Annotated in this window: 44 protein-coding genes and 2 tRNA genes (1 of these 46 only partly in view); 22 read left to right on the top strand and 24 right to left on the bottom strand. The window is 47.5% G+C overall.

Annotated features, from left to right (window positions below):
* The first annotated feature begins 1,055 nt into the window (after positions 1–1,055).
* The 3 genes from T496_RS0108850 to T496_RS0108840 are packed head-to-tail and all read left to right on the top strand — an operon-like array spanning position 1,056 to position 5,063.
* A complete protein-coding gene (locus T496_RS0108850) occupies positions 1,056–2,399 on the top strand; it encodes a TolC family protein (RefSeq protein ID WP_044110932.1) in 1,344 nt (447 codons plus the stop codon).
* A 4-nt stretch (positions 2,400–2,403) separates the two neighbouring features.
* Positions 2,404–3,432 carry an HlyD family secretion protein gene (locus tag T496_RS0108845; RefSeq protein WP_027450436.1) on the top strand — a complete coding sequence of 343 codons (1,029 nt, stop codon included), beginning with the start codon at positions 2,404–2,406 and terminating at the stop codon, positions 3,430–3,432.
* Entirely contained in the window at positions 3,432–5,063 is a 1,632-nt protein-coding gene (locus T496_RS0108840) for a hypothetical protein (protein ID WP_027450435.1), read from the top strand. Before T496_RS0108845 ends, T496_RS0108840 begins: the two co-directional genes overlap by 1 nt.
* Positions 5,064–5,712: 649 nt before the next feature.
* Here the strand turns inward: T496_RS0108840 and T496_RS0108835 are convergent.
* The 7 genes from T496_RS0108835 to nth all read right to left on the bottom strand — a co-directional run bounded on the left by T496_RS0108835 (position 5,713) and on the right by nth (position 13,456).
* On the bottom strand, positions 5,713–6,807 hold the full coding sequence (locus T496_RS0108835) for a transposase (protein WP_155808793.1): 1,095 nt from the start codon (positions 6,805–6,807) through the stop codon (positions 5,713–5,715).
* Between the two features lie 39 nt (positions 6,808–6,846).
* Positions 6,847–7,536: a DUF6563 family protein gene (locus T496_RS0108830; protein WP_027450433.1), complete on the bottom strand. Its 690-nt coding sequence runs from the start codon at positions 7,534–7,536 to the stop codon at positions 6,847–6,849.
* Between the two features lie 36 nt (positions 7,537–7,572).
* A complete protein-coding gene (locus T496_RS13790) occupies positions 7,573–8,532 on the bottom strand; it encodes a glycoside hydrolase family 43 protein (RefSeq protein WP_081778482.1) in 960 nt (319 codons plus the stop codon).
* 111 nt (positions 8,533–8,643) lie between these two features.
* Positions 8,644–9,915 carry a phosphoglycerate kinase gene (locus tag T496_RS0108820; RefSeq protein WP_027450432.1) on the bottom strand — a complete coding sequence of 424 codons (1,272 nt, stop codon included), beginning with the start codon at positions 9,913–9,915 and terminating at the stop codon, positions 8,644–8,646.
* A 187-nt stretch (positions 9,916–10,102) separates the two neighbouring features.
* Positions 10,103–10,684: a YiiX/YebB-like N1pC/P60 family cysteine hydrolase gene (locus T496_RS13785; protein ID WP_052342149.1), complete on the bottom strand. Its 582-nt coding sequence runs from the start codon at positions 10,682–10,684 to the stop codon at positions 10,103–10,105.
* A 10-nt stretch (positions 10,685–10,694) separates the two neighbouring features.
* A complete protein-coding gene (locus T496_RS0108810) occupies positions 10,695–12,764 on the bottom strand; it encodes a TonB-dependent receptor plug domain-containing protein (protein ID WP_027450431.1) in 2,070 nt (689 codons plus the stop codon).
* Positions 12,765–12,802: 38 nt separating this feature from the next.
* Positions 12,803–13,456 carry an endonuclease III gene (nth, locus tag T496_RS0108805; protein WP_027450430.1) on the bottom strand — a complete coding sequence of 218 codons (654 nt, stop codon included), beginning with the start codon at positions 13,454–13,456 and terminating at the stop codon, positions 12,803–12,805.
* Positions 13,457–13,557: 101 nt separating this feature from the next.
* Here nth and T496_RS0108800 point away from each other — a divergent pair, with 101 nt between their 5' ends.
* Positions 13,558–16,683: a glycoside hydrolase family 2 TIM barrel-domain containing protein gene (locus T496_RS0108800; RefSeq protein ID WP_027450429.1), complete on the top strand. Its 3,126-nt coding sequence runs from the start codon at positions 13,558–13,560 to the stop codon at positions 16,681–16,683.
* Positions 16,683–17,579 carry an esterase-like activity of phytase family protein gene (locus tag T496_RS0108795; protein ID WP_052342148.1) on the top strand — a complete coding sequence of 299 codons (897 nt, stop codon included), beginning with the start codon at positions 16,683–16,685 and terminating at the stop codon, positions 17,577–17,579. Before T496_RS0108800 ends, T496_RS0108795 begins: the two co-directional genes overlap by 1 nt.
* A gap of 49 nt (positions 17,580–17,628) precedes the next feature.
* Here the strand turns inward: T496_RS0108795 and T496_RS0108790 are convergent.
* Both T496_RS0108790 and spt read right to left on the bottom strand, forming a co-directional pair.
* Positions 17,629–17,701, bottom strand: a tRNA-Pro gene (locus tag T496_RS0108790).
* A gap of 55 nt (positions 17,702–17,756) precedes the next feature.
* Positions 17,757–18,944 carry a serine palmitoyltransferase gene (spt, locus tag T496_RS0108785; RefSeq protein WP_027450427.1) on the bottom strand — a complete coding sequence of 396 codons (1,188 nt, stop codon included), beginning with the start codon at positions 18,942–18,944 and terminating at the stop codon, positions 17,757–17,759.
* Between the two features lie 150 nt (positions 18,945–19,094).
* Between spt and T496_RS13780 the strand changes: the two genes are divergently transcribed.
* Both T496_RS13780 and T496_RS0108770 read left to right on the top strand, forming a co-directional pair.
* Entirely contained in the window at positions 19,095–20,054 is a 960-nt protein-coding gene (locus tag T496_RS13780; protein ID WP_081783599.1) for a diacylglycerol/lipid kinase family protein, read from the top strand.
* 259 nt (positions 20,055–20,313) lie between these two features.
* Positions 20,314–20,385, top strand: a tRNA-Cys gene (locus T496_RS0108770).
* Between the two features lie 153 nt (positions 20,386–20,538).
* Here the strand turns inward: T496_RS0108770 and T496_RS0108765 are convergent.
* From T496_RS0108765 to T496_RS0108750, 4 genes are all read right to left on the bottom strand, one after another.
* Positions 20,539–21,156 (bottom strand): CatA-like O-acetyltransferase, family 2, encoded by a 618-nt coding sequence (locus T496_RS0108765; RefSeq protein ID WP_027450426.1) that lies wholly within the window; start codon positions 21,154–21,156, stop codon positions 20,539–20,541.
* A gap of 37 nt (positions 21,157–21,193) precedes the next feature.
* Positions 21,194–22,366 (bottom strand): iron-containing alcohol dehydrogenase, encoded by a 1,173-nt coding sequence (locus T496_RS0108760; RefSeq protein ID WP_027450425.1) that lies wholly within the window; start codon positions 22,364–22,366, stop codon positions 21,194–21,196.
* Positions 22,367–22,396: 30 nt separating this feature from the next.
* Positions 22,397–22,960 (bottom strand): flavin reductase family protein, encoded by a 564-nt coding sequence (locus T496_RS0108755; protein WP_027450424.1) that lies wholly within the window; start codon positions 22,958–22,960, stop codon positions 22,397–22,399.
* A 488-nt stretch (positions 22,961–23,448) separates the two neighbouring features.
* Positions 23,449–24,036 (bottom strand): YqiA/YcfP family alpha/beta fold hydrolase, encoded by a 588-nt coding sequence (locus tag T496_RS0108750; RefSeq protein ID WP_027450423.1) that lies wholly within the window; start codon positions 24,034–24,036, stop codon positions 23,449–23,451.
* Between the two features lie 486 nt (positions 24,037–24,522).
* On the opposite strand from T496_RS0108750, the gene T496_RS0108745 reads away from it, so the two are divergent.
* Positions 24,523–25,206, top strand: coding sequence for a response regulator (locus T496_RS0108745; protein WP_027450422.1), 684 nt, complete (start codon positions 24,523–24,525; stop codon positions 25,204–25,206).
* Positions 25,184–26,629, top strand: a complete 1,446-nt coding sequence (locus T496_RS13770) for a sensor histidine kinase (RefSeq protein ID WP_052342147.1) — start codon at positions 25,184–25,186, stop codon at positions 26,627–26,629. The genes T496_RS0108745 and T496_RS13770 overlap by 23 nt, the downstream gene beginning before the upstream one ends.
* A 27-nt stretch (positions 26,630–26,656) precedes the next feature.
* Here T496_RS13770 and T496_RS13765 read toward each other — a convergent pair whose 3' ends face one another.
* Positions 26,657–28,366, bottom strand: coding sequence for a Na/Pi cotransporter family protein (locus T496_RS13765; RefSeq protein WP_044110930.1), 1,710 nt, complete (start codon positions 28,364–28,366; stop codon positions 26,657–26,659).
* 293 nt (positions 28,367–28,659) lie between these two features.
* Between T496_RS13765 and T496_RS0108725 the strand changes: the two genes are divergently transcribed.
* On the top strand, positions 28,660–30,939 hold the full coding sequence (locus T496_RS0108725) for an inorganic phosphate transporter (RefSeq protein WP_027450421.1): 2,280 nt from the start codon (positions 28,660–28,662) through the stop codon (positions 30,937–30,939).
* A gap of 27 nt (positions 30,940–30,966) precedes the next feature.
* On the opposite strand, the gene T496_RS0108720 is transcribed toward T496_RS0108725, so the two are convergent.
* Positions 30,967–31,578 (bottom strand): class I SAM-dependent methyltransferase, encoded by a 612-nt coding sequence (locus T496_RS0108720; RefSeq protein WP_027450420.1) that lies wholly within the window; start codon positions 31,576–31,578, stop codon positions 30,967–30,969.
* 586 nt (positions 31,579–32,164) lie between these two features.
* On the opposite strand from T496_RS0108720, the gene T496_RS15315 reads away from it, so the two are divergent.
* The gene (locus T496_RS15315; protein WP_262499102.1) at positions 32,165–32,287 is read left to right on the top strand and encodes a hypothetical protein; all 123 of its coding nucleotides are present in this window, start codon (positions 32,165–32,167) and stop codon (positions 32,285–32,287) included.
* Positions 32,288–32,380: 93 nt separating this feature from the next.
* Positions 32,381–33,430 (top strand): DUF4932 domain-containing protein, encoded by a 1,050-nt coding sequence (locus T496_RS0108710; RefSeq protein ID WP_027450419.1) that lies wholly within the window; start codon positions 32,381–32,383, stop codon positions 33,428–33,430.
* Between the two features lie 351 nt (positions 33,431–33,781).
* On the opposite strand, the gene T496_RS0108700 is transcribed toward T496_RS0108710, so the two are convergent.
* Together T496_RS0108700 and T496_RS0108695 are read right to left on the bottom strand one after the other, a co-directional pair.
* On the bottom strand, positions 33,782–35,032 hold the full coding sequence (locus T496_RS0108700; protein ID WP_027450417.1) for a type II toxin-antitoxin system HipA family toxin: 1,251 nt from the start codon (positions 35,030–35,032) through the stop codon (positions 33,782–33,784).
* The gene (locus tag T496_RS0108695; protein ID WP_394331346.1) at positions 35,029–35,301 is read right to left on the bottom strand and encodes a helix-turn-helix domain-containing protein; all 273 of its coding nucleotides are present in this window, start codon (positions 35,299–35,301) and stop codon (positions 35,029–35,031) included. Before T496_RS0108695 ends, T496_RS0108700 begins: the two co-directional genes overlap by 4 nt.
* A 357-nt stretch (positions 35,302–35,658) precedes the next feature.
* Between T496_RS0108695 and rhuM the strand changes: the two genes are divergently transcribed.
* From rhuM to bcp, 5 genes are all read left to right on the top strand, one after another.
* Entirely contained in the window at positions 35,659–36,660 is a 1,002-nt protein-coding gene (gene rhuM, locus T496_RS0108690; RefSeq protein WP_027450415.1) for a virulence protein RhuM/Fic/DOC family protein, read from the top strand.
* Between the two features lie 145 nt (positions 36,661–36,805).
* The gene (locus tag T496_RS14950) at positions 36,806–36,967 is read left to right on the top strand and encodes a hypothetical protein (RefSeq protein WP_155808785.1); all 162 of its coding nucleotides are present in this window, start codon (positions 36,806–36,808) and stop codon (positions 36,965–36,967) included.
* Positions 36,968–37,047: 80 nt separating this feature from the next.
* The gene (locus tag T496_RS0108680) at positions 37,048–37,866 is read left to right on the top strand and encodes a metallophosphoesterase (RefSeq protein ID WP_231478030.1); all 819 of its coding nucleotides are present in this window, start codon (positions 37,048–37,050) and stop codon (positions 37,864–37,866) included.
* Positions 37,867–38,104: 238 nt separating this feature from the next.
* Entirely contained in the window at positions 38,105–38,665 is a 561-nt protein-coding gene (locus T496_RS13760; RefSeq protein WP_081783598.1) for a methyltransferase family protein, read from the top strand.
* A gap of 61 nt (positions 38,666–38,726) precedes the next feature.
* Positions 38,727–39,194: a thioredoxin-dependent thiol peroxidase gene (gene bcp / locus T496_RS0108670; RefSeq protein ID WP_027450413.1), complete on the top strand. Its 468-nt coding sequence runs from the start codon at positions 38,727–38,729 to the stop codon at positions 39,192–39,194.
* Between the two features lie 429 nt (positions 39,195–39,623).
* On the opposite strand, the gene T496_RS0108665 is transcribed toward bcp, so the two are convergent.
* Positions 39,624–40,529: an AraC family transcriptional regulator gene (locus T496_RS0108665; RefSeq protein WP_027450412.1), complete on the bottom strand. Its 906-nt coding sequence runs from the start codon at positions 40,527–40,529 to the stop codon at positions 39,624–39,626.
* A gap of 238 nt (positions 40,530–40,767) precedes the next feature.
* On the opposite strand from T496_RS0108665, the gene T496_RS0108660 reads away from it, so the two are divergent.
* From T496_RS0108660 to T496_RS0108640, 5 genes are read left to right on the top strand one after another with little or no spacing between them, the layout of a single operon-like run.
* Positions 40,768–42,063 (top strand): TolC family protein, encoded by a 1,296-nt coding sequence (locus T496_RS0108660; RefSeq protein ID WP_027450411.1) that lies wholly within the window; start codon positions 40,768–40,770, stop codon positions 42,061–42,063.
* Positions 42,064–42,067: 4 nt separating this feature from the next.
* Entirely contained in the window at positions 42,068–42,958 is an 891-nt protein-coding gene (locus T496_RS0108655) for an HlyD family secretion protein (protein WP_027450410.1), read from the top strand.
* Positions 42,955–44,421 (top strand): ATP-binding cassette domain-containing protein, encoded by a 1,467-nt coding sequence (locus tag T496_RS0108650; protein ID WP_027450409.1) that lies wholly within the window; start codon positions 42,955–42,957, stop codon positions 44,419–44,421. The genes T496_RS0108655 and T496_RS0108650 overlap by 4 nt, the downstream gene beginning before the upstream one ends.
* Positions 44,422–44,446: 25 nt before the next feature.
* Positions 44,447–45,547: an ABC transporter permease gene (locus tag T496_RS0108645; RefSeq protein WP_027450408.1), complete on the top strand. Its 1,101-nt coding sequence runs from the start codon at positions 44,447–44,449 to the stop codon at positions 45,545–45,547.
* 5 nt (positions 45,548–45,552) lie between these two features.
* The gene (locus T496_RS0108640) at positions 45,553–46,593 is read left to right on the top strand and encodes an ABC transporter permease (protein ID WP_027450407.1); all 1,041 of its coding nucleotides are present in this window, start codon (positions 45,553–45,555) and stop codon (positions 46,591–46,593) included.
* Between the two features lies 1 nt (position 46,594).
* On the opposite strand, the gene mnmE is transcribed toward T496_RS0108640, so the two are convergent.
* The 6 genes from mnmE to T496_RS0108610 all read right to left on the bottom strand — a co-directional run.
* Positions 46,595–47,929: a tRNA uridine-5-carboxymethylaminomethyl(34) synthesis GTPase MnmE gene (mnmE, locus tag T496_RS0108635; RefSeq protein WP_044109290.1), complete on the bottom strand. Its 1,335-nt coding sequence runs from the start codon at positions 47,927–47,929 to the stop codon at positions 46,595–46,597.
* Between the two features lie 18 nt (positions 47,930–47,947).
* Positions 47,948–48,982 carry a threonine aldolase family protein gene (locus T496_RS0108630; RefSeq protein ID WP_027450405.1) on the bottom strand — a complete coding sequence of 345 codons (1,035 nt, stop codon included), beginning with the start codon at positions 48,980–48,982 and terminating at the stop codon, positions 47,948–47,950.
* Between the two features lie 25 nt (positions 48,983–49,007).
* A complete protein-coding gene (locus T496_RS0108625; protein ID WP_027450404.1) occupies positions 49,008–49,883 on the bottom strand; it encodes a nucleoside phosphorylase in 876 nt (291 codons plus the stop codon).
* A 20-nt stretch (positions 49,884–49,903) separates the two neighbouring features.
* On the bottom strand, positions 49,904–50,962 hold the full coding sequence (locus T496_RS0108620; RefSeq protein ID WP_155808783.1) for a hypothetical protein: 1,059 nt from the start codon (positions 50,960–50,962) through the stop codon (positions 49,904–49,906).
* A gap of 79 nt (positions 50,963–51,041) precedes the next feature.
* A complete protein-coding gene (locus T496_RS0108615) occupies positions 51,042–51,791 on the bottom strand; it encodes a tRNA 2-thiocytidine biosynthesis TtcA family protein (protein WP_027450402.1) in 750 nt (249 codons plus the stop codon).
* A gap of 7 nt (positions 51,792–51,798) precedes the next feature.
* Positions 51,799–52,160 carry the 3' portion of a DMT family protein gene (locus T496_RS0108610; protein WP_027450401.1) on the bottom strand. 7 nt of this gene lie beyond the right edge of the window, so only the last 362 of its 369 coding nucleotides appear in the window; its start codon lies beyond the right edge, outside the window; the stop codon is at positions 51,799–51,801.

Here is a 52,160-nt window from a genome sequence, read left to right as displayed (position 1 = left end):
GCAGACATCGGTGCCATACACCGAGTTGTGTTCCGCCATGTGCTTGCACAGCTCAGGGTAGGTCATGGTCTTCAGCGATACGATGCGGGCATAGACCTTGCCGAACATCTTAGAGTTTCTCATCTGGTTGACATAAGTTTTGTAAAGTACAGGCATAGTGTTAAGGTATTAAATGGTTAAAGTTAATTGTGATTTTGCCGAGGATTTCGTTTGGTGGCCCCATTCGTCCCGTTTGCCGGCATTAAACGCTCCGTTTGGCGCCTCCATCCTCCGTTCCTCAAATGTATCGCAAAGGTACTAAATAAATGCGAGGTGTGCAAATATACCGGCAACAAACCACCATTTTTCGAGGGTATTTTTTAGGGGTAAAATACAGAAAAATATATATCGGGTATTCTGTATGGAAAAGACACGGGAATTTACATCAAAACGTATTTTCGTATTTCGTACGTTCGTACGTTTTGATGTTTTTCAATGAACATAAATTTATATATTATATATAATATTATAATATTATATATAATATATAAATTTATAATGCCTTATAGCTTTCTTTCCCTTCTTATCGTGGAAAGTAAAAATATACCAAAACGTACGAACGTACGAAATACGAACGTACGAAACGATGGTTATATTCAACGTTTGTTTGCTTAGCAACAGCCTTACGTGATGTTGCCCGTTCTTTGTATTTTGTTTTAAAAAAGTTCTCGTTTTTGCTGTTTTTTTCGTACCTTTGACATCTTTGATGTCGAATTTACTTGGCACTCGGAAGAAAAAACAAACGAGTTTGCTTTGTTCTTCGCTCGTTTTTTTGTACCTTTGCACCGGTTTTTGGGATTTCGTAATTAATAGTGCTCGAAATTCTTCTCTAGATTTGTTCCCTAATCAGTGAGGTTTGTAGCGCATTGTGGCAAACGGGAAGTTTGTCCGAACCTTGATGGTTCATTATTCGTATTTCCGAGGGAAGGAATTCTTTAGTACGAGTAATGAAATTTAAGAGTATAAGTTTTTTATTAATGAGTAAACACAAGTATTTTTGTGCTCTGACTTTCTCTATGATAGTTGGAGTAGGTTGCTGTGTACCTACGTATGCGCAGCACAGAATGAGCCTTCAGTCGCTTTTCGACCTGGCTGACCAACAGAATCAGCGAATCAAGGTGAGCGAAGCTGCATTGAAGGCTGCAGAAGAAGGGGTTGTATCGGCTAAATCAGCCATGCTGCCAAGTGTTGAATTCAATCTGCAGGGCTCTTACACGGGCAATGCATTCCTGATGTCACGAGACTTTTCTGCCAGTGGCATTACAGAGTATATCGTTCCAGGATTAGGTCCTCAGCAGGTGCAGAATGGCAAGCAGCCCACACCGCATTGGGGCAACAGTTTCACGGCCCAGGCCTGTCAGGTAATCTATGCAGGTGGTGCCATCCACTCAGGCATTGAAATGGCAAAACTGGGTCGCCAATTGGCGGAACTTGATGTGGAGAAGAATCGTCAGGAGGTGCGTTTCTTGATTGCTGGCTATTTCCTAGATCTCTGCAAACTGCAGAACCAATTGCTGGTTATAGCGAAGAACATAGAACTGACAGAAAAGGTGATAGAACAAATGAAAGCGCGCCGTGAACAGGGAACTGTGTTGAAAAATGACCTGACGCGATACGAACTACAACTGCAGAGTCTTCTGCTGACAAAGACACAACTTAATGATGCAAAAGAGATTATTCGTTATCAGTTGAGTACAGCTATCCACCTGCCTGAGGGAGAGAATCTAGAAGTGGATACACAATCGCTTGAAAAGGAGGAGCTAGAGCTCAAGGCACTCACTTCCGAAGAGTCGTGGCAACAGATAGCTGCAGAAAAAAATATAGATATTCGCCAGGCTTCACTCGCCACAGAAATAACGGAACAGAAGATAAAAAATACGCGTGCCGCATCGCGACCCTCAGTGGCTGTGGTGGCAGAAAACAATCTGTTTGGCCCATACACCTCCGATCTGATTCCAAAAGATGCTAACATCAACGTGTGGTTTGTAGGCATTGGCGTGAAATACAATCTGTCAAGTCTATGGAAGAACAAGCATGCTATCCGGAAGGCGAAGCATGAAAATATCCAGGCGCTTGAGCGTGTAAAGTTAGCACACGAAGGCATTGGGAATGGGGTACAGGCAAGCTATACAAACTTGTTGACCAGCTCTGTGGAGGTTACCACGCAAGAAAAACAGGTGGAACTGGCAGATCAGAACTATGTGGTGGTAAAGAACCGCTATGACAACGACTTGGCTTTGCTTACCGATATGCTTGATGCCTCAAACATGAAGCTTTCTGCCGATATGGCTTTGGTGAATGCACGTATCAACATGCTTTATAACTATTTCAAACTTAAATATATAACAAATACACTTTAGCAAAATGGAAAAGAATAAGATTACAACTTATATTTATAATACAATAGTAATACTCTGCATCGTATGTGGTGCCGTTTATGCTGCCAGCCAGTTTATGCATTTCGGAGGTGGCGAGGTTACAGACAATGCTCGTGTGTGCCAGAATATCGTGCCCCAGAACTGTCGCGTGCAGGGCTTTATACGTGAGGTGCGCTTTACCGAATTTCAGGAGGTGAAGAAAGGCGATACACTTGTTGTCATTGAAGATGCCGAGTTTCGTCTTCGCTTGGCGCAGGCAGAGGCAGACCTTACCCGTGCCGAGCACGGGTCGCAGGGCACAGCAAGCAGCATCCATACCACCAAGACCAGTATCAGCGTGACCGAAGCAGGCATCGAAGCCGCTCGTGTGCAGATGGAGAATGCCAAGAGGGAGGATGCCCGTTTTCAGAAACTGCTGGAGCAGGATGCCGTTACACAACAGCAGTATGACAATGTCCATACGGGTTATCTGAGTGCTAAGGCAGGATATGAGCAGGCGCTCCGCTCGCGCAACACGCAGACGGCCGTTGTGGCAGAGCAGGGATATCATCTCTCAGCCTCAGAGGCAGCCATAGAGCTGGCACGTGCGCAGGTGGAGATTGCCCGGCTGAACCTCTCGTATTGCTATATCATTGCCACTTGCGATGGTGTGGTGGGCAGCAAGGATATTCATGTGGGACAGTTGGTCAACCCCGGTCAGACCATGGTGAGCATCGTCGATAAGCATGAGAAATGGGTGGAGGCCAACTATCAGGAGTCGCAGATGCCGCATATCAAGGTGGGCGATAAAGTGCGCTTTGCTGCCGATGCCGTTCCCGATGTGGAATATACAGGGGTGGTAGAGCGTATCAGCGATGCCACAGGAAGTGCGTTCTCGCTGATTCCTATCGACAATGCCATAGGCAATTTCGTCAAAGTGGAGCAGCGTATGACGGTACGCGTGCGGATTGATGCCTGCGATGAACTGCAGAAGTTGCATGGTGGTTATAACGTGGTTTGTAAGGTAGAAGAGTAATGGGAAAACTGACTGAATTTTTGATGAAGGCACCGTCACCACCTGCTGGCATGCCTTTCTGTATGCCGATGATGAAAGGGTGGGTGCCTCGCCAGTTGCAGCCCTGGATTTACGTCTTGACGGCTCTGTGCTTCCAGTTCTCTGGAGGTATGTATCTGGGTGCCCTCGATGAGATTCGCGGCACCACCAACTTCATGATAGAGGATGTGATGTTCCTGCTCTATGCCACGCTTGCAGGTATGGCCATGTGGTTCCCGATGCTGTTCAGGATGAAGTTCCGCTTCACCAATCAGCAGCTGCTGTGCACCTCGGCCATCGTGATGGGCATCTGCAACGTTATCACGATGCATAGCCACTCGATGCCAGTACTCGTTGTGGCATGTTTCATTGCAGGTATTGCCAAGATTCAAGGCACGTTCGAGTGCATGAGCAACATCCAGCTGTGGATAACGCCAAGGCGCGACTTCGCCGTCTTCTTCCCCGTGCTCCACATCATACTCCTTACTGCCATCGAGGGCAGCGGATGGCTTGCAGCCTGGATGGGGCACCATTTCACTTGGCAGATGATGCACGCTTTTACCGTAGGCACCATGTCGTTCGTGCTGCTCACGCAGATGGTCTTGTGTCGTCCGTTCTGTCCTATGCCCAACAGATTTTCGCTGAAGGGTACCGACTGGCAGGGCGCACTCCTCATCTGCGTCACGATGCTCCTGTTCTCATATATCTTCGTCTATGGAGATCATTACAGGTGGATGGCCAGCCAGCATATCAGAGTGGCGGGAGCTTTTACACTCCTCTTTGCAGGACTTACCCTTTACCGGCTGATTCACAATCGCTATCCATACGTAGAACTCCGACTGTTGAAATGCCGCAACGTGGTACCCATTCTCATCGTAACTATATTGGCAGAGTTGGCTTTCGGTGCTGAGCATACACTGGAGGAGATACTCTACACAGAGGTCATCGGACTGGAAGAACTGACTAAGGAAAGTCAGTATATGTGGGCATTGCCTGGCATGTTTCTGGGTATAGCACTTGACCTCTACTGGCTGAAGGTTCAGAAGTGGAAGGTGTGGAAACTGATAGGCATCAGTTTTCTGTCTATCTTTGCATACGCCTTGCTTATGTACACCACGGTGGGTATGAGTGTGAACATCGAGCAATACCGGCTGGCCATCATGCTGCGCGGCTTTGGTTATGGTGTGCTTGCCCCAACCCTGATGTGGGCCTTAGACGAGTCGGTGCCCAGTCTTGAGATGTTCTTCATGGGCTTGTTCGTGTTCAACATTCCGCACATGTATCTGGGCGGTGCCATGGGTTATGGTTTCTATACCACCATCTTCTCACATTTCCTGAATGAGGACATGATGCACTACGGTCGCCAGCTGACACTCACCAACCTCGACCTCTCGCAATTTGATTTAGGAGCCTTCATGGGCGACAGCTATCTGCACTCCATGATGCTTGTAGCCATCAAGCAGGTGTATGGCTACGTCATATGGTTTGCCCTGCTCCTGGCATCCATCTTCTTGTTGTGCGATATTCCCGCTGTAAGAACAAACATCCGTAAAGTGCCCCTATGGCCGGTGTTGGCGATAGAATATCTGTCAAGGAAACATAAGTCAGAGTGATTGTTTTATCACAAATCTAATAAAAAGTTCCCCTCCTTTTTCAGGAGGGGATTTTTGTTCTTATCAGTTTGTAATAGTGCCACTTTTTGTAACTTATAGTGCCTCTATTTGGAGGTTAAAGTGCTCGTTTTCGTACGAGTTGCCTGTTATAACTGGACCATGATGCTTCCAACTGAGGTCTAGGTACTAAAATTGCGAAGCACTAATATGCGTGCCAAGTACAGGGAAAGCATCGGAACAGGGGGGGTAAAACATGTCTTTTTCGGCTTTTTAGAACAGTAATTTGATACATTTTGTGCCCTTTCCTGAGTTAGATATCTCAGGTGCCTTTGATTTGCTGATATCGTATCTCGTTGATTATTAGCTTTTTAGATAAAAATAAATGGTTGCTAATGTGGCCTTGTGTTCCAGTTCCAGTTGTTCCAGTTTTGTTTTTGGTTGTTCTGTTACCCCTATTTCTATATATAACTATCTATATATTAATTAGTTATGAATATATAATAAGGGTTTTTGTCCCTCAAATTTTAATTGGAACAACTGGAACTGGAACAAAGTGCTCTTGAATTACACTTCCTCTACAAGGCCTCTAAGTGCTATGCAAATCTCGTTGTAACCGCCGAGGGCATATCGCTCGAACGATAAGCGGTATTCAGTTTTTGATTGCTGACTGACTCATCGCCATGCTTGTTGTATGCCCAACGGCACAAACAGCTTCCGCCAGACGATTGAGGTAATGGAAGCGTTCGTAGTCACTTGCGAAGGAGGGTAAGTCCTCGGGCCATGGAGCCATGATAAGTAGCGTCCCTGAAGCGCAAGCTTCGAAACGACTTCGTTCAGGTTTCCAGAATTTGCCAATAGGCTCAGATTGTACGTGTATTAGGCGAAGCCCTTGTTGCAAAGCTATGTTCTTTATGCGCTTCTCACATTCAGAGATACCAGGGGTGACAAGTACATCGCCACTCCTTGCTGACGATATGAGCCGTTCGCGTTCTTCCTTCCAAAAAGTGGTTTGTTCTGTGGGTACGTCATCTGTTTTGCGATGGAAGAAAACCTGATGTTTCTCGGGTTGGCGAAGCAAAAGCATATTACCGAAGGCGCTGTAACGAATGCCGTCAATGGCGATACAAAGGGCGTGCTGAAACAGATTCGGATATTCGCGACGCATCATGAGGCGGCGTGGGTTGTCGCGCAGGTAGTGCTTCCAGTTCTCCAGTTGTCCGTCGCGCATAAGGATATGGTCGTTGTAGTTAGGCTCAAAAAGGGATGGGCGCTTCTCTGAGGCTGACGCCCCAGACACGGTGACTGTTGAAGCACTTCTTGCCATCGTGGTGCCCGTCTCACCTTTCACCACTGTGGCTGAGGCGTTAGCCTCTGCCATTCCTGTCAATTGCCACCAAGCACGGCTGACCCCGCCTTTGAATGCGCCGATGATAATGCCGAGGTGCTTGCCTTCTGGCAACGGCGCGTTGATACGCACAATCATGTGTAGATGGTCAGGCATTAGACATACCTGCCAAATGGCAACCATCGGGTAGTAGTGGTGTATTTTCGGAATCTCATTGTTAAGCACCGCCAGACCAAGGGGCGAAGGTTTGAGGTGGGGTGCTTCGCCTTCATACTTAGTGCTTCCAACAAGCTTGCCAAAGACAGGCAGTCTATCTGCAACAACCATAGTCACCTCGTATGTCCCTGGTATGGCATAGTCGTGCCCATACATGCGTCGTGTCTGACAGTTTTCCTTCATTGCTCCCTTCTTTACTTTAATTAGGGGATAGTCCCTTGATCACTTGTAGGTCGAGGTCCATAAAAGACCTGCTTTTTCAAGAATAGGTATTACATAAGAGGCTAATAGACGTTTACTTTTGTTTTTTTCAGAGTAGAATTCCTTTTTTAGGTCTTCACGGTCTGCCATGAATATATCCATCATCTCATCGTTTAGCATACGTGCATTAATAAAACCATTGCGATTTTCGCCAGAAGAAATGACGTAGCATACTTGTCTAACAGACTTACTACTTGTTGCAGCAGCAATGGCAGCACCACCGACGGCTCCAAACATTATCCCCATGGCTACAATATCTCCTTTTATTTTGCCAAGGTTCATTTTATTCACAAAGAGCATACTATGCTTTCCTATTCTCTTGGTTGGGGTATAGCCGTTCCCAAAATGTACGTCAGAATAAATTAGTTTGCGACAATTAACATAAAGAGTGTCATTCTTCTTAACGATAAAGGCTTTTTTCTTAAGTATCTTATCTGAGGCTTTATTGCCTGTGGTAAACGTGTGACGATTACCGTTCCACAATGATTTTGGATTATTACTGGGCTTTTCATTTATCAAAGTGTCTAACGGAATCCATTTGTCATTCATGAAGTCCTCATAGGTGTTGCAATAAGCACACTGAGCACTTATTGAGTTCACGTTTAAAAACAAGACGACACTAAATAACAGTTGTATGAATCTATTTGTCATGTTATTTGAATGGTTGATTAATAAAGGTAATTGCTTCTATTTCTTTTTCACCCACCCGTCGGGGGTTATCTCTAAGGGGAAGAGGACGGCCTTGCGACCTTCCTTGTAGCGACCTTTGTAGTAGGCGTGGCAGAGGTAGTACATGCGACCATCGGGGGTGCGGGTCATGGTGCCGTGACCACAGCTCTGCATGATGCGGCCATCGCCCTCGAGGATGGGGTTGTGCTCGTATTTCTCCCACGGTCCTTGCAGACTGTGGCTGCGGGCTACGCTGACGGCATAGTCGCTCTGAGGCGAACAGCAGTCGCGGATGGAGTAGAGGATGTACCACCAGTCGCCCTGACGGAAGATACATTGGCCTTCCATGCCCTGGCGCTCGTCGTCGCGCAGAAGGGTGAAGGGCTCGCCCTGCAGGTGGAGACCGTCGTCGCTGAGTCGCTGGCAGAGCAACTCTATGGGACGATGGCTGGGGTCGAGACCATAGGCCTTCCATGAGATGTAGAGCTGGGTGCCGTCGCGGAAGACGTAGGCGTCGATGGCTTCGTTGGTGGTTCGGATGAGTGGACCGTAGTCCTTGAACTTACCCTCAGGACCTTCCGCCATCGCTACGCCGATGCAGCTGGTACCGTCGCTTTTCTGACGGGCTGTGTAGTAGCACATGGTGCGACCTGAGAGGTCGAAGAGCTCGGGTGCCCAGAAGCTGCCACTGGTCCATGATGGCCACTCTTCGAAGATGTAGCCCATGGGTTCCCACGTCTGCAGGTCCTTGGAACGGAAACGGGGGTAGGCCTGTGCCTTGTTGCCTGAGGTGGCAGCAGCATAGTAGGTGTCGCCTACGCGGATGACGGAAGGGTCGGGCACGTCGGCATCGATGACGGGGTTTTTGGCAAAAAGGGTGCCTGTGCGGGTGTCGTCACCATATATAAACTCGTAGGCATGGGCGAGCGTGGTGGCCGACAATAGTAATGTGAATAGGAAAAGTCGTAAAAGTTTCATCAGTCTAAGGTTTTTATGTTTTGAAGAAGAAGAAAAAAGCCGCCCAAGGTTTATGGCCCTGGACGGCATTCTTATGAAAAAATTAAGAAATTGCCCTAAGGGGACAGTATCTTATTCGCCTTTGATTGCAGCTACACCGGGAAGAACCTTACCCTCGATGGCCTCGAGAAGAGCACCACCACCAGTAGAGATGTAAGATACCTGATCGGCCAGACCGAACTTGTTGACACAAGCTACAGAGTCACCACCACCAATCAGAGAGAAGGCACCGTTCTTGGTAGCTTCAGCGATAGCGTCGCCGATGGCACGTGAACCAGCGGTGAAGGCGTCGCACTCGAATACACCGGCAGGACCGTTCCACAGGATGGTCTTAGCACCCTTGATAGCCTCGGCAAATGCCTTCTGGCTCTCAGGACCTGCGTCAACACCCTCGAAACCAGCGGGAACCTTGTTGGCAGGGCAGGTGATGATCTCTGCACCTTCCTTCACAGTCATGGTGCCGAAGTCGAGACCGTTGGTAGCGGTGCAGTCGCTGCCCAAAACCAGCTCTACGCCGTTCTTCTTAGCCAGCTCCTCTACGCCCAGAGCTACATCCAGCTTATCGAGCTCAACGATTGAATCGCCAATCTCACCATTGTGAGCCTTAGCGAAGGTGTAGGTCATACCACCACAGAGGATGAGCTTATCAACCTTACCGAGCAGGTTCTCGATGATACCAATCTTAGAAGATACCTTAGAACCACCCATGATGGCAACGAAAGGACGCTTGATGTTAGAGAGTACAGCATCTACAGCCTGCACCTCTTTCTCCATCAGCAGACCCAGCATCTTGTTGTCTGCATCGAAGTAGTCGGCGATAACGGCAGTAGAGGCGTGCTTACGGTGAGCTGTACCGAAGGCGTCCATTACGTAGCAGTCAGCGTAAGAAGCCAGAGTCTTAGCAAACTCCTTCTGGCTGGCCTTCATGGCCTTCTTAGCCTCGTCGTACTCAGGAGTACCTTTCTCTACACCTACAGGCTTACCCTCTTCCTCGGGGTAGAAACGCAGGTTTTCGAGCAGCAGAGCCTCGCCCATCTTCAGAGCCTTGGCAGCGTCGGCAGCCTTAGCGCAGTCGGGAGCGAAAGCAACGGGAACGCCCAGAGCCTTCTCAACAGCCTCGCGGATCTGACCCAGAGACTTCTTTGCGTCTACCTTACCTTTGGGCTTACCCATGTGGCTCATGATGATGGTAGCACCACCGTCAGCCAGAATCTTCTTCAGGGTAGGCAGGGCACCGCGGATACGGGTGTCGTCTGTGATCTTTCCATTCTCATCGAGGGGTACGTTGAAGTCTACACGTACGATTGCCTTCTTACCGGCAAAGTTGAATTCGTTGATAGTCATAATGTTTATAATTTAAAAATATTTTGTGACTTTTTGGGCAACGGGATAGGCCCGTTTTCGTTAAAACGAGAGCAAAGTTACTAAGAATAGCTGACAAATTGTAGGGTAGAATGAATAATTTAATACTTTTTTGCTAATCTATTATATATAATGTAAAGCTGAGTTGGCAAAAGTATTCTCTTTCGTTTTATCGCATTCGTCCAATAATGCGCACCACGGAGCGCTTGGCCAGTTCGGAGGGATGACTGCCTGGCTGTCCTTCGGGTACGTCGATGCCACGTGCGGCATAGTACTGCTGCCAGTGGTCGAGTATGCGTCCTGTGGCGTCGTGAAACGACAGGGGGACGGGGCGGAAGATAAGTTGGTTGAGGCTGTCCACAAACGACAATTGTACAAGCTCAGAACAGTAAATCTCCTTGTTGTTGGGTAGGAACAGGTAGTCGTAGGGACGGCCCAGAAGACTCCGTGCGTTGTTCAATGAGCGCTGCAGGTCGAAGGGAACTGTGATGCGTCCTATGAGGTAGTGGCCGTCGGCAGGTAGCGAATCAACAGAAGTGATGACCACGCCCCGATGGGTGGCCTCGATCAAACTGTCGGTACCAAGGGCGATGGCTACATGCTCGATAAGGTCGCCACGCACCTGCGTAATGGCGGTGGGGCTCTCTTTGACGTGGAAGAGTAGGTCGCCCGGCTGAAGCTGCTGGGCAGCAGCACCGATGCCGTAGAGCACCGATGCTGCCGTCAGCAGTAGAGTATGTATCGTGTTCATAGTCTGTGAATTAGATGTTGAAACGATACTTAGCGCCAATGGTGAGCCATAGGCCCGGCTGGCGCACGTTGCCAAAGTCCACGCAGTGACTGCCAAACAGGTTGTTGACCTCGGCATAGAGTGTGTAGCTGGGAGCAGTCCATGATAGGCGCGTATCCACCACGTCATAGGTGTGGTAGGGTATTACAATACCTGCGTTGGTGGTATAGTTGCCAGCTCGTTTCTGCAGACGATATTTCACGTCGAGGCTCAAACGCTCTACGATGGGCATGTGTAACTGGCCCACTAGTTTGTGGCGTAGGTATTCAAGTGTGGATTGCGACTCAATTTGGTGCTGTCCCACCTTGTCTTCGTCTATGTAGCTGTAGGCTACCTGCAGCGTGGCACCAGGCAGGGGTAGTAGCCTATGCAGCTGCAACGTGGCAGAGGTCTCAAAGCCTAGCGTATTGACCTTCGTATAGTTGACACTACGCCACACAGGTTCGGCCTCGGTGGGGTCCAGAATCCAGTCGATCATCTGGCGACAGTGGTTGTGATAGATGCTGGCTTGCGCCGTGAGCAGCGAGGAACTGTATTTCACTCCGCCCTCTACGGCCTGCAGCTCCTCGGGCTTCAGATATTTATCGGCCTTATGTCCGCCTACGCTATAGTATAGTTCTGTGAACGAAGGCATGCGTAGCGAGGCATTGTAGGAGGCATACAGTTTCCAGCCTTTGCCCAGTCGCAGGCTGGCATCGATGCCCGGATAAATGGTGAACGGCATCTCGTTCCAGGTGTTTTTCACGGCAATGAAACCAGCCGACAGCGTGAAGCGCTTCAGCAGCAGGTTGTGCTCTAGGTGGAACGAGAGGTTGGAGCGGTTCAGGCCGTACTTATAATCGCGGAAAGGTGCATTCAGTGGCTCGCCCAGATTGCCACTGACAATGTCTTCGTTGCGAAACTCACCGCCAAAGGCCGTGCGGCCTGCTGCCCAGTCGAAGTAGCAGTTGAGGTTGATGCCGAAAGCATCGGTGCGATGATGGTTGAAAGGAACCAGGTCTTCCGATCCGCGAATCAGTTCGAAGCGGTCGTAGCCGCGATTCCAGTAGATGGCAGGCTTCAGGTGCAGACGGCCCGATGTCTCGCCCTGAATGGCTGTGAAGAACTTCAGCGTCTGCTCATACTGCTCGTCGAAACGTCCACTGTAGAACGTGTTGGAACCGAAGCCTTTAGCGCTAAGACCAGCGTGCCACTGTAGCTGCATCGCCTGGTCGGCGTAGCCTCCCTGATAGAACACCTTGCCGCCCGTGTAGTCGCTGTTCAGGTGGCCAGCAGCAGAGCGTTGGTAGCCATCACTGCGCGTATAGGTGGCAGAGAGGGAAGATGTGAGCTGGTCGGCGTGAGGCGTTAGGGCATAGCGGCCTGCTGCCGACAGATAGCCAAAGGAACCGCCCTCCAGTCGCACCTGACCGTTGTAATCCCGTTCGAGGGACGCTTCTGGTGCCTGACTGGTGACGATGTTGATGGCGCCTACCAGCGACGAAGCGCCATAGACGCGGGCAGCAGGGCCTTCGAGCACCTCGATGCGCAGAATGTCGGCCACATCACAGGGCAAATCGAACGCATTGTGACCCGTCTGGGCGTCGCAGATGTTGATGCCATTCAGCAGAACGGCAATCTGCTCGTAGCTGCCGCCACGAATGCTGACATCGGTCTGGGCACCGATGGGGCCTCGCTGTCGAACATCGACGCCCACAGCCATCTTCAGTAAATCGTTAATACTTTGTACTGGCGCCGCCTGAATTTCCTCGCGGCTCAGTACAGTGACCATTCTTGCTGCCTGTCCAAGGGCAAGCGGAGCGCGTGAGCCAGTGACCTCGACATCTTCGAGCGTCGCCTCTTTGTCAACAGACTCGGTGTTGTCTGTCTTCTCAGTCTTGGTGCTCACCTCGTCGGTAGCGGCCGTAGCCGACTGAAGGGTGGCAGCGCTGAGAACGCCAATGACAACCACGCGTCCCAGACAGGCAAAGAGGGAGTAGCCCTTCCGCTGGAATTGGCGGAAGACGATGACCTCGCGCTTGTTAAAATTGGGTTTGTACATGATTGATTTTAAAAAATGAAATAAAAAAAAGTGGAACTTTAGTGTTCCAGTCTCGAATCTTCTATAAGTTTTGGACAAAGATCGTGGAGACCACATTTGTTGCAATGAGGTGAACGCGACGTACAAACGTAGCGTCCGTGGAGCAACAGCCAGTGGTGGGCTAATGGTATGTCACTCAGTGGAATATGTTTCGTGAGCTTTAGTTCTACTTTATAGGGCGTATTGTCGCTTTTGCTGACCAATCCTAAGCGATGACTGACGCGATAGACATGGGTATCGACAGCCATCGTTGACTTGCCGAAAGCCACGGCCTGAATGACGTTGGCCGTCTTGCGGCCAACCCCAGGGAGGGCTGTCAGCTGGTTCATGTCCATCGGCACTTCGCCATCATGCTTCTCGACGAGCATGCGTGCCATTGCCGCCAAATGGCGTGCTTTGGCATTGGGGTAGCTGACACTGCGAATGTATTCGTAGATGTCGTCAACATCAGCCTTGGCCATGGATTTAGCATCAGGATATTGGTGGAAAAGGGCGGGCGTTACCTGGTTGATGCGCTTATCGGTGCACTGAGCACTCAGGATGACAGCCACCAACAATTGAAAAATGCTGCCAAACTCCAGCTCAGTATTTACTTCAGGCATCTCTTTTCGGAAGTAATCAAGCACTTGTCTGTAACGCTCTTCTCGTTTCATGTGGGCAAAGGTACTAAAAAAAGGTTGAAAAGTTCTAATTGTTACCGAATTTCTGTTTATTTTTCGTATTTTTGCAGCATAAAACCTAATTATTAAATATAATGCTGAAACAAATTGTAATGTCAATGGTCTGCATGACAGCGATAGGCTCACATGCGGCCAAAGTAAAGAGCCCTGTCTGGATGGATCCGCAGGTGAACCAAGTGAATCGTGAAGCACGACGTGCCGCATTCTTCGCCTTCGAGAGTACAGAGCTGGCAAGGCAGAATGATAAGTCGAAGTCTTCGCGCTATTTGTCGATGGAAGGCAAGTGGCGATTCAACTTTGTGAAAGACCATAACCAGGCCCCCAAGAATTTCTATTCGCTGCAGTATGACGACTCGGAGTGGGTGGATTTTCCCGTGCCAGGACTCTTTGAGCTGGAGGGTTATGGCGACAAGATCTACAAGAATACGGGCTACTCGTGGGCTACCACCTTCGAGAGTAATCCGCCCTATATCTCGGAGACCAACAACTATACGGGCTCTTATCGCCGTGAGTTCGTGCTGCCACAGGACTGGAACGGACAAGAGGTGTTCTTCCATGTAGGCTCGGCCACGAGCAACCTTTCGCTTTGGGTCAACGGCAAGTATGTGGGCTATAGCGAGGATGCCAAGGTGGCAGCTGAGTTTAACATCACCAAATATCTGAAAAAAGGCAAGAACCTGATAGCCATGCAGGTGATGCGCTGGTGTGATGGATCATATCTGGAGGATCAGGACTTCTGGCGCTTCACAGGTATAGCCCGCGAGGTGTATCTCTATGCACGTCCTAAGGTGCATATCAAGAATCTCGTGGTGAATGGCGACTGGGACAGTGAGAAGAAGTTGGGCGCCATTGACTATACGATTGATGTGGCCAACCCATCGGGTGTCAACCTGGAGGTGACGCTGCAGAAGCCTAATGGCGAAACCATCTTCAAGCACGATGGACATAAATGGCCCTATTATCAGCACGAGAACTTCATCCTGAACTATAACGATGTGGAGCCGTGGTCGGCAGAGACACCACGCCTGTATGATTTCTGTGTGACTCTGAAGAAGGGTGGAAAGGTGCTGGAGGTTGTGAAGCAGCGCATCGGTTTCCGCCGTATTGAGATTAAGGGAGGACAATTGCTGGTGAACGGACAGCCCATCCTGATTAAGGGCGCCGATCGTCATGAGCTGGATCCTGATGGCGGCTATATCGTGAGTGTGGATAGAATGATAGAGGATATCAAGATCATGAAGCAGCTGAACATCAATGCTGTGCGTACTTGTCACTATCCTGATGATCCTCGCTGGTATGACCTCTGTGATGAGTATGGTATCTACCTGACTGCTGAGTCTAATCTGGAGAGTCATGGCATGGGCTATGGTGATAAGACACTGGCCAAGAACCCTGACTTTGCCAAGGCTCACATAGAGCGTCAGGAGGGCAATGTGTGCTCGTTTATCAATCACCCTTCTGTCATCGTCTGGTCACTGGGCAACGAGGCTGGCTATGGTCCTAACTTCGAGAAGGCCTACGACTGGGTGAAGGCGCAGGACAAGACACGTCCCTGTCAGTATGAGCAGGCACGCCAGAATGGCAAGACGGATATCTTCTGTCCGATGTACTACGACTATGATGGATGTGAGAAGTATGCCCAGGGCGACAATCCTCGTCCACTGATTCAGTGTGAGTATGCACATGCCATGGGCAACTCGATGGGTGGTTTCAAAGAGTATTGGGACCTGATTCGTAAATATGCCAAGTATCAGGGTGGCTATATCTGGGACTTCGTGGATCAGGGTATGCGCGACAAGAGCCCTGTCACGGGTCGTGAGATATTCACTTATGGTGGTGACTACGGCAAGTATCCTGCCTCTGACTATAACTTCAATTGTAATGGTATCATTGCTCCCGATCGCCGACTGAATCCACATGCCTATGAGGTGGGATATTACTATCAGAACGTGTGGGTGAAGGATGTGGACCTGAAGAACGGTAAGTTTGAGGTTTACAACGAGAACTTCTTCAAGACGCTCGACGACTTGGACCTCGTCTGCTTGTTGTTGCCTGATGGTGAGACTAACAATGCCTACCTCGTGACTCAGTTCCCTGACTTCAAGAACATTGCTCCTCAGGAGCGCAAGGTTATTGAATCAGCCCAACTGAAAGAGGCGATTGCAGAATTTACCAAGAAGTATCCTAACCGTGAGCTGACTGCCAACTTCTACTTCCGTGCACGTCGTTCTCAGCCTCTCATCAAGCAGGGACAGGTGATGGCAAAGCAGCAGTTCATTGTGAGCGGCTATCAGTATCCTGACCTTTCGGCCGAGTCAAAGAAAGCAGCTGTAGATAAGGAGGAAACCAATAGTTACGTGAAGCTATCGGCCAATGGTACCGACCTCTACGTAGGCAAGTGGTCTGGCTGGATTGACTATCTGACTGTAGATGGCAAAGAGATGTTGCAGTTCCGCGAGAGTGTGACACCTGAGTTCTGGCGCGCGCCAACAGATAATGACTATGGTGCAGGTTTGCAGCGCAACTTCCGCACTTGGCAGCATCCCGACATGAAACTGCAGGACGTTCGTGTTGACGAGAATACTGTAGTGGCTACCTTCGATATGAAGGACCAGCACGCTAAGCTCACCATGACCTATACACTGACCGCAGAGGGCGAGGTCGTTGTTCGCGAACAGCTCTCTACGGAGAAAGACGCTAAGGTATCAGAGCTGTTCCGCTTCGGTATGCAGTTGCAGATGCCTCAGCAATACGCTCAGGTGATGTATTATGGTCGTGGTCCGGTAGAGAACTATATTGACCGTAATTCTTCAGAGTTTATCGGTATGTATTTGAACGACGTTCAGGACGAATATTTCGAGTATGTGCGTCCTCAGGAGAGTGGCAACCACACCGATGTGCGCTGGTTCCAGGTGCTCAACAAAGAGGGCAGGGGACTCTGTTTCTACTCAAATGCTCCGATGGAGGCCTCGGCTCTGCCTTATACCACAGGCCAGTTGGATGACGGTGAGCAGAAGGATAAGGCATGGGGACGCCACAGTGGTGATCTCGTGCCATCGGGTATGACGTCTGTTCATATTCAGCAGCGTCAGCTCGGCATGGGATGTGTCAACTCATGGGGCGCTTGGCCCCGCAGCGAGTATCGTCTGCCTTACAAGGACTATGACTTTACCTTCGCTATTAAGCCCATCAAGAAATAATGTTGAATACAAGATTCGTAATGATAGCGGTACTCATGGTGCCGCTATCACTTTTTTCTCAGAGATTCCAGAAGTTTCCACGCGAGATACCGGCAGGAAACTATAGTGGCATTTGTGCTATCGGCGACGACTGTTATGCTGTGGTTAGTGATAAGGCTGATGAGGACGGCTTCTTTGTTTTCAAGATGCAGATAGACACGCTTCGTGGCAAAATTCGTAAAGTGGAGAATCGGGGCTTCAGAAAGAGCGGATTGCCTAATCGTGATATGGAGGGCGTTTGCTATTGTCCGTCGTCAAACTCTTTGTTTATCTCTGGCGAACGCGATAATGAGGTCTTTGAGTATACGTTAGACGGACAGCGTACAGGACGGCGCTTGGCATTGCCAGAGGTGTTTCGTAGAGCTGAAAGCAACTATGGTCTTGAGGCGCTGACATACGACCGAGTCAGACATTTGTTTTTCACCACTACAGAACATCCGTTGAAGGGCGATAGCGTGTTGCGCATACAGAGTTTTGCAGACAATCTTCTGCCAGCCAAACAGTATTTCTATCGGCCAGACGATCCCCAGGGAAAGGTTTACCTTCATGGCGTTTCTGAATTGTGCGCCCTGAGCGATGGCCGCTTGCTGGTGGTAGAGCGCCAGGTGTACGTCCCTCGGCTGAAGATTGGAGCGAAGTCTATAGTGCGTGTTTATGCTGTGTATCCAGGTGATTCTGCCTGTCTTGAAAAGCATCTGGTAAAAGAGATCCGTACACGCCTGACTCTGACAAAGCGCAAATTTGCCAATGTCGAAGGCATGTGTGAGATTGCTTCAGGTCTATGGATGATGGTGGCAGATTCTCAAGATCAGTATAAAGGTGTTCTTCGCGACTGGTTCCTGCTGATGAAGGAATAAAAAAATAAGCCGCTAACTTTGAAAGTTAACGGCTTTCTTTTTGCTTTTGTCGAGGTGACAGGACTCGAACCTGCGACAGCCTGGTCCCAAACCAGGAACGCTACCAACTGCGCTACACCTCGTTTTTGCGGGTGCAAAGGTACACAATTTTTGTGACCCTTGCAAATTTTTCCGCAATTATTTTATGATTCCTTGCTCAACAAAGATCTTTTTCAGTGCAATTACCGACTGTTCTACCTGTTCTTCGGTGTGTGTAGCCATCAGAGCATAGCGAACCAGCGTGTCCTGAGGTGCACATGCAGGAGGTATCACAGGATTGATAAATACACCAGCATTAAAGGCAAGAGCTGTTACAAGGAATGTCTTGTCAACATCACGCACGTAGAGTGGGATGATGGGGCTCTCTGTGTCGCCAATCTCGAAACCTTCCTCGCGGAAACGCTTCAGGGCGTAGCGAGTCACTTTCCACAACTTCTCAATACGCTCGGGTTCATTCTGGATGATGTGCAGGGCTTCCATTGCGGCAGCTGTAGCTGCAGGCGTGTTAGAGGCTGAGAAGATATAGGTGCGACAGGTGTGGCGCAACCAGTTGATGGTGTCGGCATCGGCTGTGATGAAACCACCGATAGAGGCGAGCGACTTAGAGAAGGTACCCATGATGAGGTCAACCTCGTCGGTCAGTCCGAAGTGGTCGCAAACGCCACGACCCTGACGTCCGAATACGCCTACACCGTGTGCTTCGTCAACCATGATTGAGCAGTTGTACTTGTGCTTCAGCTTAACAATCTCTGGCAGTTTGCAGAGGTCGCCCTCCATAGAGAATACACCATCAACAACGATGAGCTTAATAGCTTCCTGAGGCAGCTTCTGAAGTACGCGCTCCAGGTCTTCCATATCATTGTGCTTGTAGTGCAGCTGCTTGGCAAAAGCCAAACGGCGTCCGTCAACGATAGAGGCGTGGTCACGATCGTCACAAATCACGTAATCGTCCTTGCTCAGAAGGGCAGGGATGACACCCTGGTTTACGCTGAATCCGGTAGAGAAGCACAGACAGTCGTCCTTGCCAATGAACTTGGCAATCTCTTTCTCCAACTGGATATGGATATCAAGTGTACCATTGAGGAAACGACTTCCAGCACAACCTGTACCATATTTCTCCAAAGCTTCCTTAGCTTTGTCTATAATGCGCTGGTCACCTGTAAGACCTGTGTAGGCATTAGAACCAAACATCAGAACTTTGTGGCCTCCCATCTCAACCTCAGTTCCCTGTTTGCCAGTGATGGCACGGAAATAAGGATAGATTCCTTTTGCCATTGCCTCCTGAGGTATGCGATACGATTTGTATCTTTCTTGTAATTGTCCCATATTCTTGTTTATAGGTATTTGCTTTTTACAGGCTGCAAAGTTACACAAAATTCTGTAAAACGTGCCATTTTTTCTCAATAAAAGTGCTTTTTCATGATTTTTATCATCTTTTCTCCTTTTATTCTCTCTTATTTTTGTAATTTTGCAAACATGCAAGATAAGAAACAACAGATAGTTTTCATCGTAAATCCAATTTCCGGTACGCGTTCGAAAGAGGGACTTGAGGAACTGATTGCCTCTGTGATTGATGCTGACAGGTACGACTGGAAGCTGGTGAAGACGGAGCGTGCGGGGCATGCTTCCGAGATAGCCAGTGAGTGTGCCGACAGGGGTGTCGATATCTGTGTGGCTGTAGGTGGCGATGGTACAGTGAACGAGGTGGCCAGCGCCCTGACAGAGAAAAGCACTGCGTTGGGCATTATTCCTTGTGGTTCTGGCAACGGACTGGCTCGACATATGCGTATTCCGATGAATATGAAAGGGGCATTAGAGATTATCAATCAGGGACATATCGAGGCCTTCGACTATGGAAAGGTGGGCGGACATCCGTTCTTTTGTACCTGTGGCATGGGCTTTGATGCTTTCATCTCGTTGAAGTTTGCTGAGGCTGGCAAACGCGGGCTGACAACCTACGTTGAGAATGTGCTGAAAGAGGGCTTGAAATACCAACCAGACGTCTATACCGTAACAGACGAATCTGGCACACATAGCTATGAGGCTTTCTTGATCGCATGTGCCAACGCAGCCCAATATGGCAACAATGCCTATATAGCTCCAGGCGCCTCGATGCAGGATGGACTTCTGGATGTGATTATCATGGAGCCGTTCAGCATGTTGGAGGCACCAGGCATCGCACTTGATATGTTTGCAAAGACGCTTCCAAACAATTCTCGCATCAAGACCTTCCAAGCCCGAAAGATTCATATCCATCGTCAGAAGGAGGGAGCCGTCCACTACGATGGCGACCCCACCATCATGGGAACAGACATCGATGTGGAGATTGTTTCTCGTGGGCTTCGAGCTGTGGTGAACCCAGCGTGCATAGAGGATGCCTCGCATCCTACCAGAATGATGAATGCCATCAGTGCTTTCTTCCATAAAATCATATAATAATTATTAAAAGGTACGCGAACTATATTATTTATATGCAAACAGCTTTGGTTTTTATCATCTTGATTGCTGCTTTGGCGTATGCTTTATGGCGCATCTATCAGGTGTTTCTAGAACGCAATAATCCCTGTTATGGATGCCCTGGATGCGACCTGAAGAACAAAATTGATAGAAAACAAGCCTGCGACAAGAAAAAAGTGGCAGAAAAATTTGGCAATCCCAAAAATATATAGTACCTTTGCACTCGCAAAAAAACAATGGTGCCTTGGATGAGTGGCTTAGTCAACGGTCTGCAAAACCGTCTACGGCGGTTCGAATCCGCCAGGCACCTCGCAGTAAAACTCCGAAACTCCGATAAACAAAGGGCTTCGGAGTTTTTGTTTTCCCAGCAATCAAAAGAATGTAGCGCAAATGACGCGCCATAAAAAAGCAGGACTAAAAAGATAAGTCCTGCTTTGTTGTTACATCGAAAACGTACTTTTATCTATAATCGATTGATTTCCGCCTGAAGATTGTTCAGGAAGCGACAGGCGTGCAAGCCGTCCATCTGTGCGTGGTGGAACTGAAAACTGATGGGCAGCGTGGTCTTGAACAGACTTCTGCGATACCTTCCCCAAACTGCAAAGGGATTATTCAGCGTACCTGAGTATTGGTTCACGATGATGTCCAATTCGGTGTGAGGCAGTGCCGAAGTGCCTATTACCATGTAGCCATCTAGCGACAGTATTTCGCACTTATCTATAGCAAGTGCAGTGAGACGTTGGTAGTCGGCATCAAACGTCCGAATGTTATCGGAGTAGGGGATGTCACACATGCTGATGCCGCCTTTTTTGTCTATCACTATCACGTTAATAGCTAACTTGTCGTATCGGTACATCTTGCCGTTTTCTGGCAAAAGGTAGAACTCATCTATCGTGCTGGCAGCTTTACCGATGCACCAACACAGCAACGTGTTAAACTTGATGTCCATGCGTTTGCTCGCCTTGCGTAGTTTGCCTACGTTGAACGTCTTAACGACGGTCACCATTGGCTGCGTTGATGATATCCACCAGTTGAATGCGTTGCGCCTGCTTGTCTCGTTTGGATTTATTTCCGTTTTCATCTGTATTTTGTCAATTACTCAAAGCATGCAATGAATATTACATGCTCTCCTTCAGAATCTCCGTGATGTCGCCCTTCGTCAGATTCAGGTAACCTGCGGGATAGACCACGGTAGTCTCGGTGATGCCAGGAATCATTTCGGCAGTGGCACCCAGTTCGCTGATGGTCAGCGGCAGACCAATCTCCAGCATCCATGCCTTCAGGGCCTGCAGACCTGCTTCGGCAATCTGCTCGTCGGTCATTCCTTCGCCACTGATATTCCATACGTTCTTGGCGAAACGCACAAACTTAGGCAGTCCGTTCTGCATGGCGCGACGATAGTAGGCCATCGATACAGAAGCCAGTGCATAGCCGTGAGGGGCGTGCGTCCAGGCACCCACGCTGTGACCAATCATGTGTACCATCCAGTCTTCCTTCTTGCCCAGTCCGATGAGGGTGTTCAGTGCCCATGTGGCTGTCCACATGATGTTAGAGCGTGCCTCGTAGTCCTGTGGGTTCTTGACAGCGATGCGGCTGCTCTGTATCAGTGAGCGCATCAGTCCCTCAGAGAGGTAGTCGCTGGTGTTGTCGTCGAAGTCCGAGAAGTATTGCTCCATGATGTGGTTCATGATGTCGTATATGCCAGCCTTCATCTGGTTCTCGGGCACAGTCATGGTGAACTTAGGGTTGAGAATAGAGAACTTAGGCATCAGTCGGCTGTCGAACACGTGGCCCACCTTGAATGTGTGCTCAGCATCAGTAATCACCGTGCCGGCATTCATCTCCGAACCAGTGCCAGCCATCGTCAGGATGCAGCCCACGGGCAGCAGTCGCTGATCCTTAGCAGGGTTCTGCTGCTTCAGCCAGAACTGGTCCCAATAGTCGCCCTCGTAATAGACAGATGCTGCCACTGCTTTCGAATAGTCGCACACGCTGCCACCGCCCAGAGCGATAATCAGGTCCACCTCATTCTCGCGGGCAATATTCACGCCCTCATGCAGTTTCTCTAATGTGGGATTGGTCATCACACCGGGGTTCTCAATGATGGTCTTGCCAGCTTCTTTCAGTATAGCCACCACCTGATCGTAGATACCATTGCGCTTCACGCTACCGCTGCCATAGTTCAGCAGCACCACGGGGCCATATCCTTTCAGTTCGTCCTTGAGGAAGTTCAGGGATTCATCACCAAAATAAAGTTTGGTGGGATTGTAATAAGAAAAATTTCCAAGCATATTTTAAAATCTTTTTTTTAGTAATTAATTCTATTTCAGTTGTTTGCCATCGGCAAAAGCCTTGCCAACGGTCTCACCCAGTTGGATGTAGGTGTGATGAACGGGGTCGAGGGTGATCAGTCCCATCTTTGCAACATCGGGCTTGCCATCTTCAGCCAGATACCTCTCGTCGCAGAGGATGTTCACGATTTCTGCAATGAGGTAGCAGCCCGTCTCGCTCTCGTCAATCTTCTGCTTCACGCGGCATTCCAGTGTCATCGGAAACTCTTTGAAAATAGGTGCGTTGATGTTGGGCGCCTTCTCGATGGTCCATCCCGTTCTTTCCATCTTGTCGGGTGTGTTCCTGCCGCTCACGATGCCTACATAGTCGGAGGCCATCATCGTCTCAGCAGTAGCAAAAGTCACGGTGAACTCGGGATTCTTGGCCAGATTATCTGTCGTCTGATGTGAACCAAGCGAGATGATGATTTCCTTCATATCCCATTGGCCGCCCCATGCCGCATTCATGGCATTGGGTTTGCCTTCTTGATCATACGTTCCGATAACCATTACTGGCTGTGGCAGTAGCCACGCATTTGATTTAAAGCTCTTCATAGTCTTTTTTGTATTATACCATTAATTGTTCATCTTAGAACACTTGTGTTATCGTAGCTTTTGTATTGCAGCTTTGTTTTTATCCTTTTCGCCAACAAATTTAAGTAATTTCTTTCAATAATTGTTTGTTTAGGTTCAAATTTCAACAAAAAAATGGATTTTTGAACAATTCATAACAATAGGCAAAGAAAGATGTCTTGAATTAGCAGCTGATAGTTTTACTTTCTCAGGCTAATAGTTAAGCTTCTCTATTGGGAAACCTTAGCTATTAAATCGGGTCTAGGGGCTGGAGAATGTCATTCCAGGGGCTGGATCGGTCGGATCCAGGGGCTGTATCAGCTCGTTCTAGGGGCTAGATGCTTCGGGGCCAGGGGCTAGATCCGACCCAAAAGCGTTAGTATTGCAAGTCAATAGTGGCACTTTTACTTTTTAATAGTGCCACTATAAGGGCCTAAAAGTGGCCGAAATGATGCTTGACATGCTTTATGTCATTTCATCAGCATCTTCTCAATTAATGGAACATACCAGGTGCGTACTTCCTCGGCTGTTGGGGTGTGAGCACCTGGGAAATGGAATGAGTGGTTGTAATGCTCCAGAAACATCGGTTCGAAGTGAGCCAGCGTGTCTTGCTCTCCAAATAAGCCCCATACTTTGTCCTTATAATAGGGATTGCAATAGCTGAACTGAACATTTTCCAATTCAGAAAACTCCTGTATCAACGCTTCATCGATGACAAACTGCTGGTTGCCGTCCTTGCGTGGTGACTTGTATTCATGCTCTCCGATGCGTTCCTTCAGAAATGCTGTCATCTGGAAATGTGGGTTGCCAAGTAGGGCAGGGATGTCAACGATGGGTGCCAGCATCTGGGCATAGAAAGAGCCACAGCTATTACCCACCAGCAGGTCGGGATGTTCCCTGTCACAGATGTCTCGGATTTCCTCCAGTGCCATCTGTGGATGTATTGGCAAATCGGGAGTGAGCACCTCTGCACGTCCTTCGAATGCCTCGCTCAGCGCCACAGCGGGCACGCATTGACCGCTGGCAAAGAATCCGTGCAGGAATAATATCTTTTTCATTGACAGTTTATTTCTTTATTCAAACTTTTGCTGTCCGTTTTATGATTGATTTTCTGGTGTTCTCAAGCAATAGGGCAACTTGCCATGTTTGCGATGATGAGCAACACATGCGCAGCATTTTCCGTGCCGAACACATTGCTTGGGACATGGACATTCGAAATAGTTGGTCTCGCCAACTGTTGATGATCTGTGTGGACAATTCATAGTCTTCTAATTATTGTTTTTGCAAAGATACAGATAATACAGCATTCTGCAATAATTTTTTAGGCAGATTTAAGTGTATTTATGTAATAGTTGGCATTAGGCGAAGACGCAACAAAAACTTCATCGTGAAGAATGAAGAGATTTACACCTTGATAGGCTCGAAAGATAATTCAAATATTTATGAAAGTAGCTGTATTGTTGAGATTTAATAATATTGTAATACAAATCCTATTTTATCTCGGAAATAATCTGTAACTTTGTGCCTAGAAATACAGAAGACTCATGAAGATACTTGTTGTGGATGATGAGCAGGATATCTGTGAGATACTGCAATATAACCTCGAGAACGAAGGTTTTGAGGTAGTTACTGCCTATTCAGCAGAGGAGGCACTAGAACTGTCTCTACAAGATTTTACGCTTATTCTGCTGGATGTTATGATGGGAGAAATGTCTGGGTTCCAGATGGCACGCAGACTCAAGAACAATCCTGCTACAGCACAGATTCCCATTATCTTCATTACGGCACTCGATAGTGAGGATAATTTGGTAAAAGGACTAAATATCGGTGCAGACGACTATATTGCTAAGCCATTGGGTATGAAGGAAGTGAAGGCCAGGGTTAAAGCTGTACTCAGACGTACTCAATCGCAACAAAATGGTCCGACTGCTGTAGATAATCATATTGCCTACGAAGGAATTATGGTTGATCTGAATGCCAAGAGTGTTGTATGCGACGGAAAGGAATTGGAATTCACCAAACTGGAATTTGAATTATTATCTTTTTTTCTCCAGCATCCCAACACGGTGTTTTCTAGGGAAGACTTATTAAAGTATTGTTGGCCAAATGATGTGCTGGTGGGAGATCGTACGGTGGACGTGAACATCACCAGATTACGTAAAAAGATAGGCCATTATGGTAAACAGATAAAAACACGTGTGGGCTATGGCTACTGCTTCGAAAAGTAAATCCTTTCAGCGTAATCTGCTGCTGAGCATCGGCGGCGTGTTCCTGCTCTTTGCTACATGTTTCAGCGTATATCAGTATAAGCGTGAAAAGGAGTATAAGATTGATATTCTTCATTCACGACTGCAGATGTACAACTATGAGATGGTGCAGACTGTCGGTAAGGATAGTATGAGCTGTAGCCGACGTTTTCGCGATTATGTCGTGCATCATCAGATGGAGGGACTGCGAGTGTCTGTGATAGACAAGGCAGGACGGGTCATCTTTGATAGCTATGATACTGATGTGGAAGCATTGGGAAACCATCTGCAGAGAACAGAGATCCAGCAGGCCTTGCAAGAGGGTAGTGGTTATGATATCAAGCGAATGTCACAGTCAACCCACGAGACCTACTTCTATTCAGCCACTCGTTTTGGCGATGTGATTGTGCGTGCTGCCGTACCATATTCAGCAGAGCTGACGCGTTCGTTGCAGGCAGACAATACTTTTATTTATTATTCAGGCGTTCTCACCCTGTTGTTAGGCATTGTTCTCTACTATATCACTCATCGTATCAGCCGACACATTGGTTACCTGCGTGAATTTGCCGTGAAGGCTGAAGAAGGTGAAAAACTTGACCACGAACTGGAACGTCGGCTGCCAGATGATGAATTGGGTGATATCAGTCACACGATCATCATGTTGTATTGGAAACTACGTCATTCTGAAGAAGAGAAAGTGCGTATCAAGCGACAACTTACTCAGAATGCCGCTCATGAGTTGAAGACACCTGCCGCCAGCATACATGGCTACTTGGAGAGCATCTTGGATAATCGCGATATGCCTGAAGATAAGAAGAAACACTTCCTGGAACGCTGTTATGCCCAAAGTGAACGCATGAACAAACTACTGCTAGACATGAGTGCGCTCACCAAACTGGATGAGATAGACGACAACCGCTCTGAGGCACGACAGAATTATCGCCCTGTGGATGTGTTGCAGATCATACAGAGTGTGCTGGATGATACGGCCCTGCAACTTCAGGAAAAGGGCATCGCTCCATCACTCCAACTTCCTCAGCATATAGAAGTGCTGGGCGATCAGAGTCTGATATACAGCATATTCCGCAACCTGATAGACAATGCAATTGCATATGCCACAGGTGCATCGTTCCTGAAGATTACTTGTACTGAGGCGGAAAATGAAGGTCGCCACTTCTACGAATTTAATGTAAGCGACAATGGCCAAGGCGTGGAGGCGCAGCATCGTGAGCACCTGTTTGAGCGTTTCTACCGCGTGGATAAGGGACGCTCGCGCAAATTGGGTGGCACAGGTCTGGGACTTGCCATCGTAAAAAATGCAGTTGCTGCCCATGGTGGACAAGCAACTGCACTTGCTACTCCTGGCGGTGGACTCACCATCAGGTTTACCCTTGCACGTTTCTAATCATTCAGAATGATAACCGACTACGGATTACCCTTGTCCGTTGATAGGACCGTCACCAAAGTCGTTGTTTAGGCCCTTGCCGGCCTGCACGACGTTCATTACGTAGTCACCAAGTTTCTCGCACTCAGAGATGAAATCGACGTAGAACACACCGAGCTGATAATCGTAAAGACCAGCATTCACATCATGCAGATTTTGGTTCTTTAGCTGTGTTCGGTAATTGTTGATCTCGTGTTCGATGTTAAGCGAAACTTTTATACCATTCTTTGTGGTGGGTCGGTCTATGCGTTTAAGCATCTCGTTTAGAGCCGAATCGACCAGTTGCATCATCGTCATCATGTGCTGCATCTGATCGGCAGTAAACTCCTCCTGGCAATGCATACGATGACGATTCAGGGTACGACCGAGGTTATAAACCGAGTCGCCGATAGACTCTAACTCCGAGATTTGGCGGAGCATCTTCTGTATCTGAGCTTTCGAGGCATCCGACAAGCGGCCTTCGCTCACCTTATTCAGATAGCTGGCAATCTCCATCTCCATCGAGTCGGTGATGTTCTCGTATTTCTCGATACGAGCAAAGAGCTTATTAAATTCCATCTCGTCTTTCGTTTCAAGAAGCGTGGGCACGAAACCCGCCATACGCTGGCAGCGCTCAGCAAAACTACGAATCTCCTTCTGAGCCTCCATGATGCTGAGCTCGGCTGTAGAAAGTAGACCGCCACTGATGAAGCGCAAGCGATAGTCTTCGTCTTGAGCCTTCATAGGCAGCACACGGCACACAAACATCTCTATCTGCTTTACAAAACCAATGAGCAACAGCGTGTTGATGATGTTGAAGGCGGTGTGAAAGGCTGATAGCTTAAAGAGATCGTTGCCACCACCCATTAAGTTCTCTACTACCCAACTAACGGCATCACAAGCGGGATAGAACACAATGAGGAACGCTACCACACCAAACACATTGAAGAACATGTGGGCTAGGGCGGCACGACGAGCTTGTGTGTTGGCTGTCAGTGAAGCCATAAACGCCGTGATGGTGGTACCAATATTCTGTCCCATGGCCAGTGCGGCGGCTTGCTCGAAACCGAAGCCAGGGATGTTCATGCCGAAGAGCATCAGCGTAATGGCCATAGTAGCAGCTGACGCCTGCACAATCATCGTTACCAATGCACCCACAATGACAAAGAGGATAATCGTGAAGAACGAGTCTTGTGGTACGTGGGCCAGCATACCTGCCACCATATCGCCAATGTTCATCGCTGTGGCAGCCTCTTGCAGAAAAGAGAGTCCCATGAAGAGGAACGAGAAGCCAAAGATAAACTCACCGATGCTTTTGCGGTTACCCTTGCCACTGAATATCAATGGCATACCGATAGCCAGTAAGGGGATAGCAAAGGCTGCGATGTTTACTTTAAAGCCAACAGCTGATATAATCCATGCTGTAACTGTTGTTCCGATGTTTGCACCCATGATGACGCCTATAGACTGTGCAAGCGTCATTAATCCGGCATTTACAAAACTTACAACCATCACGGTTGTGGCACTCGATGACTGGATGAGTGCCGTAATCAGAATACCTGTTAGAACACCCATCACACGATTCTTTGTCATCGCAGCCAAAATACTGCGCAGGCGATCGCCTGCAAACTTCTCCAGACCCTCCGACATTGTCTTCATTCCAAAGAGGAACAATGCCAGCGACCCCACAAGCGAGAAAATGTTAATAATCAATTCCATTTTTTTATAATTTTGCTGCAAAGATATTACAATCTTATTACGCTGTTGTTACGTCCATATTACAATTCTGTTACAATTGCTGGTGTAACCTACCTGACATACGAATGAAATGCTTTTGTAACAAGCACCATTTACCTTTGCAATGTCAATCACTAACGGTTGGCTAAATCATTTATGGATAAAGAAAAAGCAAAAAGAATTCAGAGAATCTTTAATTGGGTGAGATTTGTCATCCTAGTGTTGTTTCTCGCATTTATTTTCATTGGATTATTATAACTCCCTTTTAATTAGAGATGAATACATTATTTCTTGGAATTGTCATATTCTTGATAGTGCTTGCGGTGTTCGACCTAGTGGTTGGCGTAAGCAATGACGCAGTAAACTTTATGAACTCTGCTATCGGAGCCAAGGTGGCAAGATACAGAACAGTGGTTACAATAGCTGCTGTTGGCGTGTTCGTTGGAGCTTCCCTGAGTAATGGTATGATGGACGTGGCCCGACATGGCATCATGACGCCACAGTATTTCTCGTTCTACGACGTGATGTGTGTATTCCTGGCAGTCATGGTGACCGACGTGGTACTGCTCGACGTGTTCAATACGCTCGGTATGCCTACATCCACCACTGTCTCGATGGTATTCGAACTGCTGGGCGGAGCCTTTGCCATCGCCCTGTTACAGATCCTCCATGGGGCAACGGCAGCTGACGGTACATTACTCTCATTAGGCGATCTGCTGAATACGGAGAAAGCCATCTCTGTCATACTTGGCATTTTCCTCAGTGTTGCCATCGCGTTTGTCCTCGGCACGCTGGTACAGTGGGTGGCACGCATCGTTTTCACTTTCACCTATCGCGTGAACGGGAGAACGACAGATCAGTCGGGCAAGATGGGAAGTTTGGTTGCATCATCGTTAAAGATTGGTATCTTTGGTGGATTATCTGCGACGGTCATTGTATGGTTCCTGCTTGTCAACGGATTGAAGGGAAGTACTCTGATGACCCCAGAGGTGAAAGAGATTATCAGTCAGAACACATGGTTGATTATTGGCGGTGGCATGGCAGTATTCTCTGTGTTGATGACGCTGCTGAGTGCCATGAAACTGCCCGTACTGAAGTGCGTTGTACTGTTGGGCACCTTCGCCCTGGCGATGGCATTTGCTGGCAACGACCTGGTGAACTTCGTGGGTGTCCCACTGACAGGACTTGAGGCCTATCAGGATTACATGGCTAATGGCAACGGCGAAGCGCAGAGCTTTATGATGCGCTCGTTGATGGAGAGTGCTCATACCCCCGCACTCTATCTCATCGCGGCAGGTGTGGTGATGGTGCTCGCACTGGTCTTCTCAAAGAAGGCGCAGAACGTAGTGAAGACCTCGGTGGACCTCTCGCGACAGGATGAGGGTGACGAGATGTTTGGTTCGAGTGGTGTGGCACGGACGTTGGTGCGCACGTCCAGAAATATGGCCAACGGCATGGCTTCTGTAGTTCCGAATGGTGTGGCGCGATGGATTGACTCACGCTTTAATGCCGATGCTGCCGTGCTGAAGCGGGGAGCCGCCTTCGATGAGATTCGTGCAGCGGTCAATCTGGTTCTCGCTGGGGCGCTGGTGGCATTGGGTACATCGCTCAAACTGCCGCTATCCACTACCTACGTCACTTTTATGGTAGCCATGGGTGCTTCGCTGGCAGACCGAGCATGGAGTCGCGAGAGCGCAGTATTCCGTATTACTGGTGTGCTATCGGTCATAGGTGGTTGGTTCATCACGGCTGGTGTAGCGTTCATGTTGTGCTTCCTCGTCTGCATCGCCCTGTTCTTTGGATCGTTTGTGGCAATGGCCGTTGCCATCGCGCTGGCCATCTTCTTGCTTTTTCGAAGCCATCTGCGCTATGAAAAAAGCAACAAGACCAGTGAGGCCGACGAATTGTTTGATCGCATTGTTCGTAGCAGCGATAAAGCAGAATGTTGGATACTGCTTCGACAACATGTGGCACTAACCATCACACATCAACTACAATTGGTAGCAGAAACTTATAAATCGATGACCGATGCTTTCTTTTATGAGGACTATCGTACGCTGAAACGTACCGCAGCGGTGACCGAAAACCAACGCAAAGATATAAAACGCCAGCGACGCAAACAGATTATGGCCCAACGACGTATAGACCCCATGTTGAGTATTGAGAAGGGCACATGGTACTTTCTGACAATCAACTCGCTGGCGCAAATGGTATATTGCTTGAAACGTATGGGTGAGCCATGCTTAGAGCATGTAGGCAACAACTTCAGTCCGGTGCCAAGCAAATATATCCAAGAGTTCATTCAGATGCGCAATGAGATATTACAACTCTTCAACCGAGCCAGCCATGTCGAAACAATGGCGTTGATACGTGATGATGCTGATAAACTGCAATCACAGCTCTCCAATTATCGACGAGCTATCATTCACGACATTCAAACCAAACAACTCAATATTGAAAGCATGACAGTATTTCTGAATTTGGTTCAAGAGTCACAACAGCTTCTCAGTGCTTTGCGCCACACAGTGAGGGGGGCAAGCAAGTTTGATGAGTAATGCACGTTGGCTGTCGATGTGTACAAGCTAAGCTTTCACGCCAATGATTGTCGCATTCGATGGCTTCATACGGTGAATCTCAGTCTGGATAAAGCCCGCATCGTCGAGCAGTGTCTTCAGTTCCTCCGGCGAATAGGCTGTCATGCCCTCTACGACATTCGTCCACATAGAGTCGCCATCAATTACTTCTACAAGAATGGCGAACTTTCCTCCCTGCTTCAGTACGCGACGTACTTCCTGAAGACAGGCAGGGAGGTTGGGCCAAAAATATACCGTCTCTACTGCAGTTACGAGGTCGAACTTACCATCTTCGTAAGGCAAATTCTCTGCAGACCCCTGAGTGATGAACACCCGTTTGTTGAGCACTTCGGCATTCACCTTCTTGGCCTTCGCTACGCTTTCCTCAGAGATGTCGATACCATAGACCATTGAACCCTCGCTCCGCTTCATCAGTCGTTGCAAGGTAGCCCCTCCGCCACAGCCGATATCAAGCATCGTCCAGCCGTCCTGAATATTGACCAGTTTCAGTCCCCAGTTCGTAAGCGGTGCATGACATAGATTCATAAACTTCAGCATCGCACGTCCCATTCGCCCTTGCGGACATGCACAATTGGTGAAAAATGTTTTTAATAGCCCCATTGTTTTATCCTCCACATTCTAAATCTTAATCTTACTAAGAATTATGGGTGCAAAGTTACAGCATTAGAAAATGGGGTGCAATACCTAAAACTCGGTGTTTTAAGCATCGCAAACCTGTAACGCTCAGCAAATCAGATTAACAAGAATGTGGTATTATGTAAGTATAAGTAGCTGATAATTAGTGCATATTCCCCCAACATTTTGCTACTTCTGAATAGCATATATATATTATATCCGGAAGATAAAAGGTTTAGTTTAGGTTATAAATATTTAATATTGGAATAAACTAAACCAAACCGAGCCTTGCCCAAATAAACCTTGCTTTAGTCTCTCTTTTTTGGATGGCAATTCAAATATTGCTTTTTTTAATAGTGTTATAGTCTCTGTTATGTTCAGATAAAAGGTCGTCCTTATTTTTTTATTTGTGTTTTTTCGAAAAAAACTAGATTAAATGTGTTAAAAAAGGTTGTAATGTTACAACCATTTAAGTATGTTTTGTACATTTGCAGCATGATAGCTGCGAGAATGCTCCCGCTCCAAAATACTGAATGCTATGCGAACACAACCTACGCTTACATTAGCTGATATGAAAGAAGTAACAGGCATCAGCATCGCCGCTATTCAAAAACTCCTTGACCAGTTGATTCAGAAGAAACATGTAGAACGTGGGGAAAAAGAAGGCAGTTGGAGGGTGTTTGTGACACAATAAGTAATGTAAGATGCTGAGTATACTAACGATATGCAATCCCTCTTGAATCCCGGCATTTAATTAATCAAACGTTATTAAAAAATGTATAATAATATGCAAAAGAAAACTTTTGTTACTATTCTGTTCTCTCTGCTTTCAATTTTTGCGTCTGGACAAATTAAATCGGAAGTATCTGAGACTGTAGAGCTGATGGGAATCCTTTCGCGTACTGCGGGGTTTCAGGAATTCAGCAAAGACCTTGCCGGCCAGTATTCTAAAGATACTGAAGCATGGTTTGCACAATACCGTGAGCATCCGACTGTCGCTTACTATAAGGAGCTACGTGACAAAAATGGCATTGCCTACGAACGGGTGACGAATATGGCGGTTCATCTGGAAATAGAAAAAGGTAAAGTAAAGCTTGTCGGCAATCGTGCCGAACTCACTGGTGGCTGGCAGAATGTTGACCTTGACGACTTCGTGAAGCGTCTTAACAAATTCTATGTAGATTCACGCTTTCATGAGTTCTTTGAGCAACACCAGAATTTCTATAGTGACTTCTTGAAACAATACGATACCAATGTCATGCCATATATTCATACTGATTGGTATGGGAAATTCTACAATGGTGCTGCACCTGCAGAGCAATTCAGAATAATCATAGGCTTTACCTATGGATCAACCAACAATGGTGCTTCCCGACAACTGCCTGGTCAGCCACGTGAGGTTTTCGCTGTCTGTGGCTACAATCTGAATCCCAAAACTGGTCGTCTGCTGTTCGACACCAGCCTTCCGCTTCATGAGTTCAATCACTCCTTTGTCAATCCGCTTTTGGAAAAAAATGAAAAAGCTATGCAAGAAGTGGGAAAAAAACTATTTCAATCCTCACAATCAGTTATGGAGAAGCAGCACTATGATGACTGGCACATCGTCATCAACGAAAGTCTTGTTAGAGCTGCTGTCATTGTCTATTTCTACGAGAATGGCTTCAATCAGTTTGCCATGAATATGCTAAACATAGAAACGATGCAAAATGGCTTCCCCTGGGTGCTTGATGTTGTTTCTGCTCTACGCTATTATGCTACCCATCGTGAACAGTATTCTAAGCTTAACGATTTCTATCCAGAGATTGCTAGATTCCTTAACAAATACAATATGAAATAATTAGCAAAAAAATAGGTTTAGTTTACTCCGCTTTATATATAGGGAGATTTAAACTAAACCTACTTTCCCACGCACCAACTGAAATCAACGAAAATATCGGCGTTCTACGGCTTTAATCGGTACACGGCCAATCTTCGAAAGTATTTCGAAAGTAAGTGAAAGTGCAAATACTTGATAATAAGCACTTTTACGATTTGGCTTGTACCGTGCCTTTTTGCTCGACTTGAAAAATGCTCGTCTGAATGTATTATTCCACTGGATATCAACGAGTTTCTCTTTGTTCGCTACATATTTCAATTCTGCTGCAAAGTTACACATTTTTACGAAAAACATGCAGAATGTGCTTTGTTTTTATAATTCATCCCAACGAATGGAATATGATTCTAATAACTTTGTGGGTATTTGCAGTTCGGTAGCGGTTTTGCGCCAGTCTTTGATGACTGAGCGAACCTCTTCTATAATCTCTGATGCTTCTTGGCGTTCAAGTATGTAGTTCTCGCTTGCAGAGAGTAAGGCGTTGATGTCTGACTCTTCTGTGTATGAGTCTATGAGCAAGCATTGATGTGACTTTGCTCCTGGATTGATATCGTATGCTGGAGAGAGTGTCCAGCCTTTAGGGGTAAGCAGGAAACCATGATTACGGAAGTGGTCGTCGGTGTTGCCAAACATGATGTTAAATGCCACTCTGCGATAAAGTTCGCGGAGATTTTGTCGCACGTCGGTACACCCACGAAGAATGAAATCAACGATGTCAAGATAGCCGTTTCCTGTGCTGCTGCCAGCTCCATCGTCAAAACCAAGCAACGACATAGCAGAAGCAAAATGAATACGACGTCCTTCTGCTGTTCTATCGAAGCGTTCTGAAAGAAGCAGGTCACGATCTTTTGAAATCTTGATGGTTCGCGTCTTTGCCACGTTGATGCCAGCCTTGGCCGCAAGCTGATGCGAGAAGTGCTCAATGAGTTCAGTATTCTCCAAGTCCTTCTTAGATGGGAACTTTGCCACGTACAGTTTCCCGTCGGTATCAACCACATTTGCCTTAGGACGAGCACCACCGAGTGAGGTTCCTGGGTCAATCAGCTGGTCGAGCCAACGTTGCTCTGGCAATTCATTGCGTTCCTCTGCCAACTCAATCTCATGGCACGCATCGCACAGGGCGCGAAGACTCTCGATAGGTGGAACAAGGAATTTCGCACTCGCATTTATATAGCCATCGCTATCTTCCTCTTTGTATCGTATGCCTCCCATACGGGTGAAGTCTTCAATCCCTATGAGATAGTCGTAATTAGTGAGCATACGTATCGGCCTGCCTTCCTGTTGGGCAGTCAGTCGCTCTCTGCGGTCAAGCAGTAAACGTCCCCAGCGATCGGGGAAGGAATCCTTGACGAAACCGAACACATTATCATTGCTACGAGGATGCTGCAACGAAGGAACATTCAGCAGGTCACCGCTCAGCAGGATGCCGCCATGCTGTTTCAGCCACTGGCGCGAATACTCAAAGACAAAATGGTCCTTGCCGCGAACATGTTCGTAGCCTAATGTTCCAATCTCCTGTGGGGCAGAGAGGAAGTCAAAATCTGCGTAAACTGTAATCCTTTTCATAGTCTGAGTAATTCTGCATCCTGAAGTTGTCTGCCAAGAGCATCGTCGGCAGCCAACAGGGTGATATCCCTTTCCAGATTAAGTGCAAAGAGTACACGCGCATAGATACCCATGGAAACCGTTGGGTCGCCATGTTCCACCTTTGAGACAGTCAGACGTGTCACAGTAGCTCTGTCTGCAATGTCCTGCATAGACAAGTGCCTACGCTTGCGGGCCAACATGATTTGCTCGCCCATAATCTTCAGGTTCTGGCTTAATGCCCTTGGCATCGTTTTACCAAATGTGTTCTTTCCCATAATTGTATCTTATTGGGCGCAAATATAAATAAAAATGTTTAATATAACAAACATTTTCAGGAATATTTGTGCTTTAACACATGTTTTTGGTTCTTTTGGTCTGAAAACTGCGCTCCGTCTGTCGATATAGTGGAACTTTTGCTGTTTATGCATTCATAATTTGTTAAAAGACCAATATTTTTGCCTCCGTGCTCATATTTTTAGCAAACAAATCATTATCTTTGTAACCTATAATGAAATGATGTGTAACATAGAACGAACACAGGTCGATGCAAGCTGATGCCTTCGAAGATGGCTCGGAGATGAATATGCATAAAGTGAGTATTGTTTATGGACTTAAATAATCAAATCATCATATATCAGACAGAGGATGGACAGACGCAGGTGGATGTCCGCATGGAGAACGACATGATATGGCTGACTCGTCAGCAGATTGCCGTTCTTTTTGGGCGTGACTATAAGACAATCAGCAAACATATCAATAATGCGCTTAAAGAGGAATTGGCTGATTCTGTGGTAGTCGCAAAATTTGCGAATACCACTCAGCATGGTGCAATAGAAGGTAAAACGCAGACTCATGAGGTAGACTATTTCAACCTTGAGGTCATAACTTCTGTTGGCTATCGAGTCAAGAGCAAACGAGGTGTGCAGTTCCGTCAATGGGCGAACAATGTCTTAAAACAATATCTCATCAAGGGTTATGCCGTCAACGAACGCATGCGAAAGGAGCAGATTGGTGAGCTGCGACAGTTGGTAGGTATGCTTGGGCGCACCATACAGAGCCAGCCGCTACTGTCTAACGACGAGACCAATGCCCTCTTTGAGGTGGTGACAGATTATACTTACGCCCTCGATACCCTTGACAACTACGACTACGAGCGGCTTACTATCAATAAGACCACCAAAGAAGAACCGTTCCATGCTACCTATGAGAATGCAATGGAGGCTATCAATGGGCTGCGAGAGAAATTCGGTGGCTCTGTACTCTTTGGCAACGAAAAGGATGACTCCTTCAAAAGCAGTATAGGCCAGATATACCAGACCTTTGGTGGAGAAGAACTATATCCCAGCGTGGAGGAAAAAGCCGCAATGCTGCTTTATCTCGTCACCAAGAACCACTCTTTCAGCGATGGCAATAAGCGCATAGCCGCTACGTTGTTCCTTTGGTTCCTTAACAATAATCACATTCTCTATTATCCTGACGGCAGCAAGCGCATAGCAGACAGCACTCTTGTCGCTCTTACGCTGATGATAGCCGAGAGCAGAACTGAAGAAAAGGATGTCATGGTAAAGGTTGTCGTCAATCTGATAAACAAGAACAACGATGAGTAAAACAGAATACAAGCGTTTAGGCGACTATATCAGAGAAGTGAATGTTCGTAACTGGGAGTTGAAGGTTATGAACAGACTATCACAACGAACCTGAATATTGCAACTCTGCTACCCTCGAAGAGATAGAGAAAAAGGCTGGAGCCTCGTGCCAAACAAGTACATCGAGTTCCGCAACCGTGATGAGCAGATAGACTTCGACACCAAGATGAAGCAACTGCAAGCAGATATGCGCGATCTCTTGCAGCAGGAAGAAGAGAGTAAACAGCAACTGAAAGACCTCTTTGAGAAGTTAGGCTACACTTTGTAATTCTTTCCAATGTTTAAAGAACTGGAAAGAATTGGAAAGAAAAAGAGAAGTCGTAATGAGTAAGATAATGAAGAAAATAGATGATGCAACCAGATAATAAAAGCATACCTCACGGTATTCGAATCCAGTATGTCAGCGACCTCCATCTGGAGTTCGCCAAGAATCGTCAGTGGATTGCCAAACATCCATTGGAGGTAACTGGCGACATTTTGCTTGTCGCTGGCGATTCTGCATATCTTGATCTGCCAAACTCGGATTGCGACACTTATTCTGAATATAAATTCTGGGATTGGGCGAGTCAGCATTACAGCCAGGTTATAGTGTGTTTGGGCAACCATGACTTTTACGGATATTATGACTTGTCCTCTATACCAAATGGCTACTGCAAACAGATTCGCCATAATGTTCATGCATACTACAACAGTATAGTGCATCTGGACGACATGAACATAATCGTTTCTACATTATGGTCGAAGATAGAGCCTCAGAATGCATTCCAGACGGAGCAAAGTGTGAGCGATTTCTATCGTATCATGTATGGTGAACATCGACTGACAGCAGATGATTTTAACCATGAACATGAGCGTTGTCTCGCTTTCATCAAACAGGCTGTTTCAGAAAGTGATGCGAAAAAGATAATCGTTCTTACACATCATGTTCCTACGCAATTATGTACTGCTGCAGAATTTTTAAACAGCACTATTAACGGTGCTTTCACGGTAGAACTGGGCAACTTTATAGCAGATAGCCAGATTAACTATTGGATATATGGCCATTCACACCGCAATATCAAAGCACAAATAGGGGATACACTCATTGTGTCCAATCAGTTGGGCTACATCTCACATGGAGAGCATCTGACGAACGGGTTTAATCCGTCTGTTATGATTGAAGTTTAAAACGAGATTGCAAATTAATAGAGGATAGAAGAATGACAACATACAAACGTTTAGGCGACTATATCAGAGAGGTGAATGTACGTAACCGGGATTTGAAGGTTACGAACTTGCTGGGGCTTAGCGTATCGAGGTGCCACAGGGACAGGTGACTGACATGTTGATGCTGATGGTAGGGCACAAAGGGGTCTGACCTTATTGTGCCCTTCCGTTCGAGAAAACCTAAAAAGAAAAGAGAAATATGAAAGACAGGTCTTTGAACTTTAGAGTGTTTAAGGCGATTTTGGCATTGCCCGTCACTGTAGGTGTTTTGATCCCCGCAATCCTATTGTACCTTTCTGGTTGGCAGTGGGGCGATGGCTGCCTTTGGAGATTGATGGTAGGGGCGATTTGTCTTCTTGCCGGTTTGACGCTGGCAATATGGACTATCAGACTATTCCAGAATAAGGGTAAAGGAACGCTGGCTCCATGGGACGCCACAAGACATCTAATCACTTCCGGCCCCTATGCCTATGTCAGAAATCCTATGATTACTGGAATCTTCCTGATTTTAACTGGCGAAGCGTGCTTGCTGGGCTCTTATGCAATCGGCATCTGGACTGTCCTATTTCTTGTTATCAACTTGATTTATTTCCCTTTGTCGGAGGAGCCGGGGCTGCGTGCACGCTTCGGAAAGGAGTATGACACGTATTGCCAGAACGTGCCTCGATACATCCCACGCCTAACACCTTGGAAACGGAGGGAATCATTTGGGAAAGGAACTTTGATTCACAGCAATGAAGCTCAGTCAGAAATAATGTGAGAAGTTTGGTGTTCTCAATTTTTTGTGTTTTTTTGCATCATTGAACAAAACGGAAACGATTATGACTATTGGAGACAAGGCGCCCGAGATTCTGGGTAAGGACGAACAGGGACGGGACATCCGTCTGAGTGATTACAAGGGACGTAAACTAGTGCTATACTTCTACCCGAAGGACAATACGAGTGGATGTACAGCAGAGGCTTGCAGCTTGCGCGACTACTACAGCGAACTGCAGGGTAGGGGCTATGAGGTGGTTGGTGTGAGCAAAGACTCGGCTGCTTCGCACGTGAAGTTTAAGGAGAAGTTCCAGTTGCCGTTCCCCTTGATTGCTGACATTAATCATGAATTGCTGGAGGCGATGGGTGCTTGGGGTGAGAAGAATATGTATGGCAAGAAGACGATGGGTACCATACGCACTACTTTTATCATCAACGAGGAAGGCATCATCGAGAAGATATTTGCAGGGAAGCAGGTGAAGACCAAGGAACACGCTGAGCAAATTTTGCAGAATCACGAGACGGTTCTTTGATTCGCTGAAGAAGGCTGAAAGTATTACGGGACGGTTCATATATTTGTCCCTCTGTGTACCTCCAGCCTCTGTTTTTACCCCTTCTGCGTATGATGTCAATTATTGCCGGAAGAAATAAGGTTTAGTTTAGGTTATAGATATTTAATATGGGGATAAACTAAACCGTTCATTGGTCAAGTATACCGACTTTCTCATCTCTTTTTTTTTGACGGCAGAAACCAGACTCCTTTAATGCAGATGTTTGGTTGCTAGGAAATATAAATTCGGCAACGAAATGTATTTATTGTCGAATTTATATAATCGTACAAAACTACTACACTTCTGTCTAATAGTAGTATGTTTGTACAGAATGGTGTTATAAAACTTGATTTAGTCAAGGGGTAATTTCTGCAAGTTTCATGATGTATAACATCTTAATACAAAAGTTACTCAACTGATAGATTTATACTCGCCGGGAGTCATGCCGGTGAGGCGACGGAAGTATTTTGAGAAGAATGAGGGATTGGCAAAATGCATCTCATCGGCAATCTGTGCTGCAGGTTTATCCGTGTGGCGCAGTTCTATTTTGATGCGGGTGATGAGGGCACGGTCTATCCAGTCTTTGGCGGTGGTGCCACTGGTTTGGCGGATGACAGTGGTCAGGTAGCGCTCAGTGAGGCACATACGCTCGGCATAGTAGCCTATCTGGTGTTGTTCGGCACAATGCTGGGTAACCAGTTGGAGAAATCGGTCGAATATGCTTTGTTCGCGTGAACGACTATTAGCCAGATGGTCGGCTTGCTGATGGAACAAATGATTGTAGTGGTGCATCTGGGCAGCCACAAGCGCTGTGACGGTGGGACGATGATAATCATCCGAGGCATGAACCGTTTGCCAGATGGCATTCAAAATGTGCTGGGCAGTAGCGATATCCTCTTCGCTGACGGGTAATTGGAAGTCTCGCACCTGTCCATTGAAGGCCGACGGCATCTGTCCTTGCGCAAAGGGCATGGGGAAATTAGAAAAGAGTCCCATTCCAAATATACGGAGGTCGGCCGACAGGCGCTTGGGGTAAATAATTGTACCTGGACCTATATATACAAGTGTACCACTTGTGAGGTGGCGGTCTTGCAGGTTGAAGTTGATTTCAGCCTCGCCGCTCATGATGATGCCCAAACGGTGGTCGTTGATGGTGAAAGGAGGCCTTTGGCGCATCAGCAGACTGAATACCGTGTGGTCGCCACGAACCATTCCAATTTCGCTGTTCAGAAAGGCATGTTCGCGGATTTGCGAGAGGTGTGGTATAAGGATGTCGCGCATTCGTGTGACGTCCATGAGTTGCGGTTGCCTTTTCATAACCAGTCTATTTTTGTTGGCAAAGATACGAATAAGCGAGCGAAAAACCAAATTTTATTTGAGTTTTTTCGAGCGTGAGTATCTTCGAGTGTAGTCTTCAAAGATAATAATTTTCTGCAAAATAATGTTCTATTTTTATATTAATCGAACAAAAAGAACATTTTTGCATTCCTGCGGATAACGCCACGTTGAGAAAAACATCGTACATTTGCATTTGGAATTCAATGACAATAAAAATATGAAGAAATTAGTTTTAAGTTTGACAATGTTGCCGATGCTGGCTCAGGGACAGACATTGGACGATTGTCAGCAGGCTGCAGAGAAGAATTACCCGTTGATACAGCAGTATGGTCTCATCGAGAAGACCACCCAGTTGACGGTTGCCAACATCCAGAAGGGGTGGCTACCGCAAGTGTCGGCTCAGGCACAGGCCACGTATCAGAGTGATGTGACGGCGTGGCCCAGTGAGATGAAAGCGATGATGAGCGGTATGGGCATCGACATGAGAGGACTGACGAAGGATCAGTACCGAGTGGGTATCGATGTGCAGCAGACTATCTACGACGGTGGTGTCATAGGCAGTCAGAAGCGTATAGCCCGTGAACAGGGCAAGGTGCAGGCGGCACAGAACGAAGTCAATATTTATAATGTCCGCAAGCGTGTGAATGAGATGTATTTCGGGCTGTTGCTGATTGACGAACAAATCAAGTTGAACACTGACCTGCAGACTTTGTTGGCAGGCAACGAACGCAAACTGGAGTTGATGACCAAGCGCGGAACAGCAGCCGAAAGCGATCTGCAGAGTGTGAAGGCAGAGCGACTGAATGCGGTGCAGAAGGGCACTGAGCTGGTATCGCAGAAACAGATGCTACAACGCATGCTGAGCACTTTTTGTGGTATCGAGATCAACAACATACAGAAGCCACAAGTGAAGGCAGACGGCGGAGGGCTGATGTCTGAAGGCAGAGGGCTGATGGCTGAAAACCATCGTCCGGAGCTGAAGGTGCTGGATGCACAGATAAGTGTGCTGAATGCTCAAGAGAAGGCACTCAACGCAGCACTGATGCCGAAGGTGGGTGTGTTTGCACAGGGCTTCTATGGTTATCCGGGGCTGAATATGTTCGAAGACATGATGCGCCACAAATGGAGCCTGAATGGCCTCGTCGGTGCAAGGGTGACATGGACTATCGGTGCCCTCTATACCCGCAAGAACGACAAGGCAAAACTGCAGTTGCAGCGTGATATGACGGAGAGCAGTCGAGAGGTGTTCCTCTTCAATAATAACCTGGAACAGATTCAGCAGCACGAGAACATAGCACGCTACCAGAAACTGATGGCCCACGACGGGGAGATTATCTCGCTGCGACAGGCTGTGAGAAAGGCGGCAGAATCGAAGCTGGCACATGGCATCATCGACGTGAACGATCTGGTGCGCGAGATTAATCAGGAGAATGCGGCTTGCGTACAACAGTCGGTACACGAGATTGAGATGCTGAAAGAGATATACGATAACAAATATACGACAAATAATTAAAGATATGCAAAAGATATATGTATTGGCAGGTGCAGCACTGATAATGGCAGCCTGCGGAGGAAGTGAGAAAGACTACGATGCAACAGGTACGTTCGAGGCTATCGAGACGACCGTGTTCGCAGAACAGAGTGGGGCATTGCTGTCGTTCGATGTGAACGAGGGTGACATGATTGAGGCAGCTCGACAGGTGGGGCTCATTGATACCACACAGACGTGGCTGAAGATTCAGCAGATGGATGCTACGAAAGCGGTTTATCAGAGTCAGAAGCCCGATATGGAACGCCAGATAGCAGCTACGCGCCAGCAGTTGGCTAAGGCTCAGCAAGACGAGCAGCGCTACCGTGAGTTGGTGGCTGACGGGGCTGCTCCCTCGAAGATGCTCGACGATGCCACGAGTCTGGTGAAGGTGCTGCAGAAGCAACTGGATGCGCAGATATCATCGCTCAACACTCAACTCTCAACACTCAACTCTCAACTTTCGACTGCTGAGGTTCAGAAGGCACAGTTGCAGGATATGTTACAAAAGTGTCACATCATGACTCCCACAAAGGGTACTGTGCTCGAGAAATATGTGGAGCGTGGTGAATTTGTGAGTGTGGGTAAACCGTTGTTTAAGATAGCCGATACTGAGTCAATGCACCTGCGTGCCTACGTCACTTCTGCCCAGTTGCAGAACATCAAGATTGGTCAACAGGTAAAGGTGTTTGCCGACTACGGTGATGGTCAACGCAAAGAGTATGCAGGCACCATCAGTTGGATATCGTCTCGTTCGGAGTTTACACCCAAGACTATCTTTACTGATGACGAACGTGCCGACCTGGTGTATGCTGTCAAGGTGGCTATTAAAAACGACGGTTTCGTGAAGATTGGTATGTATGGCGAACTGAAGCTATGAACGCAATAGAGGTAAAGAACATCAGTAAATCGTACGGCAAGGTGCTGGCGCTCAGCGATGTGTCGTTTTCTGTCGGCCAGGGTGAGGTCTTCGGACTGATAGGCCCCGATGGAGCCGGCAAGACGTCGATGTTTCGCATCCTCTGTTCGCTGTTGCTGCCTGATGCTGGTACGGCGACGGTAGATGGCCACGATGTGGTGAAGCAGATGCGTGAGGTACGTAGTCGGGTAGGGTATATGCCAGGCAAGTTCTCGCTCTATCAGGATCTCACTATCGAGGAGAACTTGAACTTCTTTGCCACGCTATTCGGCACCACTGTTGACGAAGGCTACGACTCCATCAAAGCCATCTACTCGCAGATAGAACGCTTCAAAGACCGTAAGGCAGGGGCTCTCTCGGGAGGTATGAAGCAGAAGCTGGCGCTCTCGTGTGCATTGGTACATCAGCCGAGTGTACTCTTCCTCGACGAGCCCACCACGGGTGTCGATCCTGTGAGCCGCAAGGAGTTATGGGAGATGCTGCTCTTGTTGAAGGAACGTGGAATAACTATCTTGGCTTCAACGCCTTATCTTGATGAAGTTCGTTGCTGTGAGCGTGTCGCTTTTCTGGATCAGGGTAAGGTGCGCGGCATCGGTACTCCCGATGATATTCTCACCCAGTTTGCCAGTATCTTCAATCCGTCAGGCATCGAGGATGGTTCAAGGTTCAAGGTTCAAGGTTCAAGTGATAATGTCATAGAGGTGGAACATCTGGTGAAAGCCTTTGGCGATTTCCATGCCGTCGACGATATTTCATTCAGCGTTAAGAGGGGCGAGATATTCGGATTCCTGGGTGCCAACGGTGCCGGCAAGACGACGGCTATGCACATGTTGACAGGCCTGAACCAGCCCACCAGCGGAACGGGTAGGGTGGTAGGCTTTGACATCCGCACTGAATATGAGCAGATAAAGAAGCATATCGGTTATATGTCGCAGCGGTTCTCGCTCTACGAAGACTTGACTGTTGCCGAGAATATTCGTCTCTTTGCTGGTATCTACGGCATGAAACCCGACGAGGTGAAGCGTAAGATGGACGAGGTGCTGCGGCAGTTGAAGTTTGAAGACCATCGCGATGACTTGGTGGGTTCGTTGCCCTTAGGTTGGAAGCAGAAGCTGGCCTTCTCAGTCTCGATATTCCACGACCCAGGTGTGGTGTTCCTTGACGAACCCACGGGTGGTGTCGATCCCGCTACGCGCCGCCAGTTCTGGGAGCTCATCTACGACGCAGCCCATCGTGGCATCACGGTCTTTGTGACCACCCATTATATGGACGAGGCGGAGTATTGTGACCGTATCTCAATCATGGTGGACGGCAAGATCAGTGCACTGGGTACACCAGACGAACTGAAACAACGTTTCCACCAACCCGATATGGATCACGTGTTTACCTATTTGGCCCGCCAGGCAACTCGATCCTCTGATTAATGGTTAATGGTTAATGGATAATGAAATGAAACAGTTTATAGCATTTGTAATCAAGGAAACCAAGCATATTCTGCGCGACAAGCGTACGATGCTGATACTCTTCGGCATGCCTGTGGTGATGATGCTGCTTTTCGGCTTTGCCATCACCACTGATGTGAAGAATGTGCGCACGGTGGTAGTCACGTCAGAGATGTTGCCCCGTACGCAGCAGGCCGTAGAACGACTGGCACAATCGGAATATTTTGTCATCACGCAGACAGTGAACACCCCACGGGAAGCCGAACAACTCATTCGCAGTCAGAAGGCCGATATGAGCCTCACCCCCAGCCCCTCTCCAAAGGGCGAGGGGAGTAGTAACCTTCAGTGGCAAATCATGGTTGACGGTAGCGACCCCAATATGGCACAGCAATGGACCACCTATGCCCAAAGCATACTGTCTCAGCCAGTTGACGGCAAACACTATTCACTCCCCTCGCCCTTTGGAGAGGGGCTGGGGGTGAGGCTCCTCTACAACCCTCAGATGAAGTCGGCTTATAATTTCGTGCCTGCCATCATGGGTATGTTGTTGATGCTCATCTGTGCCATGATGACCTCGATTTCGATTGTCCGTGAGAAAGAGAAAGGTACGATGGAGGTGCTGTTGGTATCACCCGTGCGCCCCTTGATGGTGATTATAGCTAAGGCAGTGCCTTATCTGATACTGGCCTTTGGCATCCTCATCACCATCTTGTTGATGGCACGTTTTGTGTTGGGAGTACCGCTGGCTGGTTCGTTGTTCTGGATTCTGGCCGTGAGCACGCTCTATATTCTGCTGGCGCTCTCGCTGGGACTGCTCATTTCCAACGTGGCACAGACGCAACTTGTGGCCCTGCTGCTGTCAGCTATGGTGCTGTTGATGCCTGTGGTGATGCTGTCGGGCATGCTGTTTCCTGTTGAATCGATGCCAACTATCCTGCAATGGATATCGGCTATCGTGCCGCCACGCTATTATATTGAGACTATGCGCAAGTTGATGATTATGGGCGTGGGCATTGGCGAAGTGGCTCACGAGGTAGCTGTGCTGGCAGTTATGACGGTGGTGCTGCTCGCCATTGCGCTGAAGAAGTTTAATGTAAGATTGGAGTAACTGATATGACACTGAAATATCTCATACAAAAGGAGTTCCTGCAGATACGTCGTAATGCGTTTTTGCCGCGACTCATCGTAGCTTTTCCCATCATCATTATGTGTGTGATGCCGTGGGTGATGCAGATGGAAGTGAAGAACATCGTGGTGGATGTGGTGGACATTGACCACACCGTGGAGTCGCAGCGATTGGTACAGCAGATTGCTGCCTCCAACTACTTTATCTTCGGTGGACAGAAGGCTACCTATGCTGAAGCGGTAAAGGACATTGAAAAGGGTAGGGCAGATGTCATCCTCGAGATTCGTGATGGCAAGTATCTCATCGTTGCCAATGCCGTCAACGGCACCAAGGGCTCAATGGGCAGCGCCTATCTCTCACAGATCGTCACATCGCGTCAGCAAATTGTCAATTCTCAATTGTCAATTCTCAATTTGTACAACAAGGGCCAGAACTACAAACTCTTCATGATTCCGGCCCTCTTTGCCATTGTGATGATGCTGATGACGGGCTTCCTGCCCACACTCAACATCGTTGGCGAGAAAGAGGCAGGCACCATCGAACAGATCAACGTTACGCCCGTTTCCAAGTGGGCGTTCATCCTCGCCAAACTTATCCCTTACTGGCTCATTGCGCTGTTTGTCATCACCGTGTGCTTGTTGTTGGCGTGGCTCGTCTATGGCATCACGCCTGCTGGTCCCGTGTGGCTCATCTACGTGCTTGCCATGTTGCTGGCGCTGTTCTTCTCGTCGTTCGGACTCATCGTGTCCAACTACTCCGACACCATGCAGCAGGCCATGTTCGTGATGTGGTTCTTTGTAGTGAGCATCATGTTGCTCTCGGGACTATTCACCCCCACGCGCTCCATGCCCCAGTGGGCCTATCTTACCACCTATATCAACCCCATGCACTATTTCATCGATGCCATCCGCACCGTCTTTATCCGTGGAGGTGGACTGCACGAAACAGCCCACCAGGTCTTAGCCCTTGCGGGCATCGGCACACTGATGGGCTGTTGGGCTGTGCAGAGCTATAAGAAGAATAGTTAATCTATTTTCCCACGCAGAAGTTTTTGAAGATATTTCCTAAAACTTCGTTGGGGGTTATCTCGCCACCGGTAATCTCTGCTAAGAAGTCGAGAGCTTGACGAAGATCTTCACTTAGGAGGTCTCCACTTATTTGCATTTCAAGACCGTCGATGACACGCTGGATAGCCTCGTGTGCTCGAACGAGCGCATCGTAGTGCCGGGCATTGGTGATGATGACATCCGATTCTGAAGTTTTAGGAGCTGCAGCTATGAGTTGCTGCTTGAGAGCTTCAAGCCCAATTCCGAATTTTGCTTGGAACTTCTCGGTCTTATTTTCGATATTGATGACTGTTTGGTCATCACGTGTCTCTATATCGGGGTAGGGAACACCGGGTTCTGTCATTAATAAGATGATGCGTGCTCGTTGTGCAGCAGCTTTGGAACGCTCTATGCCAAGGTTCTCGATCTGATCATCGGTATGGCGGATGCCTGCGGTGTCAATGAAGCGGAACGTGACTCCTCCTAACTGAATCGTATCTTCTATTGCATCTCGTGTGGTTCCTTGGATATCGCTAACGATAGCACGCTCTTCTCCGAGCAGGGCGTTTAGCAGGGTGCTTTTCCCGACATTAGGAGCACCAACAATGGCTACAGGAATGCCGTTTTTCAGAGCATTGCCAGTTTGAAAAGTGTTTGCCAGATGTGTGATGTGATTGTCGATGTTTTGGGTGAGTTCTTGCAACTCCTTGCGGTCAGCAAACTCAAGGTCCTCGTGGTCGGAGAAATCAAGCTCGAGTTCAAGTAGCGAGGTGAGCTTCAGCAGTTGATCGCGCAGTTGGGCCAGCTTAGAGGAGAAATGTCCACGCAGTTGGCTCATGGCAATTTGGTGAGTAGCCTTATTGGTTGAGGCTATCAGGTCGGCTACGGCTTCGGCCTGTGAGAGGTCCATCTTGCCGTTGAGGTAGGCTCGTTGAGTGAATTCACCTGGACCTGCCTGCTGGCACCCGTTTTCTATTAGTAGGGCCAGAACCTTGTTTAAAATATAACTAGATCCGTGACAAGAGATTTCTGCGCAATCTTCGCCAGTATAGCTATGTGGTGCGCGGAAGATGCTGACAAGAACTTCGTCAATGATGTCTGTGCCATCTTTGATGTGGCCATAATGAATGGTATTTGGTTGTGTATCGCTGATATTCTTGCTAAATACATGAGAAAGAATCTCAAACATTTTGGGGCCTGAAATTCTTATGATTCCGATAGCACCACCTGTGGCTGTGGCAAGAGCGCAGATAGTAGAAACCTCCCTCAATCCCTCCGTAAAGAGGGGGGAAGGTGTGGAAGGATTGGGGGTGTTCATTTTGTATCGAATTAAATGCTATTTAAGTGAATGGAGGGCATTCTCAAGCGTTTGCATGTCTTCATCGGTGGTAGCCCAACTAGTGACGAAACGGCAGAGTGCGTGATTGGCATCGACGGGCTCCCATGTCTCGAAAAGTACATGAGACATGAGCTGTTGCTTTTGGTCGTTTGAAAGAACGACAAATTGTTGGTTGGTAGGAGAGTCCTTGATGTCAATGCCTGCTTTAGAGAACAGTTGACGAAGCTGCATGGCTTTCTGGATGGCGTGCTTGGATAGTTCGAAATACAAATTGTCAGTAAAGAGTGCATCGAACTGTACACCTGCCAAACGACTCTTGGCTAAAAGTGCTCCATGCTGCTTGATGATGTTAAAGAAATGGCGTGGGGAATTATGATGTGGGAAAACAACAGCCTCGCCACAAAGTGCACCTTGCTTAGTACCACCAATATAGAATACATCGCAGTGGTGTGCTAGCCAGGGCAGGTCGAAATCGCATTCATCTGACATAAGTCCATAACCCAGGCGAGCACCATCAATGAATAATGGTAGCTGGTACTCCTGGCAGAGGTTGTAAATGGCTTCTATCTCAGAGGCTTTGTAAATGGTGCCCAGTTCGGTTGGCATTGTTATGTAAACAATACCAGGGATGACCATGTGTTCGTAAGATGAGTCTGTGTAGAATCTGTCGTGGAAAGCACGAAGGTCCTCGGCTGTCATTTTGCCATCATGTGCAGGAAGGGTGATAACCTTATGTCCGAAGGCTTCCACGGCACCAGACTCGTGCACGTTGATATGTCCTGACTCTACGGCAATGACACCCTCATAGCCAGTTAGAACTCCATCGATGACTGTGGCGTTGGTTTGTGTGCCACCTACGAGGAAGAAGATGTCGGCATCGGGCGTCTGACATGCTTGGCGAATTTTCTTGCGTGCCTGCTGGCTCCATATATCAGAGCCGTAAGAAGAACTGCTGTTGTCGTTAGTCTCAATAAGACGACGGAGCACTAAAGGGTGTGCCCCGTTGTTGTAATCGCTTTCAAATGAAGTCATTATTTAGTTATCCGTTTATATATGATTAAATTCTATCCAGTACTTTCTGAATGAGTGTGTCTATTGAATTCTTATATTCTGTGTTCATTTCTTTTGCGTAGCGGTTAGCAATGACCATGCAACAAGTCATTGCTCGATGTCCAAGCAGCGAGGCGAGGCCTGCTAGGGCACTGGATTCCATCTCGAAATTGCAAATGTGCATACCTTCGTACTCGAAACTTTCAATTTTCTCGTTTTGTTGTGGATCGGCAATGTCGGCACGAAGCTGGCGTCCCTGAGGACCGTAGAAACCACCGCATGCCACGGTGTAGCCACGCACCATATCGTCTTGTGCAATCTGATTGATAAGCTCAGCGTCGGCTATGGCTACGTAGGGTGCACCCTTGATGGGGTCCCATTGCATGTGTTCACGGAATGCTTTTTCCATTGGAATGTCACAAACGACATTGCGTCCAGCATAGAAATTCAATAGACCATCGAAACCGATGCTCTTGACTGAGGCGACAAAACATCCGGTGGGTGTGAAGGGTTGCAGACCGCCACAGGTGCCGATGCGCACCATGGTGAGTGTGCGATGTTCGTCGCGTTCTTCGCGTGTGTTATAATCGATGTTAGCAAGCGTGTCGAGCTCGTTAACCACGATATCAATGTTGTCGCAACCAATACCGTGGCTCTGCACGGTGATGCGCTTGCCCTTATATGTGCCAGTGATGGTGTGGAACTCACGACTACTTACCTCGCACTCCATGGAGTCGAAATGGGCCGCTACGGTATCTACACGAGCAGGGTCGCCCACTAATATTACTTTGTCGGCCAGCTGTTCTGGCTTTAGGTGCAAATGGAAGCATGAACCATCGGCATTGATGATGAGTTCTGAAGGTGCAAATTTCTTCTTTTCCATAGTGATTAGTATTTATGTTTTTATTGTAGTAAGGTGTCGTTCTGTTCCGCTTTTTCCTTTTTGCGAATTTCCAGTTGCAACTGTTCTAACTCTTGTTCGCTTTTAAGAATCTCGGAGCGCAGTGTCTGTCGTTCGCTTTTATTAGCTCGAGCGTAGTAATTGCGTGCCATACGTAGTGCCTTATTGAGCACTTCTGCCTGATGTCGTAGGTCGTCGAGTTCGGATGAGAACTCGCTAATCACTTTTTGACGTGTGACATTTGCCGTCTGTCGTGCTTCGCGATAGCGATTGAGTGCAGTCTTTCGCAGGTTGGAGTTATCCCATGTTTTGGCAATGCAGTTGATATCTGCCAAAGCGCGGAGTTCAGTTTCGGAGTAAGCCTCCGATTGATATACTTGTCGTGTTTCATTAGGTATGAACACGTAGATGCATACTTTGCCTTGGGGCTGATGACGATCGGTGACGAAATATCCCAAATTATTGAACTCGTCGATGGCAAAGAAATAATCATTAGCGGTAGATGCAAAAGGCATACCAAGGTTTTCGGGTTTCAGAAATGTACCTTCACTACCGTCGTAACGAGTCACAAAGATGTCGTAGCCTCCAAGACTATTAGCACCCTTCTGTGAGAAATAAAGGGTGGTGCCATCGGGCATCATAAAAGGGTAGTTGGCTGATGCCTCTTTATTGATGCCTTTAGCTGCTACAGGAGTGGTCCAGGTGTTGCCAATATAATCGCTCACGCAAATATGTGAAATCGAGTCTTTGGCATCAAAAACAGTCGTCAGTCGAAAGTCTTTTAATTCATTGGTAAACTGCCCTAGATTATTGTTTTGTACCAATGTTCCACAATCTTTGGCAATAGGGATGAAACGCATAAAGTCGGCAGAGTCAACCACCAAACTGTCGATGAACATAATTTTTTGAGTGGCTTCCAGCATCTGGGCTATGCGTGGATCTTCTTGTACAATTTCAACTACTGGCTTCTTAGTGTTTTTCTTTGACTTTTTCTTCTGTGCATAAACACTAAAAGGCATCAGTAGGCCTAGAATAAATAGAATTGTTATATATCTTTTCATCTCTAATCCTCGTTTTAATAAACAAAGGTACAAATTAAAACCATACAAGGATATAAAGAGAATGGATTATTAACTGAATTTAAGAATTTTCAATTAGTTTTCCTTCTCTTACAAGTGCGTTCCAAAGGCTATGGCGTGTTTCAGGATTCATTTGCTCCACTTTGTCGTATAGATGCTTGATATTTGTTCGATTGCTCTCGTGCTCGAAGGGACATAGTTTGATTTGCTTCTGATAACCTCGCAGCTCAGCGTAGCGCTGAATGTCCGATTCTTTGATAAGACAGAGGGGGCGTATGATTTGCAGAGGCATCTTCTTCATTTGCAATAGTGCAGGCATCGTTCCAAATCGTCCTTCGTAGAATAGATTCATGAGTGCCGTGTGTAATATGTCGTCCTGATGGTGGCCTAAGGCTATTTTGTTGCATCCCAGCTCCTGTGCCAAATCAAAGATTTTCTTGCGGCGATACCATGAACAAAGAAAACAAGGCTGCTTTTGTTTCTTGATGTTTGCTTCTGTCGCATCACCTATTTCAAATCGAGTGGTGCATACGTGCAGTTTGACACCAAGTTCATCACAGAATTTCTGCAGGTAATCAGTTGACGTCTCATATTTTATATTCTCCATTCTCACATGAACGGCTTCAACCGCAAATCGTGGATGTTGTATTCTGGCTCGTTTAGCCAATAATTCCAACAAGCAAAGGGAATCCTTGCCACCCGAAAGGGCCACAAGGATATGATCGTCGTCGTTGATTAAATGATAGGTTGCAAACGCCTTTACGAATCGATCCTTTAATCGTTTTTCTAATACTTCTAATTCTGTTCGCATGAACCCTTTACTTCATAAAAACCAGATAGACAGCACAGATAATGAGAAGGAAGGCCAGAATATGGTTCCAATGCAAGTGGTCGCCTTGAAATAGTATGTTGGCTATGATAGCAAAGACTGCTAATGAGATACATTCTTGAACTACTTTCAACTGTACTAAAGAAAAGGGACCGCCATTGCCAATGAAGCCCATACGATTGGCAGGTACCTGACAACAATATTCAAGGAAAGCAATGCCCCACGAGAAGATGATAACGCCGATGAGTGGCCAGTTACTGCTGACGCCTGTTTCCTGAAGTTTTAAATGCCCATACCAAGCCAGCGTCATAAATACATTGCTCAATATAAGCAAAATAATTGTGTAAAATC

The sequence above is a fragment of the Xylanibacter brevis P6B11 genome, assembly GCF_000621825.1.
In the GTDB taxonomy this organism is placed as follows: Bacteria; Bacteroidota; Bacteroidia; order Bacteroidales; family Bacteroidaceae; genus Prevotella; species Prevotella brevis.
The sequence above is the reverse complement of the archived record's forward strand: the minus strand, read 5'-3'. Positions and strand labels throughout refer to the sequence as shown.

Bases quoted from the DNA above. Each gene is read 5' to 3' on its own strand.
- T496_RS0108745 (WP_027450422.1), top strand. From the start codon at position 24,523: ATGAAGATACTTGTTGTGGATGATGAGCAGGATATCTGTGAGATACTG.
- mnmE (WP_044109290.1), bottom strand. From the start codon at position 47,929: ATGAACACCCCCAATCCTTCCACACCTTCCCCCCTCTTTACGGAGGGA.
- T496_RS0108760 (WP_027450425.1), bottom strand. From the start codon at position 22,366: ATGCTTGGAAATTTTTCTTATTACAATCCCACCAAACTTTATTTTGGT.
- T496_RS0108835 (WP_155808793.1), bottom strand. From the start codon at position 6,807: ATGAAGGAAAACTGTCAGACACGACGCATGTATGGGCACGACTATGCC.
- T496_RS13780 (WP_081783599.1), top strand. From the start codon at position 19,095: ATGCAAGATAAGAAACAACAGATAGTTTTCATCGTAAATCCAATTTCC.
- T496_RS15315 (WP_262499102.1), top strand. From the start codon at position 32,165: ATGAAAGAAGTAACAGGCATCAGCATCGCCGCTATTCAAAAACTCCTT.
- rhuM (WP_027450415.1), top strand. From the start codon at position 35,659: ATGGACTTAAATAATCAAATCATCATATATCAGACAGAGGATGGACAG.
- T496_RS0108765 (WP_027450426.1), bottom strand. From the start codon at position 21,156: ATGAAAACGGAAATAAATCCAAACGAGACAAGCAGGCGCAACGCATTC.
- T496_RS0108615 (WP_027450402.1), bottom strand. From the start codon at position 51,791: ATGCGAACAGAATTAGAAGTATTAGAAAAACGATTAAAGGATCGATTC.
- bcp (WP_027450413.1), top strand. From the start codon at position 38,727: ATGACTATTGGAGACAAGGCGCCCGAGATTCTGGGTAAGGACGAACAG.
- T496_RS0108655 (WP_027450410.1), top strand. From the start codon at position 42,068: ATGCAAAAGATATATGTATTGGCAGGTGCAGCACTGATAATGGCAGCC.
- T496_RS0108645 (WP_027450408.1), top strand. From the start codon at position 44,447: ATGAAACAGTTTATAGCATTTGTAATCAAGGAAACCAAGCATATTCTG.
- T496_RS0108725 (WP_027450421.1), top strand. From the start codon at position 28,660: ATGAATACATTATTTCTTGGAATTGTCATATTCTTGATAGTGCTTGCG.
- T496_RS13765 (WP_044110930.1), bottom strand. From the start codon at position 28,366: ATGGAATTGATTATTAACATTTTCTCGCTTGTGGGGTCGCTGGCATTG.
- T496_RS0108820 (WP_027450432.1), bottom strand. From the start codon at position 9,915: ATGACTATCAACGAATTCAACTTTGCCGGTAAGAAGGCAATCGTACGT.
- T496_RS13760 (WP_081783598.1), top strand. From the start codon at position 38,105: ATGAAAGACAGGTCTTTGAACTTTAGAGTGTTTAAGGCGATTTTGGCA.
- T496_RS0108680 (WP_231478030.1), top strand. From the start codon at position 37,048: ATGATGCAACCAGATAATAAAAGCATACCTCACGGTATTCGAATCCAG.
- T496_RS0108845 (WP_027450436.1), top strand. From the start codon at position 2,404: ATGGAAAAGAATAAGATTACAACTTATATTTATAATACAATAGTAATA.
- T496_RS13770 (WP_052342147.1), top strand. From the start codon at position 25,184: ATGGCTACTGCTTCGAAAAGTAAATCCTTTCAGCGTAATCTGCTGCTG.
- T496_RS0108695 (WP_394331346.1), bottom strand. From the start codon at position 35,301: ATGCCAAGGGCATTAAGCCAGAACCTGAAGATTATGGGCGAGCAAATC.
- T496_RS0108840 (WP_027450435.1), top strand. From the start codon at position 3,432: ATGGGAAAACTGACTGAATTTTTGATGAAGGCACCGTCACCACCTGCT.
- T496_RS0108660 (WP_027450411.1), top strand. From the start codon at position 40,768: ATGAAGAAATTAGTTTTAAGTTTGACAATGTTGCCGATGCTGGCTCAG.
- T496_RS0108620 (WP_155808783.1), bottom strand. From the start codon at position 50,962: ATGAAAAGATATATAACAATTCTATTTATTCTAGGCCTACTGATGCCT.
- T496_RS0108630 (WP_027450405.1), bottom strand. From the start codon at position 48,982: ATGACTTCATTTGAAAGCGATTACAACAACGGGGCACACCCTTTAGTG.
- T496_RS0108640 (WP_027450407.1), top strand. From the start codon at position 45,553: ATGACACTGAAATATCTCATACAAAAGGAGTTCCTGCAGATACGTCGT.
- T496_RS0108665 (WP_027450412.1), bottom strand. From the start codon at position 40,529: ATGAAAAGGCAACCGCAACTCATGGACGTCACACGAATGCGCGACATC.
- T496_RS0108700 (WP_027450417.1), bottom strand. From the start codon at position 35,032: ATGAAAAGGATTACAGTTTACGCAGATTTTGACTTCCTCTCTGCCCCA.
- nth (WP_027450430.1), bottom strand. From the start codon at position 13,456: ATGAAACGAGAAGAGCGTTACAGACAAGTGCTTGATTACTTCCGAAAA.
- T496_RS0108810 (WP_027450431.1), bottom strand. From the start codon at position 12,764: ATGTACAAACCCAATTTTAACAAGCGCGAGGTCATCGTCTTCCGCCAA.
- T496_RS13790 (WP_081778482.1), bottom strand. From the start codon at position 8,532: ATGAAACTTTTACGACTTTTCCTATTCACATTACTATTGTCGGCCACC.
- T496_RS0108710 (WP_027450419.1), top strand. From the start codon at position 32,381: ATGCAAAAGAAAACTTTTGTTACTATTCTGTTCTCTCTGCTTTCAATT.
- T496_RS0108650 (WP_027450409.1), top strand. From the start codon at position 42,955: ATGAACGCAATAGAGGTAAAGAACATCAGTAAATCGTACGGCAAGGTG.
- spt (WP_027450427.1), bottom strand. From the start codon at position 18,944: ATGGGACAATTACAAGAAAGATACAAATCGTATCGCATACCTCAGGAG.
- T496_RS0108720 (WP_027450420.1), bottom strand. From the start codon at position 31,578: ATGGGGCTATTAAAAACATTTTTCACCAATTGTGCATGTCCGCAAGGG.
- T496_RS0108750 (WP_027450423.1), bottom strand. From the start codon at position 24,036: ATGAAAAAGATATTATTCCTGCACGGATTCTTTGCCAGCGGTCAATGC.
- T496_RS0108795 (WP_052342148.1), top strand. From the start codon at position 16,683: ATGTTGAATACAAGATTCGTAATGATAGCGGTACTCATGGTGCCGCTA.
- T496_RS0108755 (WP_027450424.1), bottom strand. From the start codon at position 22,960: ATGAAGAGCTTTAAATCAAATGCGTGGCTACTGCCACAGCCAGTAATG.
- T496_RS0108800 (WP_027450429.1), top strand. From the start codon at position 13,558: ATGCTGAAACAAATTGTAATGTCAATGGTCTGCATGACAGCGATAGGC.
- T496_RS0108625 (WP_027450404.1), bottom strand. From the start codon at position 49,883: ATGGAAAAGAAGAAATTTGCACCTTCAGAACTCATCATCAATGCCGAT.
- T496_RS13785 (WP_052342149.1), bottom strand. From the start codon at position 10,684: ATGAACACGATACATACTCTACTGCTGACGGCAGCATCGGTGCTCTAC.
- T496_RS0108850 (WP_044110932.1), top strand. From the start codon at position 1,056: ATGATAGTTGGAGTAGGTTGCTGTGTACCTACGTATGCGCAGCACAGA.
- T496_RS0108830 (WP_027450433.1), bottom strand. From the start codon at position 7,536: ATGACAAATAGATTCATACAACTGTTATTTAGTGTCGTCTTGTTTTTA.